At 68.5% G+C, this 52,542-nt stretch carries 53 protein-coding genes and 1 tRNA gene (1 of these 54 running past the window's edge); 23 read left to right on the forward strand and 31 right to left on the reverse strand.

Annotated elements, in window-relative coordinates:
- Window positions 1-1,440 carry the 5' portion of an ATP-binding SpoIIE family protein phosphatase gene (locus tag ACWEPL_RS15255; RefSeq protein WP_363962154.1) on the reverse strand. The gene continues 783 nt to the left of window position 1, outside the view, so 1,440 of the gene's 2,223 nt are visible here — the first part of the coding sequence; it begins with the start codon at window positions 1,438-1,440; its stop codon lies beyond the left edge, outside the window.
- A 123-nt stretch (window positions 1,441-1,563) separates the two neighbouring features.
- Window positions 1,564-2,268, reverse strand: a complete 705-nt coding sequence (locus tag ACWEPL_RS15260; protein ID WP_185070520.1) for a metal-dependent transcriptional regulator — start codon at window positions 2,266-2,268, stop codon at window positions 1,564-1,566.
- Between the two features lie 102 nt (window positions 2,269-2,370).
- Between ACWEPL_RS15260 and ACWEPL_RS15265 the strand changes: the two genes are divergently transcribed.
- Window positions 2,371-2,988 (forward strand): UdgX family uracil-DNA binding protein, encoded by a 618-nt coding sequence (locus ACWEPL_RS15265; protein WP_449953574.1) that lies wholly within the window; start codon window positions 2,371-2,373, stop codon window positions 2,986-2,988.
- A 10-nt stretch (window positions 2,989-2,998) separates the two neighbouring features.
- Here the strand turns inward: ACWEPL_RS15265 and ACWEPL_RS15270 are convergent, their stop codons facing one another.
- Window positions 2,999-4,234: an MFS transporter gene (locus tag ACWEPL_RS15270; RefSeq protein ID WP_363962152.1), complete on the reverse strand. Its 1,236-nt coding sequence runs from the start codon at window positions 4,232-4,234 to the stop codon at window positions 2,999-3,001.
- 10 nt (window positions 4,235-4,244) lie between these two features.
- Entirely contained in the window at window positions 4,245-4,898 is a 654-nt protein-coding gene (gene pdxH, locus ACWEPL_RS15275) for a pyridoxamine 5'-phosphate oxidase (RefSeq protein ID WP_363962151.1), read from the reverse strand.
- A gap of 256 nt (window positions 4,899-5,154) precedes the next feature.
- On the opposite strand from pdxH, the gene ACWEPL_RS15280 reads away from it, so the two are divergent.
- The gene (locus tag ACWEPL_RS15280; protein ID WP_350733356.1) at window positions 5,155-6,261 is read left to right on the forward strand and encodes a citrate synthase 2; all 1,107 of its coding nucleotides are present in this window, start codon (window positions 5,155-5,157) and stop codon (window positions 6,259-6,261) included.
- A gap of 137 nt (window positions 6,262-6,398) precedes the next feature.
- Window positions 6,399-7,508, forward strand: a complete 1,110-nt coding sequence (gene serC, locus ACWEPL_RS15285; RefSeq protein WP_350733354.1) for a phosphoserine transaminase — start codon at window positions 6,399-6,401, stop codon at window positions 7,506-7,508.
- Here serC and ACWEPL_RS15290 read toward each other — a convergent pair.
- A complete protein-coding gene (locus ACWEPL_RS15290; RefSeq protein WP_452436468.1) occupies window positions 7,487-7,855 on the reverse strand; it encodes a BlaI/MecI/CopY family transcriptional regulator in 369 nt (122 codons plus the stop codon). The two genes, serC and ACWEPL_RS15290, sit on opposite strands and share 22 nt — an antisense overlap.
- Window positions 7,856-7,892: 37 nt before the next feature.
- On the opposite strand from ACWEPL_RS15290, the gene ACWEPL_RS15295 reads away from it, so the two are divergent.
- Complete coding sequence (locus ACWEPL_RS15295) at window positions 7,893-8,477, forward strand: TIGR00645 family protein (protein WP_363962149.1); 585 nt, start codon at window positions 7,893-7,895, stop codon at window positions 8,475-8,477.
- A 3-nt stretch (window positions 8,478-8,480) separates the two neighbouring features.
- Here the strand turns inward: ACWEPL_RS15295 and ACWEPL_RS15300 are convergent, their stop codons facing one another.
- The 8 genes from ACWEPL_RS15300 to ACWEPL_RS15335 form a co-directional block, all read right to left on the reverse strand.
- A complete protein-coding gene (locus ACWEPL_RS15300) occupies window positions 8,481-9,104 on the reverse strand; it encodes a rhomboid family intramembrane serine protease (protein ID WP_350733349.1) in 624 nt (207 codons plus the stop codon).
- 216 nt (window positions 9,105-9,320) lie between these two features.
- Window positions 9,321-10,085, reverse strand: a complete 765-nt coding sequence (locus tag ACWEPL_RS15305) for a crotonase/enoyl-CoA hydratase family protein (RefSeq protein WP_452436469.1) — start codon at window positions 10,083-10,085, stop codon at window positions 9,321-9,323.
- A gap of 7 nt (window positions 10,086-10,092) precedes the next feature.
- Window positions 10,093-10,866 carry an SDR family NAD(P)-dependent oxidoreductase gene (locus ACWEPL_RS15310; protein ID WP_357725499.1) on the reverse strand — a complete coding sequence of 258 codons (774 nt, stop codon included), beginning with the start codon at window positions 10,864-10,866 and terminating at the stop codon, window positions 10,093-10,095.
- A 48-nt stretch (window positions 10,867-10,914) separates the two neighbouring features.
- Window positions 10,915-11,253: an STAS domain-containing protein gene (locus ACWEPL_RS15315; RefSeq protein WP_101785558.1), complete on the reverse strand. Its 339-nt coding sequence runs from the start codon at window positions 11,251-11,253 to the stop codon at window positions 10,915-10,917.
- Between the two features lie 95 nt (window positions 11,254-11,348).
- Entirely contained in the window at window positions 11,349-12,086 is a 738-nt protein-coding gene (locus ACWEPL_RS15320; protein ID WP_350733342.1) for an energy-coupling factor ABC transporter ATP-binding protein, read from the reverse strand.
- Window positions 12,080-12,835: a cobalt ECF transporter T component CbiQ gene (cbiQ, locus tag ACWEPL_RS15325; protein WP_363962146.1), complete on the reverse strand. Its 756-nt coding sequence runs from the start codon at window positions 12,833-12,835 to the stop codon at window positions 12,080-12,082. The genes ACWEPL_RS15320 and cbiQ overlap by 7 nt, the downstream gene beginning before the upstream one ends.
- A gap of 3 nt (window positions 12,836-12,838) precedes the next feature.
- Window positions 12,839-13,837 carry an energy-coupling factor ABC transporter permease gene (locus tag ACWEPL_RS15330; protein ID WP_452436470.1) on the reverse strand — a complete coding sequence of 333 codons (999 nt, stop codon included), beginning with the start codon at window positions 13,835-13,837 and terminating at the stop codon, window positions 12,839-12,841.
- Window positions 13,838-13,905: 68 nt separating this feature from the next.
- Entirely contained in the window at window positions 13,906-15,720 is a 1,815-nt protein-coding gene (locus tag ACWEPL_RS15335; protein ID WP_452436471.1) for a glycosyltransferase family 2 protein, read from the reverse strand.
- 325 nt (window positions 15,721-16,045) lie between these two features.
- Here ACWEPL_RS15335 and ACWEPL_RS15340 point away from each other — a divergent pair, with 325 nt between their 5' ends.
- The 3 genes from ACWEPL_RS15340 to ACWEPL_RS15350 all read left to right on the forward strand — a co-directional run bounded on the left by ACWEPL_RS15340 (window position 16,046) and on the right by ACWEPL_RS15350 (window position 17,945).
- A complete protein-coding gene (locus ACWEPL_RS15340; protein ID WP_355204435.1) occupies window positions 16,046-16,387 on the forward strand; it encodes a hypothetical protein in 342 nt (113 codons plus the stop codon).
- A 17-nt stretch (window positions 16,388-16,404) separates the two neighbouring features.
- Window positions 16,405-16,773 (forward strand): ClpX C4-type zinc finger protein, encoded by a 369-nt coding sequence (locus ACWEPL_RS15345; RefSeq protein ID WP_363962143.1) that lies wholly within the window; start codon window positions 16,405-16,407, stop codon window positions 16,771-16,773.
- Window positions 16,774-16,928: 155 nt separating this feature from the next.
- Complete coding sequence (locus tag ACWEPL_RS15350) at window positions 16,929-17,945, forward strand: D-2-hydroxyacid dehydrogenase family protein (RefSeq protein ID WP_452436472.1); 1,017 nt, start codon at window positions 16,929-16,931, stop codon at window positions 17,943-17,945.
- Window positions 17,946-17,951: 6 nt separating this feature from the next.
- Here the strand turns inward: ACWEPL_RS15350 and ACWEPL_RS15355 are convergent, their stop codons facing one another.
- Window positions 17,952-18,521 (reverse strand): CGNR zinc finger domain-containing protein, encoded by a 570-nt coding sequence (locus ACWEPL_RS15355; protein WP_452436473.1) that lies wholly within the window; start codon window positions 18,519-18,521, stop codon window positions 17,952-17,954.
- 72 nt (window positions 18,522-18,593) lie between these two features.
- On the opposite strand from ACWEPL_RS15355, the gene ACWEPL_RS15360 reads away from it, so the two are divergent.
- The 5 genes from ACWEPL_RS15360 to ACWEPL_RS15380 all read left to right on the forward strand — a co-directional run bounded on the left by ACWEPL_RS15360 (window position 18,594) and on the right by ACWEPL_RS15380 (window position 23,085).
- Window positions 18,594-19,352 carry a class I SAM-dependent methyltransferase gene (locus ACWEPL_RS15360; RefSeq protein WP_452436474.1) on the forward strand — a complete coding sequence of 253 codons (759 nt, stop codon included), beginning with the start codon at window positions 18,594-18,596 and terminating at the stop codon, window positions 19,350-19,352.
- Between the two features lie 39 nt (window positions 19,353-19,391).
- Entirely contained in the window at window positions 19,392-20,450 is a 1,059-nt protein-coding gene (locus ACWEPL_RS15365; protein ID WP_452436475.1) for an NAD(P)H-dependent amine dehydrogenase family protein, read from the forward strand.
- Window positions 20,447-20,947, forward strand: coding sequence for a carboxymuconolactone decarboxylase family protein (locus ACWEPL_RS15370; RefSeq protein ID WP_452436476.1), 501 nt, complete (start codon window positions 20,447-20,449; stop codon window positions 20,945-20,947). Before ACWEPL_RS15365 ends, ACWEPL_RS15370 begins: the two co-directional genes overlap by 4 nt.
- Before the next feature lie 23 nt (window positions 20,948-20,970).
- Window positions 20,971-22,587, forward strand: coding sequence for a GMC oxidoreductase (locus ACWEPL_RS15375; protein ID WP_452436477.1), 1,617 nt, complete (start codon window positions 20,971-20,973; stop codon window positions 22,585-22,587).
- Window positions 22,588-22,788: 201 nt separating this feature from the next.
- Complete coding sequence (locus ACWEPL_RS15380; protein WP_192789828.1) at window positions 22,789-23,085, forward strand: antibiotic biosynthesis monooxygenase; 297 nt, start codon at window positions 22,789-22,791, stop codon at window positions 23,083-23,085.
- 164 nt (window positions 23,086-23,249) lie between these two features.
- Here the strand turns inward: ACWEPL_RS15380 and ACWEPL_RS15385 are convergent, their stop codons facing one another.
- Complete coding sequence (locus tag ACWEPL_RS15385) at window positions 23,250-23,801, reverse strand: helix-turn-helix domain-containing protein (RefSeq protein ID WP_452436478.1); 552 nt, start codon at window positions 23,799-23,801, stop codon at window positions 23,250-23,252.
- A 61-nt stretch (window positions 23,802-23,862) separates the two neighbouring features.
- Here ACWEPL_RS15385 and ACWEPL_RS15390 point away from each other — a divergent pair, with 61 nt between their 5' ends.
- Both ACWEPL_RS15390 and ACWEPL_RS15395 read left to right on the forward strand, forming a co-directional pair.
- On the forward strand, window positions 23,863-24,732 hold the full coding sequence (locus tag ACWEPL_RS15390) for an alpha/beta fold hydrolase (RefSeq protein ID WP_452436479.1): 870 nt from the start codon (window positions 23,863-23,865) through the stop codon (window positions 24,730-24,732).
- Window positions 24,733-24,742: 10 nt separating this feature from the next.
- A complete protein-coding gene (locus ACWEPL_RS15395; RefSeq protein ID WP_363962134.1) occupies window positions 24,743-25,465 on the forward strand; it encodes a phytanoyl-CoA dioxygenase family protein in 723 nt (240 codons plus the stop codon).
- Here ACWEPL_RS15395 and ACWEPL_RS15400 read toward each other — a convergent pair.
- Together ACWEPL_RS15400 and ACWEPL_RS15405 are read right to left on the reverse strand one after the other, a co-directional pair.
- A complete protein-coding gene (locus ACWEPL_RS15400) occupies window positions 25,450-26,040 on the reverse strand; it encodes a chloramphenicol phosphotransferase CPT family protein (RefSeq protein WP_452436480.1) in 591 nt (196 codons plus the stop codon). The genes ACWEPL_RS15395 and ACWEPL_RS15400 overlap by 16 nt on opposite strands.
- A 2-nt stretch (window positions 26,041-26,042) precedes the next feature.
- Window positions 26,043-27,020 (reverse strand): cupin domain-containing protein, encoded by a 978-nt coding sequence (locus ACWEPL_RS15405; protein ID WP_452436481.1) that lies wholly within the window; start codon window positions 27,018-27,020, stop codon window positions 26,043-26,045.
- A 61-nt stretch (window positions 27,021-27,081) separates the two neighbouring features.
- Between ACWEPL_RS15405 and ACWEPL_RS15410 the strand changes: the two genes are divergently transcribed.
- The 3 genes from ACWEPL_RS15410 (at window position 27,082) to ACWEPL_RS15420 (ending at window position 29,838) form a co-directional block, all read left to right on the forward strand.
- Window positions 27,082-27,984 (forward strand): SDR family NAD(P)-dependent oxidoreductase, encoded by a 903-nt coding sequence (locus tag ACWEPL_RS15410; protein WP_452436482.1) that lies wholly within the window; start codon window positions 27,082-27,084, stop codon window positions 27,982-27,984.
- 51 nt (window positions 27,985-28,035) lie between these two features.
- On the forward strand, window positions 28,036-28,704 hold the full coding sequence (locus ACWEPL_RS15415) for an alpha/beta hydrolase (protein ID WP_452436483.1): 669 nt from the start codon (window positions 28,036-28,038) through the stop codon (window positions 28,702-28,704).
- A gap of 90 nt (window positions 28,705-28,794) precedes the next feature.
- Window positions 28,795-29,838: a hypothetical protein gene (locus ACWEPL_RS15420; protein ID WP_452436484.1), complete on the forward strand. Its 1,044-nt coding sequence runs from the start codon at window positions 28,795-28,797 to the stop codon at window positions 29,836-29,838.
- 4 nt (window positions 29,839-29,842) lie between these two features.
- Here the strand turns inward: ACWEPL_RS15420 and ACWEPL_RS15425 are convergent, their stop codons facing one another.
- On the reverse strand, window positions 29,843-30,985 hold the full coding sequence (locus ACWEPL_RS15425) for an FAD-dependent monooxygenase (protein ID WP_452436485.1): 1,143 nt from the start codon (window positions 30,983-30,985) through the stop codon (window positions 29,843-29,845).
- A gap of 338 nt (window positions 30,986-31,323) precedes the next feature.
- Here ACWEPL_RS15425 and ACWEPL_RS15430 point away from each other — a divergent pair, with 338 nt between their 5' ends.
- Entirely contained in the window at window positions 31,324-31,785 is a 462-nt protein-coding gene (locus tag ACWEPL_RS15430) for an NUDIX hydrolase (protein WP_452436486.1), read from the forward strand.
- 195 nt (window positions 31,786-31,980) lie between these two features.
- Here ACWEPL_RS15430 and ACWEPL_RS15435 read toward each other — a convergent pair whose 3' ends face one another.
- Window positions 31,981-32,283: a hypothetical protein gene (locus tag ACWEPL_RS15435; protein ID WP_452436487.1), complete on the reverse strand. Its 303-nt coding sequence runs from the start codon at window positions 32,281-32,283 to the stop codon at window positions 31,981-31,983.
- A 68-nt stretch (window positions 32,284-32,351) separates the two neighbouring features.
- Between ACWEPL_RS15435 and ACWEPL_RS15440 the strand changes: the two genes are divergently transcribed.
- The gene (locus tag ACWEPL_RS15440) at window positions 32,352-32,501 is read left to right on the forward strand and encodes an SDR family oxidoreductase (RefSeq protein ID WP_452436488.1); all 150 of its coding nucleotides are present in this window, start codon (window positions 32,352-32,354) and stop codon (window positions 32,499-32,501) included.
- 560 nt (window positions 32,502-33,061) lie between these two features.
- Here ACWEPL_RS15440 and ACWEPL_RS15445 read toward each other — a convergent pair.
- The 4 genes from ACWEPL_RS15445 to ACWEPL_RS15460 all read right to left on the reverse strand — a co-directional run bounded on the left by ACWEPL_RS15445 (window position 33,062) and on the right by ACWEPL_RS15460 (window position 38,439).
- Entirely contained in the window at window positions 33,062-35,062 is a 2,001-nt protein-coding gene (locus ACWEPL_RS15445) for a WD40 repeat domain-containing protein (RefSeq protein WP_452436489.1), read from the reverse strand.
- 508 nt (window positions 35,063-35,570) lie between these two features.
- The gene (locus tag ACWEPL_RS15450) at window positions 35,571-36,932 is read right to left on the reverse strand and encodes an MFS transporter (RefSeq protein WP_452436490.1); all 1,362 of its coding nucleotides are present in this window, start codon (window positions 36,930-36,932) and stop codon (window positions 35,571-35,573) included.
- A gap of 779 nt (window positions 36,933-37,711) precedes the next feature.
- A complete protein-coding gene (locus ACWEPL_RS15455; protein ID WP_350733295.1) occupies window positions 37,712-37,933 on the reverse strand; it encodes a helix-turn-helix domain-containing protein in 222 nt (73 codons plus the stop codon).
- On the reverse strand, window positions 37,933-38,439 hold the full coding sequence (locus tag ACWEPL_RS15460) for a DUF2975 domain-containing protein (protein ID WP_452436491.1): 507 nt from the start codon (window positions 38,437-38,439) through the stop codon (window positions 37,933-37,935). The genes ACWEPL_RS15455 and ACWEPL_RS15460 overlap by 1 nt, the downstream gene beginning before the upstream one ends.
- A 275-nt stretch (window positions 38,440-38,714) precedes the next feature.
- On the opposite strand from ACWEPL_RS15460, the gene ACWEPL_RS15465 reads away from it, so the two are divergent.
- Together ACWEPL_RS15465 and ACWEPL_RS15470 are read left to right on the forward strand one after the other, a co-directional pair.
- Window positions 38,715-42,209 carry a protein kinase domain-containing protein gene (locus ACWEPL_RS15465; RefSeq protein ID WP_452436492.1) on the forward strand — a complete coding sequence of 1,165 codons (3,495 nt, stop codon included), beginning with the start codon at window positions 38,715-38,717 and terminating at the stop codon, window positions 42,207-42,209.
- Between the two features lie 559 nt (window positions 42,210-42,768).
- Window positions 42,769-43,596 carry a hypothetical protein gene (locus tag ACWEPL_RS15470; protein WP_363962119.1) on the forward strand — a complete coding sequence of 276 codons (828 nt, stop codon included), beginning with the start codon at window positions 42,769-42,771 and terminating at the stop codon, window positions 43,594-43,596.
- A gap of 145 nt (window positions 43,597-43,741) precedes the next feature.
- On the opposite strand, the gene ACWEPL_RS15475 is transcribed toward ACWEPL_RS15470, so the two are convergent.
- Window positions 43,742-44,317: a GNAT family N-acetyltransferase gene (locus ACWEPL_RS15475; RefSeq protein ID WP_452436493.1), complete on the reverse strand. Its 576-nt coding sequence runs from the start codon at window positions 44,315-44,317 to the stop codon at window positions 43,742-43,744.
- Between the two features lie 516 nt (window positions 44,318-44,833).
- Here ACWEPL_RS15475 and ACWEPL_RS15480 point away from each other — a divergent pair.
- The gene (locus ACWEPL_RS15480) at window positions 44,834-45,826 is read left to right on the forward strand and encodes a hypothetical protein (RefSeq protein WP_452436494.1); all 993 of its coding nucleotides are present in this window, start codon (window positions 44,834-44,836) and stop codon (window positions 45,824-45,826) included.
- 580 nt (window positions 45,827-46,406) lie between these two features.
- Here ACWEPL_RS15480 and ACWEPL_RS15485 read toward each other — a convergent pair.
- A complete protein-coding gene (locus tag ACWEPL_RS15485; protein WP_452436495.1) occupies window positions 46,407-46,943 on the reverse strand; it encodes a Panacea domain-containing protein in 537 nt (178 codons plus the stop codon).
- 669 nt (window positions 46,944-47,612) lie between these two features.
- A complete protein-coding gene (locus ACWEPL_RS15490; RefSeq protein ID WP_452436496.1) occupies window positions 47,613-48,167 on the reverse strand; it encodes a hypothetical protein in 555 nt (184 codons plus the stop codon).
- Window positions 48,168-48,182: 15 nt separating this feature from the next.
- On the opposite strand from ACWEPL_RS15490, the gene ACWEPL_RS15495 reads away from it, so the two are divergent.
- Window positions 48,183-48,731, forward strand: a complete 549-nt coding sequence (locus ACWEPL_RS15495) for a hypothetical protein (RefSeq protein WP_452436497.1) — start codon at window positions 48,183-48,185, stop codon at window positions 48,729-48,731.
- Between the two features lie 96 nt (window positions 48,732-48,827).
- On the opposite strand, the gene ACWEPL_RS15500 is transcribed toward ACWEPL_RS15495, so the two are convergent.
- The 5 genes from ACWEPL_RS15500 to ACWEPL_RS15520 form a co-directional block, all read right to left on the reverse strand.
- Window positions 48,828-48,900: transfer RNA gene (locus ACWEPL_RS15500), tRNA-Thr, on the reverse strand.
- A 20-nt stretch (window positions 48,901-48,920) separates the two neighbouring features.
- Window positions 48,921-49,883 carry a 23S rRNA (guanosine(2251)-2'-O)-methyltransferase RlmB gene (gene rlmB, locus ACWEPL_RS15505; RefSeq protein WP_363962098.1) on the reverse strand — a complete coding sequence of 321 codons (963 nt, stop codon included), beginning with the start codon at window positions 49,881-49,883 and terminating at the stop codon, window positions 48,921-48,923.
- 31 nt (window positions 49,884-49,914) lie between these two features.
- Complete coding sequence (locus ACWEPL_RS15510; RefSeq protein ID WP_363962097.1) at window positions 49,915-50,595, reverse strand: winged helix-turn-helix transcriptional regulator; 681 nt, start codon at window positions 50,593-50,595, stop codon at window positions 49,915-49,917.
- A 4-nt stretch (window positions 50,596-50,599) separates the two neighbouring features.
- The gene (locus tag ACWEPL_RS15515) at window positions 50,600-51,292 is read right to left on the reverse strand and encodes an alpha/beta fold hydrolase (protein ID WP_452436499.1); all 693 of its coding nucleotides are present in this window, start codon (window positions 51,290-51,292) and stop codon (window positions 50,600-50,602) included.
- Window positions 51,289-52,395, reverse strand: coding sequence for an LLM class flavin-dependent oxidoreductase (locus ACWEPL_RS15520; RefSeq protein WP_452436500.1), 1,107 nt, complete (start codon window positions 52,393-52,395; stop codon window positions 51,289-51,291). The genes ACWEPL_RS15515 and ACWEPL_RS15520 overlap by 4 nt, the downstream gene beginning before the upstream one ends.
- Window positions 52,396-52,542 lie beyond the last annotated feature (147 nt).

Consider the following 52,542-nt stretch of genomic DNA (forward strand, 5'->3'; position numbering starts at 1 on the left):
GACCTCCTCGATGTCGAGCTCCACGCACTGGCCGTCGACCAGCAGCAGCGGCGGCGCGTGGCCCGCGTTGGCGAAGGACAGCTGGCGCGACCAGGCGTCGTAGACCAGATACTGGCAGGTCACGATGGGCGGGATGCTGACCTCGGCGCCGTTGTCGTCGTGCTCGGGCGTGGCGATGATGCGGGTCCACTCGTCGAGCCTGGCCAGGATGTCGGCCGGCGACTTGTCGTCCTGAGCGAAGGCGCGCAGCGCGGCCCTGAGCTGGCCCATGATGGCCGCCGCCTTGGCGCCCCGGCCCTCGACGTCGCCGATCACGATGCCGACCCGGCCCGCCGACAGCGGGATCACGTCGTACCAGTCGCCGCCGACCTGGGTCTGGATGCCCTGGCCGTGGGAGGCGAGCGGGGCCGCCGGGTAGTAGCGCACCGCGATCTGCAGGCCGTCGAGCTGCGGCAGCGCCCGGGGCAGCAGGTATTTCTGGAACGACTCCGCCGTGTGGCGCTCCTCCTCGAACAGCAGCGCGTTGTCGATGGCGAGCGCGACCCGGGTGGCGATGGCGCCGACGAAGTCGCGGTCGAAGGCGTCGTAGTGGGGGCTGCGCCGGTCGGTGAGGTTGGACAGGCCCAGATACATCAGCCCGAGCGTCTCGCCGCGCACCAGCAGGGGGGCGACGATGGCGGAGGTCATGCCGATCTCGCCGCACAGGCGGGCGCTGCCCTCGCTGGTGGCCGGGTAGCTGCTGGTGGCGAAGCTCTCGACCAGGATCGTCTCCTGGCGGCGCAGCGCCGTGTCGGCGTAGTGGCCGGAGGGGTAGCGGATCTCCGCGCCCAGCGGCTTCCAGGTGCCCGACGGCGGCGTCCATCCCTGGACGTGCTGGGAGACCCGGCGGACGAGCCGGTCGCCCTCCATCAGCTCGATGAAGCAGTGGTCGGCGAACTGGGGCACCAGCATCTCGGCGACCCGCTTGAGCGTCTCCTCGACGTAGAGCGAGCCGGCCAGCCGCTCGCCGATGCGCTCCAGCAGGCCGAAGCGGTCCTTCTCCCGCTCGTTGCTGCGCAGCGCCTCGCGGGCCATGATGACGATGCCCGTCACCGAGCCCGAGGTGTGGCGCAGCGGCACGGCCTGGGCGCGTACGTAGACGATGGTCCCGTCGCCGCGCCTGACGTCGAACGTGCCCTCCCACACGCCGCCCTTGAGCACGTGCTTGGCCAGCTCGACCGCCAGCGGGTGGTCCTTCTCCATGATCCCGAGGGACAGGACGGACGCGTCACGTGAAGGCGACTTGCCCTGACGGCCGAAGAGCTTCTCGGCGAAGGGGTTCCAATAGAGGAGATTGCTGAAACGGTCGGTGACGATCACCGCCATCTCAGCGTGATCGAGCACAGATCCGGCACCCAGGTGATCAGCCGTTTCCTGTGACAGATCCCCCCATCGATTCATCCGGAGACCACTCCTTGGGGTGGCATGCACGCAAAGTGGACCACGGGCGCTCCTGCAACAGTCTTGGCCAGGGGAGAGTGGAGGGCCTCCCAGGAGGGATTCAACCAAGCCGCTGCGCGCGCGTCAGCGCTTGGAGACAAAAACGTGCGCGGCGACATCGCGCGGAAGCTCCGCGGGAGTGTCGTTCGCGTCACCGTCACCTGTCACCCGCACACCGTCGTCGCTCGCCGCGAGCGTCACCTCGCGTCCGGGTTGTATCCCAACTTGCTTGAGTTTAAGCATCACAGCAGGATCGCTTTGCACTTGTTCGCTAATTCGACGCACGACGACCGGCGTGTCCCTCGGACCCGCCAGGTCTGACATCGATGTCAGCACCCCGGCGCCGCCCTCGGGGGGCTCCTTGGCGCCCAGCTCCGCGAGCCCGGGGATGGGGTTTCCGTGCGGGCAGACGGTGGGGTTGTCGAGCAGGGTCACCAGGCGGGCCTCGACCGACTCCGACATGACGTGCTCCCAGCGGCACGCCTCGATGTGCACCTCTTCCCAGGGAAGGCCGATCACCTGGGTGAGCAGGCACTCGGCCAGCCGGTGCTTGCGCATGACCCGCGTGGCCAGCGTGCGGCCCAGATCGGTCATGGACAGGTGGCGGTCGCCCTCGACGCGGACGAGGCCGTCACGCTCCATGCGGGCGACGGTCTGGCTCACGGTGGGGCCGCTCTGCTGCAGCCGCTCCGCGATGCGGGCGCGAAGAGGGACGATGCCCTCCTCCTCGAGCTCGTAAATCGTGCGGAGGTACATCTCGGTCGTGTCGATCAGGCCGTGTGCGGTCAAGGCAGTCCTCCCAATCAAATATTACGCCGGTCGTGGCGGGGACTGGGCCCGTCCGCAGCGGGCACAGAAGTCACACGAACCCTATTGGGAGAACGACCGACGATGGTTAAGGACGGAAACAAAGGAGCGGCCGAGTTCCTTCCCGACCAGCTCGATCTCGACTCGCTGCGGCGCGCGGCCGCGTGCTGCCAGGGCTGCGGGCTCTACCTGAACGCCACCCAGACCGTTTTCGGCGAGGGTCCGCAGCGGGCCCGGTTCATGCTCGTGGGCGAGGAGCCAGGAGATCAGGAGGACCGGCAGGGACACCCGTTCGTGGGCCCGGCCGGGCGCATTCTGGACAAGGGACTGGAAGAGGCCGGAATCGAGCGCGAGGACGTTTACGTCACCAACGCCGTCAAGCATTTCTCCTTCACCCTTCGCGGAAAGCGGCGGATCCACCAGAGGCCGACGGCCGGCGAGATCGACGCCTGCCATCCGTGGCTCGACGCGGAGCTGGCTCTCGTGCGACCGGAGGTGATCGTGGTGCTCGGGGCGACGGCGGCCAGGGCGCTGCTCGGGCGGGAGTTCCGCGTGACGCACCACCGGGGCGAGCCGGTGCCGCTCGGCGACGCGCTGGCCGTGGCCACGGTGCACCCGTCCGCCGTGCTGCGCGCGCCCGACAGGGACCAGGCGTACGCGGGCTTCCTGGCCGACCTGAAGGTGGCCGCCCAGGTCGTCTGACCTCTGACCTTTATCGAGCCCGGTAATTGCGGAAGGCGGGCGCGGACAGGCCGACGAGCAGCACCGTGACGGCACAGGCGATGCCGCCGCCCACCCAGGCCCCGCTGACCCCCAGCTCCGTCGCCGTCGCACCGGCCCGCAGGTCGCCCAGACGCGGCCCGCCCGCCACGACCACCATGAACGCCCCCTGCAGCCGCCCCCGCATCTCGTCGGGCGCGTACAACTGCAGGATGGACTGCCGCCAGACCGACGAGATCACGTCCGCCACCCCGCCCACGGCCATGAACGCCACCACCAGCCAGAGCTCGCTCGCCAGCCCCGCGGCGGCCACGGCCAGACCCCAGACGGCGATCACCACGACGAGCGCGACCCCCTGCCGCGAGACCCGCCCCACCCAGCCGGAGAACAGCGCCCCGGCCACCGAGCCGATGGCCATGGCGGAGCTCATCCAGCCGAGCGCGTACATCGAGCCGCCGAACCTGTCGGCGGTCAGCTCAGGGAAGAGCGCGCGCGGCAGGGCGAACACCATCGCGATGATGTCCACGACGAACGACATCAGCAGCACCGGGCTCCTGACGATGAAGCTGAGGCCCTCCAGCACCGCCCCGGCACCCGGACGTCGCACTTCGCCCAATGGGGGCAGTGAGGGCAGCCTGAGGGCCGCGTAGAGGCTCGCGGTGAAGAGCAGGGCGTCCATCGCGTACGCCGCCGCGAACCCGCCGGAGGCCAGCACGACCGCGCCGATCATCGGACCCGCGACCGCGCCGATGCTGAAGACGAGCGAGTTGAGCGCGTTCGCGGCGGGCACCAGCTCCTTCTCCAGGATCCTGGGGATGATCGCGCCCCTGGTCGGGCTGGTGATCGCGAAACCGGTGGCGTTCAGGGCGACCGCGGCGAAGATCAGGTAGACGTTCCTCATGCCGAGCAGCGCCTGCCCGAGGATGAGGAGCGTCGCCGTCCACGCGATGAGCGAGCCGACGATGAGCAGCTTGCGCCGGTCCACGGCGTCGGCGACCGCCCCTCCCCACAGGCCGAAGACGACCAGCGGGATCAGGTTGGCCATCCCCAGCAGCCCCACGTAGAACGAGGAGTGGGTGAGCTCCCAGACCTGCTGGCCGACGGCCACGACGGTCGCCCCGACGCCGACGTGCGAGACGGCCTGGCCGAGCCAGAGCCGCCGGTACTCGGGCGCGCCGAGTGGCCGGGTGTCTACCAGATGACGCTTGACCAGCTCCGCGATCGCCACTCCATGAACACTAAGGTGCCAGTCTTTCCAGGACCCAACCGGGTCGTGTCCGCCGATAACGGAGCCTGTCGTGCATCCGGTCGAGCTGTCCCTGCCAGAACTCCATCTCGATCGGGTAGACCCGGAAACCTCCCCAGAAGTCGGGCACCGGCGGACTCTCCGGCCAGCGTTCGGCCAGCTCCGTGTAGCGCTCGTCCAGCTCCTCCCTGGACCGCACGACGGCCGACTGCCGCGACGCCCAGGCGCCGATGCGCGAGCCGTACGGGCGCGAGTTGTAGTACTCGGCCGACTCCTCGTGGGAGATCCGCGTCACAGTGCCCTCGATGCGTACCTGGCGGCGGATCGGATGCCAGGGGAACAGCAGTGACGCTCGAGGGTTCTCGCCCAGGTCGCGGCCCTTGCGCGACTCGTAGTTGGTGTAGAAGACGAAACCGCGTTCGTCGTAGCCCTTCAGCAGGACCGTCCTGGCGCTCGGGCGGCCGCCGGACGAGGCGGTGGCCAGGACCATGGCGTTGGGTTCAGGCAGGCCGGACTCGAGCGCGTCCTGGAGCCAGAAGGTGAATTGCTCCATGGGGTCGGACGCGAGGTCGGATTCGAGCAGCGGCCGGCCCTCGTACGTTCGGCGAAGCCCCGCCAGCACGGGCGGGCGCGGGGTGGCATCCACGAGACGGTATTCTTGCGCGCTTGCGTGGTAGATCCCATGCAACCCCCCTCACCAGCGGGTTTGGCCTTACGGCGGGTCCCGAGACCGAGCACGACCTGGGAAGGGGTTAAATTGACCCGCCGGTATCTCGACATCAACAGAGCGGAGAAGCTCGGGGGCGAGAACGAGGGCAACGATGCCAACGACCCCCCGAAGCGGCCCCGACTATTGGCACAGCATTGCCCAAACATGGCAAGGGAAAGGGAGGCGGCCGAGTATGTCCGACTTCAAACCCGGGCTCGAAGGCGTCGTAGCTTTCGAGACCGAGATCGCGGAACCGGACAAAGAAGGGGGCGCCCTTCGATACCGGGGCGTCGACATTGAGGAGCTGGTCGGCCGCGTCCCGTTCGGGGCCGTTTGGGGCCTGCTGGTCGACAACAAGTTCCAGCCGGGCCTGCCCCCGGCGGAGCCGTACCCCATCCCTGTCCACTCCGGTGACATCCGCGTAGACGTGCAGAGCGCCCTGGCCATGCTGGCTCCGGCCTACGGCTTCAAGCCCCTGCTCGACATCACCGACGAGGAGGCCCGCGACCAGCTCGCCCGCGCCTCCGTCATGGCCCTCTCCTTCGTCGCGCAGTCCGCGCGCGGCCTCGGCCTGCCGATGGTGCCGCAGAGCCGGGTCGACGAGGCCGAGACCATCGTCGAACGTTTCATGATCCGCTGGCGCGGTGAGCCTGATCCCAAGCATGTCAAGGCCATCGACGCTTACTGGACCTCCGCCGCCGAGCACGGCATGAACGCCTCCACGTTCACCGCCCGCGTCATCGCCTCCACCGGGGCCGACGTGGCGGCAGCGCTCTCCGGCGCCGTCGGCGCCATGTCGGGCCCGCTGCACGGCGGCGCCCCGGCCCGCGTCCTGCACATGATCGAGGGCGTCGAGCAGCTCGGCGACGCCAAGAAGTACGTCCAGAGCGAGCTCGACAAGGGCAACCGGCTCATGGGCTTCGGGCACCGCGTCTACCGCGCCGAGGACCCCCGCGCCCGCGTGCTCCGCCGCACCGCCAAGGAGCTCGACGCCCCCCGCTACGAGGTCGCCGCGGCGCTGGAGCAGGCCGCGCTGGACGAGTTGCACGCCCGCAAGCCCGACCGGGTGCTGGCCACCAATGTCGAGTACTGGGCGGCCGTGGTGCTGGACTTCGCCGAGGTGCCCTCCCACATGTTCACCTCGATGTTCACCTGCGCGCGCACGGCCGGCTGGGCCGCGCACGTCCTGGAGCAGAAGCTCACGGGCCGCCTCGTGCGCCCGAGCGCCAACTACGTCGGCCCCGCCTCGCGTCCCCTGAGCGACGTCCCCGGCGCCGCCGAGGTCACCGGCAAGAACTGACAGGATCGGCCCCGGCACGTCCGCTTCACCACGAGTTCGGCGGCGACCGGGGCCTTTTCGTCAGTTTTGGGTGTGGGCTTCTTCTCAGATTCCGCCCCGGTCCCTTGCCAGCCCCGCGGGATCAGTACCCTGGTCAAGTGGCTGACATCGTGATTCCCGCTGACATCAAGCCCGCCGACGGCCGCTTCGGCTGCGGGCCCTCGAAGGTACGCACCGAGCAACTGGCCGCGCTCGCCGCCTCCGGCGCGAGCCTCATGGGCACCTCCCACCGCCAGAAGCCGGTCAAGAACCTGGTCGGCCGCGTACGCTCCGGGCTCGCCGATTTGTTCTCGCTGCCCGAGGGCTACCAGGTCGTGCTGGGCAACGGCGGCACCACGGCGTTCTGGGACATCGCCGCCTTCGGGCTGATCCGCGACAGGTCGCAGCACCTGTCGTTCGGCGAGTTCTCCTCGAAGTTCGCGACGGTGGCCAAGAAGGCCCCGTGGCTGGGCGAGCCGAGCGTCATCAAGTCCGAGGTCGGCACCTACCCGACGGCCGTGGCCGAGGAGGGCGTGGACGTCTACGCGCTCACCCACAACGAGACCTCGACCGGCGTCGCCATGCCCATCAAGCGCGTGGGCTCCGACGACTCGCTGGTGCTCGTGGACGCCACCTCCGGCGCCGGCGGCCTGCCCGTCGACATCGCCGAGACCGACGTCTACTACTTCGCTCCGCAGAAGAGCTTCGCCTCCGACGGCGGCCTGTGGATCGCGATCATGTCGCCGCGGGCGCTGGCCAGGGTCGAGGAGATCGCCGCGACCGGCCGTTACGTGCCGGAGTTCTTCAGCCTGCCGGTCGCGATCGACAACTCCTCGAAGGACCAGACCTACAACACGCCGGCCGTGGCCACGCTGTTCCTGCTGGCCGACCAGCTCGACTGGATGAACTCCAACGGCGGCCTGGCCTGGACCACCGCCCGCACGGGCGAGTCCAGCCAGCGCCTCTACACCTGGGCGGAGAAGTCGGCGTACGCCACGCCGTTCGCCGCTCCGGAGTTCCGCTCCCAGGTCGTCGGCACGATCGACTTCGCCGACTCCGTCGACGCCGCCGCCGTGGCCAAGGTGCTGCGCGCCAACGGCATCGTCGACACCGAGCCGTACCGCAAGCTGGGCCGCAACCAGCTGCGCGTCGCGATGTTCCCGGCGATCGACCCGGCCGACATCGAGGCGCTGACGGTCTGCGTCGACTACGTGGTCGAGCGCCTCTGACGGCGTGACAGCTCTTCCATGAGGGCGAGCGCGTCCTCCTCCTCGACTCTCTGCGCGAACCTGGCCAGCACCGGCAACCTGTCGCCGCCGGCCGAGAGCGCTTCGAGCATGAGGTCGGTGACGTGCTCGTCCCTCGACCTGACCGCGGCGTAGCGGAACGCGTTGCGGTAGGGCGTACGTTCGAGCAGCCCCTTCTTCACCAGCCGCTCGGCCACGGTCTGCACCGTCGTGTACGCCAGTTCGCGCTCCTCGTTGAGCCTGACCAGCAGCTCCCTGACGCGCATCGGTTTCCGGGCATCCCACAGCACGTCCATGATCGCGCGTTCCAGGGACCCCAGGCTCGCCAACTGACCAACCCTCCGGTTCGATTAGTAGGAAACATTGTTGCCCGAAAAAGTCAGATCCGGCCAGGGGATCTCACGGCCGAAGAGCCTCGGCTATCTGATGTTCGCCAGCCGATGGCTCCAGGTCCCGCTCTATCTGGGCCTCATCGTGGCCCAGGCGGTGTACGTCTGGCAGTTCGCGCTGGAGCTCTGGCACCTGATCGAGACGGTGTTCCTGCACACCGCGCCGGTCACCGCGGCGACGCCGTCGCCCGAGGTCGTGGTCATGCTCACGGTCCTGGCGCTCATCGACGTGGTGATGATCTCCAACCTGCTGATCATGGTGATCATCGGCGGCTACGAGACCTTCGTCTCCCGCATCAACCTCAACGACCATCCCGACGAGCCCGAGTGGCTCTCCCACGTCAACGCGAACGTCCTGAAGGTCAAGCTGGCCACGGCCATCGTCGGCATCTCGTCGGTGCACCTGCTGCAGACGTTCATCAGGGCCCAGTCGACGCCCAACGACAAGATCATGTGGCAGACGATCATGCACCTGGCCTTCGTGGCCTCGGCCATCGGCCTCGCCTACATCGACCGCCTGCTCGCCACCTCCCCGGCGGAGCACACGCGGCCACATCTCTGACCCTCAGTACGCCGGGATCTCGCGGCCCTTGCGCCGCAGCACCCAGCCGGCCACCACGCCGCCGATGAGCCCGAACAGGTGGCCCTGCCAGGAGATGCCCTGCTGGTTGGGCAGCAGGCCGGCCAGGATCCCCCAGTACGCGAAGCCCACGCCGACGGCGATGGCGATGTCGAGCAGCCTGCGGTCGAACAGGCCGCGGGCCAGGATGAACCCGAAGTAGCCGAAGATCAGGCCGCTGGCGCCGACCGTGTAGACGTTGGGGCTGGTCAGCCAGGTGCCGAAGCCGCCGATGAGGATGATCAGCACGCTGGCCCACAGGAACTTGCGCAGGTCACGCAGGCCGGCCAGGAAACCGAGGACCAGCAGCGGGAGCGAGTTGGCCATGAGATGGCCGAAGCCGCCGTGCAGGAACGGGGCGAACAGGATGCCGATCAGGCCGTCGGGCTCCCAGCCGATGATGCCGAACTCGCGGTCGAGCCTGCCGTTCAGCACGAAGTCGAAGCCCTCGACGACCCACATCACGGCCAGCATGGCGACCACCACGGCGAGCGCGCTCAGAGCACCGGACAGGAGCGCCCCGGCGCCGCGCTTGGCCGACTCGAACCTGTGACCCGAATAGTCGCTCATGCGCTCTCCCGGTACGTTGCCTTCTCTTTCTTTACCGTAGCCAGGAACACTTATGCACGCGCTAAAAGCCCGCGCCTGACGCAATCCGGCAACCCCGAGGCCCCGCATCCGCGAGAAGCGGGCTGAGGTCCCTCGGGGGGAGCGGCGGACGGCACTGAGGAGGCGGGAGAGTGGCTGGGGGGCTCTCCCGCCCGTAAGAGGCCGGGCGCGGGACGGTTACTCGCCCGTCCAGCGGGGGGCGCGCTTCTCGGCGAAGGCGGCCGCGCCCTCCATGGCGTCCTTCGAGCCGAACACCGGCCCGACGATCGCCCCCTGCTTGGCGAACATCTCCTCCAGCGACCAGTCCTGCGACTCGATGATCACCTTCTTGGTCGCGGCGAGCGCCAGCGGTGCGTTGGCGGCGATCTTGCGGGCCAGCTCCAGCGCCCCCTCCAACGCCTCCCCCGGCACGGTGATCCGGTTGACCAGCCCGAGCTCGTACAGCCGCGCCGCCGGATAGTGATCGCCGGTCAGGGCGATCTCCATGGCCACGTGGTACGGGATCCGGCGCGGCAGCCGCATGACGCCGCCCGCGCCCGCCACCAGCCCGCGCTTGGGCTCCGGCAGCCCGAACTTGGCCTCCGACGACGCCACGATGACGTCGCACGACAGCGCCAGCTCGAACCCGCCCGCGAGCGCGTACCCCTCCACGGCGGCCACCAGCGGCTTCTTCGGCGGCGACTCGGCGAGCCCGCCGAAGCCGCGCCCCTCGACCACCGGGAAGTCGCCGGACAGGAACCCCTTGAGGTCCATGCCCGCGGAGAAGGTGCCACCGGCACCGGTCAGGACATAAGCGGAAATGTCGGGGCGGGCGTCGAGCGCGTCCAGCGCCTCGGCGATCCCCCGCGCCACCGCCCCGTTCACGGCATTCCGCGCTTTAGGGCGATTTATCGTGATTACGGCGACGTTATCGGATTCCTCGACGAGCACTTCGTCAGACAACAAGACCTCACTTGGGCTGGAAGCGGATGCCGCCGTCGAAGCGGATGACCTCGGCGTTCATGTAGTCGTTCTGGATCAGCGAGTGCACCAGGTGCGCGAACTCGTCGGCCCGCCCCATGCGCTTGGGGAACACCACCGGCGCCACGAGCTTGGCCTTGAACTCCTCGGAGTTCGCCGTGAAGCCGTAGATGGGCGTGTCGATGATGCCGGGGCAGATCGTGTTCACCCGCACGCCGATCGCGGCCAGGTCGCGCGCCGCGGGCACCGTCATGCCCACGATCCCGCCCTTGGAGGCCGAGTACGCAAGCTGCCCCGTCTGCCCCTCCAGCGCCGCCACGGAGGCCGTGTTGACCACCACGCCCCGCTGCCCGTCAGCGTCGGCCGGCTCCGTCTTGGCGATCGCCGCGGCGCCGATGCGCATGAGGTTGAACGTGCCGATCAGGTTGACCTCGATGACCTTGCGGTACGTGGCCGGGTTGTGCGGGCTGCCGTCACGGTTGACCGTGCGCTCGGCCCAGCCGATGCCGGCGCTGTTGACCACCACGCGCAGCGGCTTGCCGGTGGCCACGGCGGCGTCCACGGCCGCCTGCACCTGCTCGTCGTCCGACACGTCGGTCTTGACGAACACGCCGCCGATCTCGTCGGCGACGGTCTTGCCGCGCTCCTCGTTGAGGTCGGCGACGACGACCGTGGCGCCGGCGCGGGCCAGCTCGCGGGCCGTCGCCTCCCCGAGGCCGCTGGCGCCGCCGGAGATGATTGCTGCAGATCCGTTCACGTCCATATCCCGGACCCTAACCCGCCGACCGAATGAAGTTCTACTCGGGGGGCGTCAAATCTCACCCACAGCGCTGTCGACGTCGGAATAGACCTTGATGCGCCGGTCGAGCCCCGTCGTACGGAGAATGCGCGCCACCGGCGCCTGGGGCGCCGCCAGGGACACGCCGCCGCCCTCGCCCGTCGCCAGCCGCCAGGCCTCGATCAGCACCGACAGGCCGCTGGAGTCCATGAACGACAGCTGCTGCAGGTCGAGCACCAGCCTGGCGCTGTCCTGCTTGATCGCGTCACGCACCTCGTCGCGCAGGAACGGTGCGGTGAACAGGTCGAGCTCTCCCTCAACGGCCACCACCACGGCATCACCAAGGGCGTGTCGCGCAAGCCGCAGCTTCATTTGGCCCCTCCTCGATGAGCCACTGTACTTCGACATCCCCGGGTCCCGGGCATGCACAAACTATGAAGAGGCGGGCAGGACGCGGATAAATGCCCTCACACCGCAGGGATCGCGAATCCGTATGGAAGCTCCAGGCGGTGCTCGGCCAGCAGTTCCGCGTCCGAGAGCAGCTCACGCGTGGGGCCGTCGGCGGCGATGACGCCGCCTGAAAGGATCAGTGAACGTTCACACAATTCCAGCGCGTACGGAAGGTCGTGCGTGACCATGAGCACCGTCACGTCGAGCGAGCGCAGGATCTCGGCCAGCTCCCTGCGGGCGGCCGGGTCGAGGTTGGACGAGGGCTCGTCGAGCACCAGGATCTCCGGCGCCATGGCCAGCACGGTCGCCACCGCCACCCGGCGCCGCTGCCCGAACGACAGGTGGTGCGGCGGCCGGTCGATGGCCTCCAGCATGCCGACCCGCTCCAGCGCGTCCTTGACCACGCGGTCGAGGTCCTCGCCGCGCATGCCCGCGTTGGCCGGGCCGAAGGCGACGTCGTCCCTGACCGTGGGCATGAAGAGCTGGTCGTCCGGGTCCTGGAAGACCAGGCCGACGCGCTGCCTGACCTCCTTCAGCGTGTCCTTGCGCACCGGCGTGCCGGCCACGGTGACGCTTCCGTGCCCCGGGGTGAGAATCCCGTTGAGATGCATGACGAGGGTGGTCTTGCCGGCGCCGTTCGGGCCGAGCAAGGCCACGCGCTCGCCGCGGCCGATCGACAGGTCCACGCCGAACAGCGCCTGCGTGCCGTCGGGATAGGCGTAGGCGAGCTGCCGGACGTCGAGAGAGTTCACCACGAAAGTCCCCATACTGCGAGGGCCACGACCGGCAGAGCCAGAGCGATGCCCCATTGACGTACAGATGCCGAAATATCTTGGATCACCGGCATCTGGCCGGTGTATCCCCGGCTGAGCATGGCCAGATGCACGCGCTCGCCCCGCTCGTACGAACGGATGAACAGCGCCCCGGCGGACCGGGCGATCACCGGGACATGCCGCAGATCACGCGCCTCGAACCCGCGCGACTCCCTGGCCACCCGCATCCGCCGCATCTCGTCCATGATCACGTCCATGTACCTCAGCATGAACATGGCGATCTGCACCAGCAGGGCCGGCAGCCGCAGCCGCTGGGCGCCGATCAGGATCACCCTCGGCTCGGTGGTGGCCGCGAGCAGGATGGAGGCGATCACGCCGAGCGTGGCCTTGGCCAGGATGTTCCAGGCCGCCCAGAGGCCGGGCACGCTCAGCGAGAGCCCGAGGACCGTGGTCCGCTCCCCCAGCCCGATGACCGGGATGAGGAAGGCGAACAGCACGAACGGCACCTCGATCACCATCCGCCGCAGCACGTACGCCGGCGGCACCCGCGCTGCCACTGCCACGGCCCCCAGCAGGGCGGCGTAGACCGCGAACGCCCAGAACCGCTCCCTCGGCGTGGCCACCACGACGATCGCGAAGGCGAAGACGGCCAGCAGCTTGCACTGCGGCGGCAGCCGGTGCACGACCGAGTCGCCCGGCAGGTAGAGCTGGTGATGGTGCCCCGCGCCCACGCGTCACACCTTGGCCGCGTCGCGGCCGCGAGCGGCGTACGCCACGGCCCCGGCGATGAGCAGCACGAGCCCGACGCCGATGATCCCGGCCACGCCGACGGGGATGCCGCCGACCTCGCCGTAGTCTGCCAGCCCCCACGTCACCAGGTGGTCGGTCGCCTGGCCGAGGAAGCCCTTGTTCTCGGCGACCGCCTCCAGCCCGTCGGGCGAGGACGAGGCGAAGAACGACACGACCCCGGCCAGGACCAGCGTCAGGCCGACCCCTCCGAGGAGGAACGGCTTGAGCATGCCGGGCGCGGCGGCCGGCTCCTGCCCGCCCACGGTGGTGGTCTCGCCTTCTGCGCCGCGCAGGACCAGGGACTTGGTCAGGCCGCGGGCGCCGTACACGAGGTCGGGCCGCACGGCCAGGACCGCGCCGACGGTCATGGCCGTGATCAGCGCCTCGCCGATCCCGATCAGGACGTGCACGCCTCCCATGGCCGCCGCCACCGCGCCCACCTCGATCGGCGCGGTCCCCCCGATCCAGAACAGCAGCGTGAACGCCAGCGCGGAGGCCGGCACCGAGACCAGCGCCGCCAGGAACGCCGCCACCGCCACGCGTCCCCTGGACAGCCCCGTCACCAGCCGGAAGATCCCCCAGCCGACCACCACGGTGACGATGCCCATGATCGTGATGTTGATGCCGAGCGCGGTCAGCCCGCCGTCGGCGAAGAACACGCCTTGCACGAGGAGGACCACGGCCATACACAGCACACCCGTGTACGGCCCGACGAGTATCGCGGCCAGCGCACCGCCAAGCAGGTGGCCGCTGGTGCCGGCGGCGACGGGGAAGTTGAGCATCTGGACGGCGAAGATGAAGGCCGCGACGAGCCCGGCCATGGGAGCGGTCCGGTCGTCGAGCTCGCGCCGTGCCCCGCGTAGGCAGACGGTGACTCCGGCCGCCGCCACCACCCCGGCCGAGATGGACGTCGCGGCGTTGAAGAAGCCATCTGGTACGTGCACGGCACACCTCCTGCAAGAGCAAACGGTCCTACTTTAGGACATCGTCTTGCACCTGCATATAGGTGGCATTAGCGCATGATTCGCCTGATGATCATCCTCGCCGTGAGCCGCCGCACCACGGTGCTCAGCCGTCCCTTCCCCGAGGTCGCGTACGGCCGCACGCTCCTGAGCACCGCCGCGCCCCACCACCGGCGCGGCGCCGCCACCGTCTCGGCGTCGGTCTCGATCCTGAACCGCGCGGGCGGCCCGCCCAGATCCAGCTCCAGGTACGCGTCCCAGGTGCCGGGCGGCAGCCAGCCCACCCCGAGCCTGGCCACGAAACCGCCTCCGGGCAGCGCCACAACGGGCTCGACCCGCTCACGGCCGCTGCGCCGCTCGCGCCAGACGACCCGCTTGACCGCCGAGGCGGCGGGTGCGGCGCCCGCGACGCAGACCTCGCCGTCGACGATCAGCCGGTGCCCGAGCGCCCACCGCGTCCTGATGAGCCGCACCGAGCCGGGCACCCCGACCACGTGGCCGCCGACGTCGATGCTGAGGTTGCCGTTGTCCCTGGTGAAGTACGGCAGGGCGACGGCGGCGCCGATCAGCCGGGGCGGCGGGCGGTTGACGCCGCTGTCGCGTTCGGCCCCGAGCCTGCCGAGCCGCACCACGCCTTCGACCTCGACCGCCACCCGCAGGTCCCAGATCCCCGAGCCGAGCGCGGACACGTTCACCCGCGCCGTGAACTCGTTCCCCTTGCGCTCGGCCGGGACGACCACCTCGGCGGCCGGGTCGTGCCGCCCGCGCAGCACCACGGCCAGGCCGTCGTCCCCGCCGATGCCGTCGAGCCCGGCCGATCCCGTCACCACGAGGCCGTCGCCGTCCCAGCACAGCCCGGTCAGCCTGCGCCGCACGGCGGCGTTCTCGATGCGGGCCAGGCGTACGAGGCGGTCGATGTCGTCGAGCGCCGCCGCCCGCTGCCTGTCGACGCTGTTGAGCAGCTCGTGCACGCCGGGGGTGTACCACTCGTCGCACAGGGCGGCCACCTCCCGCGCGATGTCCTTGCGCCGCACGTCGTCGCTCTCCAGGAACACCTGCCCGAGCTGCGCGAACACGTCCAGCCTGAAGTGCCGGCGCAGCAGGTGGTCGCGGAGCGGACCGGGCTCGACGTGCCCGGCCATGAGCCGGATCGGCGCCTTGATCATGGCCAGCCAGGCGAGCGGGTCCCTGCTGTCGCGCTGCTGCATGATGCTGGTGCCGTCGGGCCTGGACACGAGGTGGTAGCAGTCGTAGTCGGCCACCACGGAGACGGTGCCGGCGTGGCAGTAGGCGTGCACGGTGAAGAGGATGTCCTCGCCCACGAGCATGCCCTCGCCGAACCTGATGCGGTGGCGTTCGAGCAGCTCCCTCCTGAACAGCTTGAAGCAGCACAGGCTGTTGTAGACGTTGCTGTCGCCGATGGTCACCCGCTCCGCGCTCTGCTGGAACATCGACGCCGGCGCCCGCCTGCCGTGGCCCACGATCTTGCCGAGGACGATGTCGGAGCCGTTCCTGTCGGCCATGGCGACCATGCGCTCCAGCGCCTCGGGGCCGAGGTAGTCGTCGGCGTCGCAGAAGAACACGTACCGGCCCGAGGCGTGCTCGATGCCGACGTTGCGCGGCCGGCCCGCGCTGCCGCTGCCGTCGATGTGGACGACCTTGACGCTGGCCCGGTGATAGGCGGCGTAGAGGTCGAGGAGCTCGGCGCTGCCGTCCGTGGAGCCGTCGTCGACGACGATGAGCTCCTTCTTCACGCGCTGCACGAGCACGGAGGTGAGGCATCTGTCGAGGTAGGCCCGGCAGTTGTGTGCCGGGATGACGACGCTCACGTCGACCGCGTCGTCACCGTTCCCCGTTTCAGACATCCGCCACCACCGCCACCACTTCAGAGAGTCACGTTGCGCTGCCGTCCGGCTTCAGTATGTGACGAGCCCGGGCCTCCGCGAGGGCCGATCGTATGTCTTCACCCCCGCTTTTGCAGCCAACGGAGATATACGGCATTCCACTAATAGGCCCTGGCAGTACCACATTTATCCTGGACCGAATGAGTTTCAGGGATGAGGTTTTCCTACCGAGGAATAGAAACCTCTCCGCCAGGATCATTCAGCCACCCCCGGGCGTTCCCCGGTGATCCTCTCGATGGGCTTGCGCGTCTACAGTTAGGCAACCTTGACCGGGAGGTGGCGGGAAATGGCATCGGATCTCCGCAGGCGGGCGTCGGACGACTCGCCCGTGCACTCTGCTGAGTTCATCGTCTCCGCGGCTCGCTTGGAAGAGCTGCATCAGTGCTCCGCCGTGCTCCGCCGTACGAGGTTGCGCGCCGAGGAGATCGTGGACGAGGCACGGACCTTGCTGGCGGAGGCCGAGCAACGCGGCGACGCCGACCGCGTCCTGGAGCTGCGCGCCCAGTTGGAACAGGCGCGCGCGCTGTACGGCAAGGTGCTGAACGCGTACGTGACGATCTGTCGCAAGATCGCCGAGGAGCGTCAGGCCATCCTGCAGGAGCAGATGGGGTTGTCAGGTGCGGCCTGACGAGCTAATGTCAGGGCATGCCTGACGACTGGAAGGACAAGATCCGCTGCTCTTTCTGCCACAAGAAGAGCACGGAGGTGAAGAAGATGATTGCCGGTCCCGGTGTGCACATTTGTGACGAATGCATCGAACTGTGCAATGAAATCCTCACCCAGGAGCGCCTCGCCACCTCTACCGAGCCCCGCCTCCCGATGTGGGAGTCCCTGACAGAGGAGCAAATACTCGAGCATCTTCCGAAAATCGCCGCCGTGCAGGCACAGGTGGACGACAACCTGCGCGACTGGGTGGCGCATCTTCGCGGCAGGGACGTCAGCTGGGAACGCATCGGCGCCTCCCTCGGCATGACGCGGCAATCCGCGTGGGAACGGTTCAGGAGCGAGACCTGACAGGTGAACCGTTGTGACATGTGGGGCGTCCTATGGTCAGGGAGGCCCGACATGCGCGTCCTACACGGGCTCACGGCGCCCGATCTGGAGGAGCTCCAGCTCGAGCTGATCCTGATCCTGGCGCTGCACGACGAGGCAGAGCGACTCGCTGCCGAATGAACGGGCTCCAGCTCCCCGGGCGTACCGGGGAGCTGGAGCAGGGGACCGGATCCTCCGTAGGATTGCTGGTCATGCTGCGCTGCGCCGTGCTTGACGACTACCAGGGAGTGGCTCTCGGCCTGGCCGACTGGTCGAGGGTGCGGGCGACCAGCTTCCGCGACCACTTCACCGCCAGGGACGACCTCGTGGCCGCCCTCCGCGACTACGAGATCGTGGTCATCATGCGGGAGCGCACGCCGTTCCCGGCCGAAGTGCTCGACCGGCTGCCCAACCTGCGGCTGCTCATCACCTCGGGCATGCGCAACGCGTCCGTAGACGTGGCCGCCGCGCGGGCGCGCGGCGTCACGGTCTGCGGCACGGCCAGCGGCTCGACCGCGCCGGTGGAGCTGACCTGGGCGCTGATCCTCGGCCTCGCCCGCCACCTGCTCCCCGAGGCGACGGCCCTGCGCGCGGACGGGCCCTGGCAGAGCACCGTCGGCACGGACCTCCATGGCCGCACGCTCGGGCTGCTGGGGCTCGGCAAGATCGGGTCCCGGATGGCGGCGATCGGCCGGGCGTTCGGCATGGACGTCGTGGCGTGGAGCCAGCACCTGACCGAGGAGCGCACGGACGCCCTCGGCGTGCGGCTCGCCCCCGGGAAGGACGCGCTGCTGTCCGAGTCCGATGTCGTCTCCGTCCACCTGGTGCTGAGCGACCGCACGCGGGGGCTGATCGGGGAGCGGGAGCTGTCGCTGATGCGGCCGGCCTCCTACCTGGTCAACACCTCGCGGGCGGCGATCGTCGACCAGGAGGCGCTGGTGGCGGCGCTGCGGGCGGGGCGCATCGCGGGGGCCGGGCTGGACGTGTTCGAGCTGGAGCCGCTGCCCGCCGGCCACGCGTTCCGCACGCTGCCCAACGTGCTGGCCACACCGCATCTGGGATACGTGACGGAGCTGAACTACGGCACGTACTTCCGCGAGGCCGTCGAGGACATCGACGCCTTCCTCGCCGGCGCCCCGATCAGAACCCTCTAGCCCCGGTCAGTCGGCCCGGCTCCTGGCGCGGAAGGCGGCTGTCTTGACGCGGTTCTGGCAGGCCGTGGAGCAGAACCTCCGGGTGCCGTTGCGCGAGACGTCCACGTAGACCCGGTCGCAGTGCGGCGCGGTGCAGACCCCCAGGCGGTCGCTGAACTCGCTGCCCAGCACGATCGCCAGCCCGGTGGCGCAGCTCGCCGCCCACTCGCCAGCCAGCGTGCCGCCCGGGCCGTGGAAGTGCAGGTGCCAGGGCTCGCCGTCGTGCCGCTCCAGCATCGGCCTGGCGTGGCTCTCCTCCAGCAGCGCGTTCACCTCGGTGGCGGCGGCGTCGATGTCGTCGGCGGCCACGGCGGCGAAGACCGTCCGCAGGCGGGCGGCCACCTCCGCCAGCTCGGCGCCCTCCGCGTCGGTGACCTCGCGATGATCCGGATAGACCGTGCGCAGGCTCTCGGTGGCGGCGGCACCGGCGCCGCCCGGCGCCGGATAAGCGCGTCCCCGCTGCTCGCCGGGGGTCAGCGCGTTGACGATCGCCACCGTGGTCCTGACCACGCCATCCGTGTGACTGTTGTAATCCAATTGACCGGTTACACCTTCATGTTCTAGCTTGTAACTGTCCAAAGCATAAACGACAGTCACAAGGAGACGTACGTGCTCACTCACGATGCCGCATTGGAGTGGATCGCGCGCTGGGACCGCCAGCAGGAGGGTTACCTCCCCGACCGCGAGGAGCGCTTCACCGTCCTGATCGACGCCGTGGAGGCGCTGGACCGGCCGGACCCGGTGGTGATCGACCTGGGTTGCGGCCCCGGATCCCTGTCGGCCCGGCTGCTCGACCGCCTGCCCAAGGCGAAGGTGATCTCGGTGGACGCCGACCCGCTGCTGCTCGGGCTCGGGCGGGCCGCGTACCCGCGGCTGACGTTCGTCTCGGCGGACCTGCGTACCGGCGGCTGGACGGAACTGCTTGGACTGGACGGGCCCGCCGACGCCGCGATCAGCACGACGGCGCTGCACTGGATCTCCGCCGCCGAGCTCAAGGGCGTGTACGGCGAGGTGGCGAGCGTGCTGCGGCCCGGCGGGCTGCTGCTCAACGGCGACCACATGGACACCGACGACACCTCCCCCGCTCTCTCCCGCCTTGAGCGCGCCGTCCACGACAGGGAGACGGAGCGGGCGTTCGGCGCGAACCCGCCGGAGGACTGGCGGACCTGGTGGGACGCGGTCGAGGCGGACCCGGCCTTCGCCGAGCTCAACGAGGCGCGCCGCACCACGGCCGGGGCCTCCCACCACGGCTCGGAGTCGCACCTGCTGTCGCATCACGTCGAGGCGCTGCGGGAGGCCGGCTTCTCGGAGGCCGGCACGCTCTGGCAGCGGGGGAACAACCGCCTGCTGTGCGCCGTACGCGGCTGACCCCTATACGACTAACCAAGCGCTTGCTACGCTCCGCCCATGATGTCCACGGTTGTCTGGGGCACGGGCAACGTCGGCCGCGCGGCCATCCGCGCGGTCGAGGCCCATCCGGGGCTGAAACTCACAGCCGTACTCGTCCACGATCCGGACAAGGTCGGCAGGGACGCCGGCGACCTCGGGGGGCTCGGCCACGAGCTCGGGGTCGCCGCCACCGACGACGTCGACGCCGTCCTGGGCGCGAGCCCCCGCGCGGTGGTCTACGCGGCCTCCGGCGACCTCCGCCCCCAGGAGGCACTCGACGACGTGACCAGGGCGATCCGAGCCGGAGCCGTCGTCGTCACCCCCTCCCTCTACGCGCTCTACGACCAGCGCAACGCCCCGCCCGAGCTGCGCGAGCCGGTGCTGGCCGCCATCGGCGAGGGCGGCGGCTCGCTGTTCGTCTCGGGGATCGACCCCGGCTGGGGCAACGACGTGCTGCCGTTGCTGATCAGCGGGCTCGGCTCCACCATCGACGCGATCCGCTGCCAGGAGATCTTCGACTACTCCACGTACGACCAGCCCGACTCCGTCCGGTACCTGGTCGGCATGGGCCAGCCGATGGACTACGAGCCGCCGATGATCGCGCCGACCGTCCCGACCATGGTGTGGGGCGGCCAGGTACGGCTGATGGCCAGGGCGCTCGGCGTCGAGCTCGACGAGATCCGCGAGACCCGGGACCGGCGCGCGCTCGACGCCACGGTGGGCGAGTTCGAGGCGGGGACGCAGGGCGCGGTCCGGTTCGAGGTGCAGGGCATCGTCGAGGGCGAGCCCCGCATCGTCGTCGAGCACGTCACCCGCATCCATTCGTCCTGCGCGCCCGACTGGCCGACGGCCCCGAACGGCGTGGGCGCGCACCGCGTGATCATCGAGGGCCGGCCGCGCATCGAGGTCACGGTGGAGGCCACCGACGAGGGCGGCAACCTGTCCGCCGGAGGGAACGCCACCGCGGTCGCCCGCCTGGTGGGCGCCATCGACTGGCTCGTGGACGCCGGACCCGGACTGTACGACGCGCTCGACGTCCCGCTGCGACCCGGCACCCTCGGAGGAGAACGACCGTGAACATCGACATTCCCGCAGGCAAGGACCCGATCTCGTACGTGTGGGGCGAGATGGTCCCCGGCATCGGGATCGCCGCCTCGAAGTTCTCGATGTCGGTGTACACCCACACGACCCTCGGACTGCGCGAGTTCGAGGCCGCGCGGCTGCGGATCGCGCAGATCAACGGGTGCGCCTTCTGCCTCGACTGGCGTACGGAACGGGACGAGCAGAAGGTCGAGGACACGTTCGCCGACGCGGTCACGGAGTGGCGAACGACCGACGCGTTCGACGACCGCACCCGCCTGGCGGCCGAGTACGCCGAGCGGTACGCCATGGACCACCACGGCCTGGACGAGGAGTTCTGGGCCCGGATGACGGCGCACTACAGCCAGCTCGAGATCGTGGAGCTGAGCATGTGCCTCGGCTCGTGGCTGGCGTTCGGCCGCCTCAACCACGTACTGGGCCTCGACACCGCATGCACGCTGACCGGCGGCTCATCGCCCACCCCCCGATTATGAGAACTCACGAAGTGAGGGACCGCATGCGCAGCACCGGCAAGACCTCGACCCCCGACATCTCCCGCCGCGGCTTCCTCATCGGAACCGGGTCCCTCCTGGGCGCGGCGGCCCTCAGCCACCCGGCCGCCGCCGCTGCCGGTCCGATCGCTGACGGGGCCCGCGTGCCCGTCCTGGTCATCGGCACCGGGTACGGCGGCTCGGTGGCCGCCCTGCGCCTGGCCCAGGCGGGTGTCAACGTCCACATGATCGAGATGGGCATGGCCTGGGACACCCCCGGCTCCGACGGCAAGATCTTCTGCAACACGCTCCAGCCGGACAACCGCTCCTACTGGCTCCGCACCCGGACGAAGGCCCCGCTCAACTACTTCCTCGGCTTCCCCATCGACCGGGACATCCCCCGCTACACCGGCGTGCTGGACGCCGAGGAGTTCAGCGGCATCACGGTCTACCAGGGCCGCGGCGTCGGCGGCGGCTCGCTGGTGAACGGCGGCATGGCCGTCACCCCCAAGCGCGAGAACTTCGCCGCCATCCTCCCCTCGGTGAACCCCGCCGAGATGTACGACACCTACTACCCCCGCGCGAACACCGGCCTCGGCGTCGGCACCGTGGACCCCGCCTGGTTCGACTCCACCGACTGCTACCAGTACGCCCGCGTGGGCCGCAAGCACGCCCAGCGCTCCGGCTTCCCGTTCACCTTCGTACCGGACGTGTACGACTGGGACTACATGGAGCAGGAGGCCGCCGGCACGGTCACCAAGTCGGCCCTGGCCGGCGAGATCCTGTACGGCAACAACTACGGCAAGAAGTCCCTGCAGAAGACGTACCTCGCCCGGGCCGCGGCCACCGGCAGGGTCACCGTCTCCCCCCTGCACCGGGTGACCTCGGTCGTTCCCGCGTCCGGCGGCGCCTACACGGTGACCATCGAGCAGCTGAACACCAGCGGCGACACCACGGCCACCAAGACCGTGACCGCGGACCGGGTGTTCTTCGCGGCCGGCAGCGTGGGCACCAGCAAGTTACTGGTCAAGCTGAAGGCCACCGGCGCGCTGCCCAACCTGAACGGCGAGATCGGCAAGGGCTGGGGCGACAACGGCAACGTCATGTGCGGCCGCGCCAACCACCTCTGGGACCCGACCGGATCGCTCCAGTCGTCGATCCCGTGCTCCGGCATCGACAACTGGGCCGCGGGCGGCGCCTTCGCGGAGATCGCCCCGCTGCCCACCGGGATCGAGACCTTCGCGTCGTTCTATCTCTCCATCACCAAGAACCCGAACCGGGCCCAGTTCACCTGGAACGCCGCGACGGGAAAGGTGGACCTGAACTGGCAGACGGCCTGGAAACAACCGGCCATCGACATGGCGAAGACCATTTTCGACAAAATCAATTCGAAAGAGGGGACGATTTACCGGACCGATCTGTTCGGCGTCTACAAGATCTGGGGCGACCATCTGACGTACCACCCGCTCGGCGGCGCGGTCCTGAACAAGGCGACCGACAATTACGGGCGCCTGACCGCCTACCCCGGCCTGTACGTCATCGACGGGGCGCTGATCCCGGGCAACACCAGCGTCAACCCGTTCGTCACCATCACGGCCCTGGCCGAGCGGAACATCGAGAAAATCATCGCCACCGACCTGTGAAAGATTTGAGGCCCGCATCTCTGCGGGCCTCAAATCCAAGCGTCGTGTCATCGCTTGGATCAATGATGACCTCGGTTACACGTGATCGTCAAGCTAATCCCATGGCATGGCATAGAAACAGCAGCCTTTTACGCCGATATTTTCCCTTATATCGCCGCCCCGGCCGCCTATGGTGGAATGAAAGCCGCTGAGGAGGCTGCGATGAGAGAGCACTTCGTCTGGGTGACGACGCGCCGCATCAGGCCGGGGGCGTTGGAGGAGTTCGAGAGGGCCTGGCGCCCGGACCCGTACCCGGAGGGTCTGCGCCACGCGTACGCGTACTGGTCGGAGGACGGGCAGGAGATCACCGGGGTGTCGTTCTGGGACTCGAAGGAGGCCTGCGACTCCTGGCGCAGCTCCGAGGCCGAGAACCGGCGCCGCGAGATCATGAGCCCTTACGTCCTCGAGGAGCGCGAAGGCTTCTACCAGGGCCGCGAACTCGGCGTCCCCGTACGGTGAACCACCGGCCCGCCGCCCGGCGGGCCGTCACTGGACTCGGCCTCCGCCACCTCAAGATCAGCCATGGAGGGGTGACACGGCATCGGAGAAGGCACCCGCGGAGACCCTGATATCGGCCGACGGTCTCCGTCCTGGGAAGTAGGCCGTTCGGCCACCCGCCTCCCTCAGCGACCGGGCACGTCCGGGGGCGGCTGCTCGGCGGGGAACAGGATCGCGCTGAGCAGGTACGGCGCGCGGTCCGGCGCGGGAGCGTTGGCGACCCGGTTCCGCAGCACCGCGAGCAGGTCGGTGAGCATCTCGGCGAGCTCGTCCGGGCTGAGCCACAGCGTCCCCTGCCGATAGGACACCGAGTCGGCGACCGGGTCGGCGCCGTCGCGGTCCAGGTAGGCGTTGAACTCGGCGATCAGGGCGGCCATCGCCGCGGCGAATCCACGGCGGTGGTCGTCGAGCGACATCGCGGCCGCGGCGCCGGCGTCGATCGCGGGCCGGTCCTGGCGCAGCCGGTAGCTCCGCTCGACGGCACCGCGTACCCGCTGCTCGCCCTCCACCTCGAGAAACCCGCCCTCGGCCAGCAGGGCGACCTGCCGGTAGACGGTCACCTTCGACACCTCGGGCATGCGGGCGCACAACTGCGCGGTCGTCAGCACCTGTCCTGCCGACAGGGCGTGCACGATGCGCAGCCGTACCGGATGCAGCAGCAGCTCAACGGCGTCCATGGTCCAACGATTTCATATGAGATACCATTATCCAAAATGAAAACGGTCGGGAGGAGCGGGCATGCGAGATGAATCGGGGCGGGCGGTGCCGGTGAACGGCCGGCGCGTCTATGTCGAGGAGTCCGGCCAGGGGCATGACCGGGCGGTGGTCTTCGAGGCGGGCGGAGGCTGCGGCCGGACCTTCTGGGATCCGGTGCTGCCGCTGCTGGCCGACACGGCGCACCTGGTGGCCTACGACCGTGCCGGGCGCGCGCTCAGCGGCCGCGTCACCCAGCGGCTCAGCATCGATGACATGGCCGCCGACCTGATCGCGATGACCGAGGCCGTCGTCCCGGGCGAGTTCGTGCTCGTCGCGCACAGCATGGGCGGGCTGGTCGCCCGCCGCGCCGTCGAGCGCCTGGGGCCTCGGCTGCGGGGCCTGCTGCTTGCCGACGTCCTGCCGGAGACCTCACCGGTGTACGACACCTGGGACCAGACCGCCAAGAAGATCGACCGCATGCTGGCGGTGACGCAGACGCTCAGCCGGTTCACTCCTCTGGCACGCCTGTTCACCGGTAACGTGCGGCGCCTGTTCTCCACCGACACCTACCGGACCATGCTCGCCGAGGACTTCACCCCCGCCGGGACCTCCCAGACCCGCAAGGAGATCCAGGCGGTGACCGCCGCCATCCCGCAGTTCCGCGCCCGGCCGCCCCAACTCCCGAAATGCCCGACGATCGTGCTGTCGGTGACCCGCGCGGAAAGAGGGCGGGAACGTCAGCACGCCGCCAACCGCGAGCACCAGCGCCGCTACGCCGAGACCCTGCCCGACGGGCGCCACGAGGACGTCGCCTCGGGGCACTTCATCCAGGCCGAGCAGCCCCGACTGATCGCGGACCGGACACGACAGCTCCTGACGGCCTCCCGAAAAATGGATGGACACGGCTGTTAGCGTCCCTGGCATGAGCATTGTTGACATTGACCGCTTTGTCGCCGACGGGTTCGTGAAGCTGGAAGAGGCGGCCCCGCGCGAGGTCGGCGACGCCGCCCGGGCGTTGCTGTGGCGGCAGACCGGTCTGTCACCGCAGGACCCGGCCACCTGGAAGGAACCGGTGGTGTGGGCCGCGGACCTCACGGGTGAGGGCGCGCTCGGGGAGTTCATCCGGAGTCCCCGGCTCGCCGAGGCTCTCGACGAGCTCTGCGGGGCCGGTGGCTGGGTGCCGCGTGGTTCGCTCGGCATGGTGCCGATCCGATTCCCGCGCCTCCCGCCCGCCGACGACAGAGGCTGGCACATCGATGCCAATGCCGCCCAGCCGGACGGCGGCTACCTGTGCAGCGGGCAGCCGGAGACGATGCTGCTGCTGATCCTGCTGTCGGAGGTCGGCCCCGACGACGCGCCGACCCGGATCAGGGTCGGTTCACACCGGGACGCGGCCGCGACGTTGGCGGGGCGCGTGCTGGACCCGTTCGAGGCCGGACCGCTGGTGGACGCGGCCAGTTCACACCGTCCGCTCGCGTACGCGACGGGCCGGCCGGGCGACATCTACCTGGTCCATCCCTTCACCGTCCACGCCGCCGACGAACACCGGGGCGACGAGCCGAGGTTCATGGCCCAGGCGCCCGTCTTCCTGACCGAACCGGTGACTCCGGAGGGGGGCAACGCACTGGCTCAGGCCATTTCGTGAGCTCCCGAGGTCAGCACGCGCCGCGTGCCCCTCGATCGCCAGGCGGTCATCACCGACTGCACAAGTGCGTCCGAAACGCCCTGGCTGGTGTCCAGCTCGTGGTCGTACGGACCGAACGTGTGGATGCCGTCGACCTCGACGTGCTCACGCCCCTCCCCGATGCGGCGGTCCCCGCGCTCGCGTTCTCTCCGATCGATCTCCGCAAGGTCGCAATGCACCCCGACGAGGAACACGTCGAAGTCCGCCAGCAGCTGTGACAACTCCTCGCGCCACGTCGGGAATTCGATGATGTGCTCCACGATCAGGTCGTTGCCCGCGCTCGCCAGGGCGGGCAGGCACCGGTGAAAGCCTTGGAAGAAACGCGGCCGCATCTCGTGCCACCACGAGAAGGGACCCTCGTGGTCACGCCGCTCCGGGAGCATGCCGCTCGCCACGAACTGGTCGGACGAGACATACAGAAACGGCTCATCGAGTGCGCGCTGCAGGGCCTTGGCCAGGGTCGATTTCCCGGAACTGGAGGCCCCGCTGAGAATGATGACGCGGCCCGGGCCTCGATTCGGTGGGGTGGGTTCCATGCTCACACGATGGCAGACCGCTCCCGAGCCATGTCCTGTCGTACGGCTGTGTATGGCCCGATCCGGCGACGATACTCGCGCGGAGACGCGCCGGTGACCCGCTTGAACGCGTTGCTCAGCGCGCTCTCCGAGCCGTAGCCGACCGTACGGGCGATCATCGCCACCGTGTCGTCCCCACGCCGCAGGCGGTCGGTGGCCAGTTCGATCCGCCAGCCGGTCAGGTAGTCCAGCGGGCTCTGCCCGACGGTTCGCTTGAAGCGGGCAGCGAGCGTCGACCGGGACACCGCCGCGGACTCGGCCAGCTCGGCGACCGTCCAGGCATGGGCCGGCCGGGCGTGCATGGCCCGCAGCGCCGGGGCCACGACCGGGTCGGTGAGCCCTGCCATCCAGCCGGACACCGCGCCCGGCCCGGCGACGGCCAGGTGCAGGCGCAGCAGGTGGATCAGCATGACCAGGGCGAGATGCTCGGTGACCAGCGTCGAGGCGAGCGACCGGTCGCGCAGTTCGGCGTCGATCTGCTCGAGCGCCCAGCGCACGGTCGCGGCCTCGGCGGTGCGGCCGGGTACGTGGATCACCGGCGGCAGCGCGTCGAGCAGCAGGTCGCGGGCCCGCTCCCCGAAGTCGAACCGGCCGCCGATGAGGACCACGTCCTCGCCGGTCCCCACCCGGGCCACGCCGTCGGTGGCCGCCGCGAAGACCGGGCCGGCCGGGACCGGCCGCACCTCCGGGCCGCTGGCCAGGGTGAAGGCGCGCGGCTGGGTGAGCAGGAAGCAGTCGCCCTCGGCCAGATCGATCGGCTCCGGTACGCCGTCGACGGTGAGCAGGCAGCGGCCGCGGCGCACCGCCACGAACTTGACCGCCGGCGGCGGGCCGTACGACATCGCCCACTCGCCACCGGCGACCAGCCTGACGGACAGGCGGCTGTTCGTGCCGACGAGAGCGAGGACGTCTTCGAGAGGATCGGCTTGCTGGACGCTCACTCAACTATGTTGGATCCTGAACCATTCCGAGTCCAAATCCTGGTCCCTACCGTTGCGGGTTATGACACGTATGGGCACCCCGTTCGACGCCAGGACCACGGCCGCCGAGATCCTCGCCGGCGTTGACCTCACCGGCCGGCGGATCATCGTCACCGGCGGAGCCTCCGGGATCGGCCTGGAGACCGTACGGGCGCTGCGGGGCGCGGGGGCCGAGGTCACCGTCGCGACCCGCAACCCCACGGGCGACCAGCGGGCCCTGGACCTGAGCGATCTCGGCTCGGTGCGCGCGTTCGTGGCCGGCTGGACCGGGCCGGTGCACGCGATCGTGGCGAACGCCGGGATCATGGCGTTGCCCACCCGCCAGGTCGCCGCCAACGGCTGGGAACTGCAGCTGGCGACGAACTTCCTCGGGCACTTCGCACTGATCACCGGCCTGCGGGAGAACCTGCGGCAGGCCGGGGACGCGCGGGTGGTCATGGTGAGTTCGGGCGCCCAGCTGCTGTCGCCGTTCGACTTCGACGATCCGCACTTCGAGCGCCGCCCGTACGACCCGTGGGTCGCGTACGCGCAGTCGAAGACGGCCGATGCGCTGCTCGCGGTCGGCGCCGCCCGGCGCTGGGCCGCCGACGGCATCACCGCGAACGCCTTCGAACCCGGCTACATCCACACCAACCTGCAGCGGCACCTCGACGACGACACCATGCGGGCGGCGGGCGCGATGGACGACGAGGGGAACCTGGTGACCCCGGACTACTACAAGACCCCGGAGCAGGGCGCCTCCACCTCGGTGCTGCTCGCCGCGTCCCCGCTGCTGGACGGCGTGACCGGCCGGTACTTCTCCTCGGACAACCAGGAGGCCGAGGAGGTGCCGGGCGCGACCGCGGGCGTCGCCGCCTGGTCGGTGGACCCGGCCGCCGCGGACCGCCTCTGGGAGTACGCGCTCACGGCGACAGCGGCCCACTGACCGCGGCCTCATCACCGACCTGTACCGCACGAAAACCATGGAGCACCATTGATGACCACCGTGATGCTTGTCCACGGCGCCTGGCACCAGCCGACCACCTGGGCGAAGCTCGAGACCGAGTTGCACGCGCTCGGCCATGCCACGCACACCCCGGCGCTCCCCAGCGCCGGTGAACATCCCACCGCGGGCATGCACGGCGACGCCGCCATGCTGGCCGCGGAACTGGCCTCGCTCGCCGGACCGGTCGTGCTGCTCGGCCACTCCTACGGGGGCATCCCGATCACCGAGGCCGCCGCCGGAGCCGGCAATGTCGACCGGCTGATCTACCTCGCCGCCTACATGCCGGACAAGGGACAGTCGATGTACACCCTCCACGGCATCCCCGATCCCGAAGACACGGGCGGCCTGTTCCCGCTCGTCGACGAACCGCGTACCTCGCTCTACGGCGACCTGCCCGATGGGGAGGCCGAGCAGGCGGTGAGCAGGTTGGTGAACCAGACCGTCCGATCGTTCGCCGAGAAGGTCGACGCAGCCGCCTGGCGGGACATCCCGTCCACGTACATCATCACAGAACAGGACAAGGCCATCCCTCCCGCGCTGCAGGAGCAGATGGCGGCCCGAGCGGCCGAGATCCGCCGCCTGCCTGGCGGTCACTCTCCGTTCCTGTCCCAGCCACGCCGGCTGGCCGCCCTCATCGACGAAATCGTACGGCCGGCCTGAACGGCATCGATTCTCCACAAGTCACCATCGCGGGCGCCGGGGCGGACCTACCATGATCACGATATGCCCCCGACCGCCAGGAGAGATCACATGCTCGGCCGTTTCACGTTCGGCCTGGTGAGCGCGCTCGTACTCGCCACAGCCCCAGCCTCGGCTGCCGCACCCCTGCCCCAGCCGACGAAAGGCCCGTTACCGGGCGTAACGGAACGGATGGGAGACGGCCAGGTCAGGAAGGGCCAGGCCGCGGTCGCCGCCGACCTGAACGGCCGCCCTGTCCGGTTCACGTCCTACCGCACCACCGACTTCCAGCCGCAGGGGAACCCGTTCACGCTGTGGGCCTGGCAGCCGGACCGGCGGCGGTTCGTCAAGACCGACTACGGGGAGATGGCGGTCTCCCCCGGCGGACGCTGGACGGTCGCGCACCTGGAGACCCCGAGAGAACAGGTCAAGGACCGCCTGCGGATCACCGACCGGAACACCGGCGAGAGCCGGGACATCGACATCGAGCTCACCGAGTACACGCCCGCCAGCACCGAGAACGGCGGCACCCAGTATCCCCAGATGCGCTGGCCCCGATGGTCGCCGGACGGCAAGAAGCTGCTGTTCACCGTCAGTCTGGCCCGGCAGGGCGACCGCTCGGCAGGAGTACTGATCCTCGACCTGCCCGACTTCACGCCCCGCTTCATCAAGATCCACAAGGCGCTGGTCACCGTCGGCGGTTTCGAGTGGAACCAGGACGGCACCCGCTTCCTGGTCAGGCACGGCAGGCTCGGCAGCACGACCGTCCGCCTGTACGACCTCCAGGGCAAGGCCGCCAAGGAATACCAGGTGCGAGGCAGGCCGGGCGGTGACGGGCGCGGCGTCTTCTCCCCGTCCGGCAAGCGGTTCGTCACCGCCTGCCTGCCGCTGGAGAAGGCCGCCTGCGTGTGGGACGCGGCGACCGGCAAGGCCGTGACGAGACTTCCCATCGTCGGGGGCGGGCGTCCCACAACCCTCGGCTGGTACGACGAGAAGCACCTGCTCATCTCCACTGCGGCCGGCATCGGGATCATGGACCTGACGGGACGCGTGACCGAGACCCTGCTCAAGCTCGGCAAGAACTCCGAGATCTACCCGCACTTCAGCGCCACGTAGCCGTTCATCGCTCCCAGGAGTGGTCGATCGCAGCGTCCACAAGCTGTGGATCGACACCCGGAAACGAACCGTCACCGAACAGGATCCGCGCCGCCACGGCACGACCGGCACGACCACGCAGCACGGCCACCGCCGCCTCCGCCGCGGCGGGGGACCGGATACCGGCGAACACCCGGCGCAACAGCAGCCGTCCCCGGAACCGGGCCCGCAACGCGCCCCCGTCGTACAGGCTCAACCTGCGCTGATCGCCAGTACGCAGGTACCCGGCGGCGACCGCCGCGGCCAGTTCCGCCATGCGTAAACACGGATCCAACCCACCGGCCGTCAACGGCGACACCGCGCCCGCCGCGTCTCCGACGAGCAGCCCGGCGGGGCACGCCAACCGTCGCAGCACACCGCCGACCGGGATCGGACCACCACGGCGCTCGACCGGACCGGTCGGCGCCGCCCGGCCGGGCGCGTCCGCGGCGAAAGCGTCCAGCAGGTGACGGACACCGGTCCGCATCGCACCCGGATACCCCGCGACGCCGACATGCGCGTGCCGACCGTCGTCGATGACCCACCCCAGGTACCCCGGAGCGACCCGAGGGTCCAGCACGCAATGGAACGCCGGGGTGGTCGTGCCCGACGCGACCGGATGGACGATCTCGGCACCGACGAGAAAGCGCCGGTTGACATCGAGGCCGAGATCCCGCGCCACCCGGGAGCGGGCGCCGTCCGCGCCGACAATGAACCGAGCCCGCACCGGCTCCGCACCCGCGAACTGCACAAATCCCATCGACGCGCCGACATACCGCACGCCCAGGAAGACCCGCGCCCCGGCCGACTCCGCCGCGCGGCGCGCATGCTCGTAGACGGCCGCCATGTCAGCCACGCGGTACTCGTCCCGCTCACTGGTCAGCCGGATCGGCGCCCGCCGCGACGGCGGATACAGCAGCACGTCCCTTACACCAGGCCCGAGCAGCTGGTCCGGAAGGTCGAAGTCATCAAGGGTACGACGCACGAAGATCCCGGTCGTACGGATGCCCGCCGACAGCGACCTGCGGCGGTCGACCACCATCACATCCAGCTCCCGCAGCGCGAGCAGCCGAGCCGTCCGCAGCCCGGCCAGTCCCGCCCCCACGACCAGTACATCCACTGTCCGCATATCCAGCGACGCTAGGGGCCATACCTCACCCACGGGACCATCTGCACACGACCCGCCCAGTACCTCTACACCGTCACCACACTCACGCCCGTGGACAGCCCCAGACAGGCCTCGACGGAGCTCCCGGGCCTCCTGTGCGGAGTCCAGTAGGAGGCTTCCAGCAGCATTCCGTGCCCTACGGCCTCCACAGCATGCAGGTGGACGAACGCCGGCTGCTACATCAGGCGCGGGACTCGCTGAACCAGCGCCCAGCCGAAGGCAGAAAGAGCAGGACTATGACAGCCCAAGCGAGTATGTGAGAGCCGAACACCGCTGGGCCGAACCGTATGATCCACTTCATGCCGATCCCCCGAGCGGTCGCCGTGGTCGTCGACGGTAACCAAGTCCTGGTCATCAAACGGTTCCTCCGACGCAGGCCAGGCGTCACCTGCGTCATGTGCGATGCCGGAGGCCGGCGGGAGTCGCAGTGTCCCGGTCATCACTACGCGGTTCTTCCCGGGGGCCATGTGGAGGATGGCGAGTCGTCGGAGAGTGCGGCGGTCCGTGAACTCCACGAAGAGACGACTCTCACCGGGAAGATCGACCGGTTGCTCTTCACCAGCTCACACAATGGCCGGCCCGCCTTCTACTTCCTCATGCGCGACGTCAACGGCGTACCGTCGCTCTCCGGCGAGGAGGCTCTGGAGCACGGGCCGGACAACAGCTTCGAGCTCAGATGGGCGACGGCGGCCGAGTTCGAGCAGCTGAACCTGTATCCCGCGGATGTGCGTGGACCGCTCGCGGAGCTGCTGCGCGGTTGACCCTTGCTCGGAGCGCCAGCTTCTCGGCCGAAGCCACTTGCCGCACTTGGCGCTTGGTCATGCGGAACGTCGACGACCACCAGCTCGCGTTGCCACGCGATGCTTCCCGACCGCTACGCCCGTTATGAGGTCCTGGCTTCGACCATCGCGGCCGGCCAGCCGCCCTGGTCCCCGATCTCGCGCGGGGCTTCACTCCTATCCCGCGCTTCTCCGCGTGGCGGGGCCGGCCACCGGCGTCGGCCGAGCGCGCCACATCCCGCAACGTGAGCACATCCTCCATTCGCTGTTCGCGGTCCAGTAGGACTCGCTGTGCACCGGCTCGATGTTCTCCACCCGAATCGGCGTGGTCGGCAGCACGGTGGCCGGATCGGCGCCGAACCCGGCCGCCGCACCGTACGGCACCACCCGGCGCAGCCTGCGCGCGGCCGTGGCGAAACCCTCGACCCCCGTACCCGCGACCCTGAACTTCGGCGTGGCTGAACCCCCGCGATCCTCCATGCCCCCAGGTTCTCGCTCGGTTTCCGCCCGGCGCTTCCCTCATTTGCGGGGGTGGGCCGGGGCGGCGAATGAAGGAGGCTTTTGCCGAGCGAATCCCCCTTGGCCGCACAGGCGATCCCGACGAGATCGCTGCCGCGGCGGTCTTCTTGGCCTGCGACCAGAGCTCGTTCACCACTGGCGCCGAACTTTTCGTCGATGGCGGCCTGGCCCAGGTCTGAACGCCGCAACACGAGGAGGCCCAGCGCGCCACCTTCGCCACCCCGGCTCCCCGGCTGCGGGGACTTCCTCACGACAGAGCTCACCGCCGAAGTCGGCCGGATCGGCCTCGCGCCTCGACGCGGACTTGGAGTCGGCGATCCACAGCGGCAGCCCGCCGGGTGCCGACAGTGCCTGGAGGGTGCCGGCGTACTGGCGGGCCTTGCCGGAGTCCAGGCGTCGATGGGCTCGTCCTTGACACTGATGGTCTGCTCGGCGCAGCGATCGATCGGGATCAGAGTGCCGTCCAGGGTGACGTAGGCCAGTCCGTCGGTTTGGGCGCGGTCGAGGGCTTCGTGCAGATCGGCGGCTTGAGCTGCGAGAGCTTCGATGCCTTCGCGGATGAAACGCTAGGCGGTGGCCCAGGAGATGCAAGGGTCGCGCCCGAGCTCGGGAACGTCGTGCTCGCCGCGGAACCAGCGCAGCACTTTTCCGACTTTCGGTGACTCCTCCAGAAAGGCCCGGAACGCCACGAACGGCGGCCAAGAAACGCCAATGGCCCCAGCTATTCGCTGGGATCACCTCAATGTTCGCGCGGCGCCGGGGTGTTGGTGAACACGGCGATGTCACGGTCAAAACAGACGATGACGTGTCCATCTACGCTGATTGCCACCTCTGTTACGGGTTTGGGGAAGTGCAAGTCGGGTCCGATTTGCCTGCGGGTGGTGAGTTTCCACACGCGTACCGTCTGATAACTGGAGGTCACAGCGATGGGTTGACCGTCCACTGTGGCGGCAGCGACGGCTCCGGTGGCTCTGGTGGGAAGTTCGCCGAGGGCGTTGCCCGTGGCCAGGTCCCATATCTTCACGGGGTCTGAGCTGTTGCGGCTAGCGGTGATCGCGGCCGGCCGATCGCCGATGGTGGTGACGGCGAGGTTTTGCACGGATTCGTCGTGCCGATCGGCGGCGGAGGTCGTGGTCGACCGGTTGGTGGTGAGATCGAGCACCTCGAGGGTGCCGTCTTGGGTGACGGTCAGGGCGACTGGTCGGCCGTTGAGGGTGGTGGCGCCGACTGCGCCCGTCCAGCGCCGCCGGCTGGCGCGGGATGCATCGATCTCTTCGCCTGTGTTCAGGTTCCACATGCGGATCGTTTCGTCGTAGCTGCCGGTCACGGCCACCGGCTGCCCATCGAACTCCACTACGGCAGCCATGCAGACAGCGTCGGTATGACCGGTGAACGGCCCGCCTATCTGCGTCCCGGAGCGGAGATCCCATATGCGGACGGCCTTGTCGGAGCTGCCGGTGACCGCCGCCGGTTGGCCGCCGACAAGCGCGGTGGCAACCGCGGTAACCATGTCGGTGTGACCGGTGAGCGGATCACCGACCTGCTCGCCGGTTGGCAGATCCCACACCCGGACGGTCTTGTCGTAGCTGCCGGTCACGGCAACGGAACGTCCGTCAAGCACCGTGGCGGCGACGGCGGAGACATAGCCGGTGTGGCGGTTGAGGGACTCATCGACTCGCCGCCCTGACGACAGGTCCCACATCCGTACCGTGTAATCGTCGCTGGCGGAGACGGCCACCGGCCGCCCATCCACCACCGTCGTCGCGATCGCCCGAACGTGATCGGTGTGCCCGGTGAGCGACTTGCCGATCTGCTGGCGTGACTCCAAATCCCAGATCCGTACAGTTCCGTCGATGCCGCCGGTAACGGCCACCGCCCGCCCGTCCAGAACCGTGGTCGCAATCGCCTTCACAAAGCCGGTGTCGCCACTGAACGGTTTGCCCATCTGCTGGCCTGAGCTCAGATCCCACAAGCGTAGAGTTCCGTCGTCCGCACCGCTGGAAATTGCCACCGGCTGCCCGTTCACCACCGTGGTCACAATCAGCTCAACGTAGTACGTGTGGCCCCTCAGCGGTTTGCCGATCCGCCGGCCCGACTTCAGATCCCACAAGCGTAAGGTGCGGTCGTGGCCGCCGGAGATGGCCACCGATCGTCCATCCATCACCGTGGTCGCAATCGCTGTGACCCAATTGGTGTGGCCTCTGAACGGCTGGCCGATCTGCTCGCCTGACCTCAGATCCCACATGCGTACAGATTTGTCGTGGCCGCCGGAAACTCCCACCGGCCGCCCGTCCATCACCGTGGTCGCAACCGCTTTGACCCAATCAGTGTGACCTCTGAACGGCTCGCCGACTTGCTGACCGGACATCAGATCACACACCCGTACGATTCCGGTGTTGCCACCGGCGAAGACCGCCACCGGCCGCCCATCCATCACCGTGGTCGCAAGCGACTCCACGTAGTCGTAGTCGCCGCGACCGGTGAACGGTTGAGCGATCTGCTGACCTGACGTCAGGTCCCACAGGCGTAGGGTCCGATCGCGACCCCCGGAGACCGCCACCGGCCGCCCGTCCACGACTGCGGTCGCAAGCGCCCATACCCGATCGGTGTGGGCGGTTCGTGGCACCCCGACCGGCTCGCCGAACGCCAGGTCACTCGCCGGCCGACTGGTCCACGCCAACGTCCACCGGGAATTCTTCGTGAACGGAATGCGGGCCGCGCCCGATCGAGAAGAAGACATGGCGGGCATGCTAGCCGCCACCCCTGACAAAGATCAGCGGAGGAAGCGCACGCCTTTGATTGCCGTCGGTCAGGTGCGCGCCGGGTCACCGGGTCATAGGGACTGCTGCCATTGGCCGAACGGCGCGGCATACCGGCTCTTCGAATTCAGGCGGGGTTGAGGTGCCCACGTCCGCGTCGGGGGGTGGCGCATCGGGTCCGTAGTCGCCGGGTTTCGGGGTTGCGGAAGCTGTGGGCGTCGCGGGCGGTGGTCTTGATGTCGTGCCCGAGCCGGACCGGGTGACCGACTGGTTTCAGCACCTCATCGAGCCGACACGGCCGTTCAGCCCGAAAGCCACACCGGCTTGTCCCGGTGCCGGCCGCGATGAGGTGATCGGGCGGCAGCACGCCGCCGCCCCCTGCTGCCACAGCGGACCCGCTGATCCGACGCTCATAGGGGCGGACGAACCTCCCGTTCCGGTCATGGCCCCGCACACGCGTCGTTGTCTACGCGGTGTTGGTCGGCGACCTCAGACGGGGCGAACGCAGGCGCACTGGCCTGCCGCGAGTGTGCCCTCCGCAGCCTCTGCGGCTTCCCACGTGGCGACTTCGGTCCTGGCGGAAGCAACCACCGCTCCGGCCTCGGCCTTCCTGATGCGTGGCTGGACCGCTGCTGCCGTACGCCCTCCGGCCTCGGCCTTCTCGTCGCGCGGCCAGACCACCAGTGCCGTGACAGCTCCGATTGCCGCCAGGCCCGCCAGCACGGTCCACGTGGTCGTGAAGCCCGCGTTCGTGGCGACCCATCCGGCGATGGGATAGGTGACCAGCCAGGCCAGGTGGGACAGCGAGAACTGGGCGGCGAAGACCTCGGGAATTCCGGTGGGATCGACCGCCCGGCGAAGCACCCGCCCGGTCGGCGTGACGATCAGCGCCATCCCGCCGCCGACTGCCGCCCAGATCACCCCGGTCGGCAGTGATGCGGCGATGCTCACCGCGGACATCGTGACCGCCGCGCCGACCGCGAACAGCAGCACGGCGGCACCGATCAGCATGACGAACCGGTCCGCCACCCGGTCCAGGACGCGCGGGAGGACGAGGGCCACCAGCAGCGTCCCCGTTCCGGACGCGGCGAGCACCCAGGCCACGTCGGATTGGGCTCCGCCGAGAACGTCGCGGACGTAGTTCACGGTGTTGACGACCACGATGGAGCCGACGGCGGCGACCACGAGGTTCAGCGCCATGACGCCGCGCAGACTCGGGGTGGCCGCGAAAGTGCGGATCCCCGCCACGGCCCGGTCCCAGGCCTTCGTGTGCGAACTGGGGCGCGCGTTGGGGATGCGTGTGGACAGGACCAGCAGCGCGGACACGGCGAACCCGATGGAGGTGCCGAGGAACAGCAGGTTGAACGACATGAAGGTGAGCGCCACAGCCGCGAGCACCGGGCTCAACAGGCTCTCCATGGTGTAGGCAACCTGCGATGCGGACAGGGCGCGGGTGTAGTCCGCCTCCTTGGTCACGATGTCGGGGATGACCGCCTGAAACGTCGGGGTGAATGCCGCTGACGCGGTCTGGAGAACCCCGATCAGGACGTAGATGTGCCACACCTCGGTGACGAACGGCAGCGCGATCACCACCAGAGCGCGCACCACATCGAGGATCGTGAGAAACCAACGTCTGGGCAGCCGATCGACGTACGCGGCCGCGAGCGGCGCGACAACCACGTACGCGACCATCTTGATCGTCAGCGCGGTGGCGAGAACCGCACCGGCACGCGGACCTGCGAGCTCGTACGCGAGCAGCCCCAGCGCGACGGTAGCCAAACCGGTACCGAACAACGCGATGACTTGAGCGCTGAACAGCCGCCGGTAGTCGCGAATCGCGAACAATCCCATGTCCGTCTCCTCCCGGGCAACCGCAGTCACCACCAAGCACCGAATCATATACCCCTCGGGGGTATTACCTCGGGAGTGTTCTATACTAGGCGGGGGTATATGTCAACGGAGGGCCAGGGGGCGGGACATCGCGCCACGGACGCGCTCGGCGAGTTCGTTGGCGCTGGCTCCGGTCTTTGCCTGCTCGGCCCGCAGCGCGACGTCGAACAGGGCGCGAAACCCGGCCCGGAGCTCGATGGCCCTGATCGCGTTCGGAAATGCCTGTTCGGGGGGGATGTCTGCCTACACGGATTCCGATCCCGACGCGCAGGCAGGTCATCTCCACCTCCTGCCGCATGCAGGAAATCCTCCCGTTGAGCACATCCCACGGCAGGGGAGACCGTGCCCATACGAGGGTGTCCGGGTCCACATCAGCGCCTGTACTGCGTTGCCGGCGCACCAGGTCGTAGGCCATCAGCCGCATCGCCTTGCCCGAGCATGACACATCCAGCAGATAACGAGATCACCAAGCGCGACTCGCGCTGGAACGGCTACAAGGTGCACCTCACCGAGACCTGCGACACCGACGCCCCGCATCTGATCACCTACGTGATCAGCGCGCCGTCGCCCGGCAGCGACTACCTCGCGATCGTCAACCAGGACGGTGCGGTGCAGGTCAACCGGAATCTACCCAACGAGGTCGGGACGGTGCTGCGGGCGATCGGCGATTCACGTCCATGCGGTCGACGTACCGTGTCAGGCCGGTGGCGCCAGGCGTTTTCACGCCCGTCCTGGGCACGTCACACGCCCGCGGCGTCCTCGGCCTCCCAGCGCAGCAGGTCGCCCGGCTGGCACTGGAGCACCTCGCAGAGCGCGGCGAGCGTCGTGAAGCGCACCGCCTTGGCGCGGCCGTTCTTGAGTACCGCCAGGTTGGCGGGCGTGATCCCCACGCGGTCCGCGAGCTCGCCCACGGACATCTTCCGCCTGGCCAGCATCACGTCGATGTCGACGGTGATCGGCATCAGATCACCTCGTCCAACTCGGCCTGCATCTGCGTCGCTTCGACGTCGCGCGCGACGGCCTGGGCGAGCAGCATCCGCAGCACGAACACGATGAGCGCGACCCCCAGGATGGCCACGCCGATCCCGCCCATGATGACGGTGACACCCGGGTCTTCCCGCTGGCCCGGCGCATTGAGGGCCGTGACCGCGAACCACAGGAGGGCAGCCGCCACGATCGCGCCGATCACGGCGTCCACGTACCGGAAGGCGGCGTGGGAGAACACGGTTCCGCGTCGCACCATAGTCACCAACCGCCACACGCTGACCAAGGCGACCTGGCCCGACACCATGCCCAGGATCGTGATAATGCGCAGCGCGGTCAGCGGAAGCGACCCGTCCTCCGGGTCGCTCCCGCTGACCAACACCCACACCATCGATGCCTGTACGAGCACGGTGCCGGCGAGCACCACCACGAGCACGACGCGCAGTGCACGCACTGCCAGTTTTCCCATGTCCCATCCTTCCATCGAATTACGATGAGAATCTATCGAATTTCGATAGCTTAAGCAAGAGCCGGAGCGGAGGGCGGGCGGCGGTTTCGCACCGTGACGGCCACGCGCCGTCGTCCTGCTTCCGGCCCTTGTCCCCTGTCCGTGATCACCCCTTCCGATCACGGCAGTCGATCACCGTAGAGCTCGGGGGCGAGCTCCGCGATGCTGAGCCGCTCTGGGTTACGCCGGCAAGGCGGGACAAGGCGGTCGGATGTAACAACTTTGGGCAAAGAATCTTCATCTAACGCGCCGTGGACGCACTGAGCGCGGGGGATCCGCAGCACATCGGGGATTACTGGCTGGCTGGACGCCTCGGCTCGGGCGGTCAGGGAGTCGTGTACGAGGCCTACGACCCCGAGGGACGCAGGGTCGCCATCAAGGTGCTGCACGCGTCGGACAACAACGGCAGCCGCGACCGCTTCGCCAAGGAGGCGACCGCGGCCGGCAGGGTGGCCTCGTTCTGCACGGCCCGGGTGCTCGCCGCCGACCTGGAGGCGAGCAAGCCGTACATCGTCTCGGAGTATGTGGCGGGACCGAGCCTGCGCAAGGCCGTGATGGACAGGCGCAGGTTCACCGAGGACGATCTCCACCGGCTGGCGACGGCGATCGCCACCGCGCTGACCGCGATCCACGACGCGGGCGTCATCCACCGCGACCTGAAGCCGGACAACGTGCTGCTCGGCCCGGACGGCCCACGCGTGATCGACTTCGGCATCGCCCGCACCATGGACATGTCGCTGACGAAAACGGGCGAGGTCTCGGGCACGCCCAGCTACATGGCGCCCGAGGTGTTCATCGGGGAGCGCGCGGGGGCACCCGCCGACGTGTTCGCGTGGGGTGCCGTCATGGTGTTCGCCGCCACGGGGCAGGACCCGTTCAAGGCGGACACCCTGGGCGGCATGATGCACCAAGTGCTGTCCTCCGCACCGGATCTGCGGGGGTTGCCGCCGCGGCTGGCCCCGCTGGTGGCGGCCGCGATGGCGAAGGATCCCGCCGCCAGGCCCGCGGCACGCGACCTGCTGCTCGCGCTGGTCAGCGGCAACGCCGCCGACACCAGGGGCCTGCTGGCCGCGGGCAGCCGCTCGGCGCAGGGCGTGCACGGGCTCGACCAGGGTGATCCCGAGCTGGGGACGATCGCGGAGGACGCCTACACGGCGCTCACGCCGGAGGAGCGCGACCTGGCCGCCGCGGTGTTCCTGCGGATGGTGACCGTGGGCGAGGACGGGTACGAGAGCGGGCGGTGGGCCTCGCGCGAGGAGCTGTACGGCGGGCGCCCGGAGCGCGAGGCGGCGGCGGTCGAGCGGATCCTGCGGGCGTTCTCGTACGTGGTGACCACGAAGGACACCTCGGTCGCGCTGTCCAGGCCCGCGCTGCTGAGGGCCTGGCCGCGGTTACGCATGTGGGTCGACGCCGACCGCGACGGCCTGGCCGTACTGGGCCAGATCTCCGCGGCGGCACGGCACTGGTCCGACAACGGCAGGCGGGACGGCGACCTGCTCCAGGGCAGCCGTCTGGAGCAGGTGCTCAGCTGGGCGGCGACCGGCCGCCGTCACGTGACGCTCACCCCCGCCGAGCGGGACTTCCTGCGGGCAGGCACCGAACTGACCAGGAAGCGGACCCGTCGCAGGACGCTGACCACGATCGCGCTGGCCGGGCTGCTGGTCGTGGCCATGGTCGCCGGAGGGCTGGCCGTCTATCAACGGCAGCAGGCCACCGAACAGCGTGACATCCTCACCGCCAAGCAGGTGGCGACGGAGGCCGACCGGATGCGCACGACCGACCCGGTCAAGGCGATGCTGCTGAGCGTGGCCGCCTGGCGGGTCTCACCGCAGTTGGAGACCCGATCCAGTCTCATCGCCTCCCTGCAGCAGCAGGAGGCGGCGGTCTTCCGCGATCCCCTGGTCAAAGGCCTTGCCCATCGCGCCCTCAGCCATGACGGCCGCACACTCGTCAGCGTCAGCGAGGCCGGCGTGAACGTCTACGACGTCCGCACCGGCAAGCGCACTAGTGGCTGGGCCGGGCTGAGGCTGAAGGACGGGACTCCCCAGGAGCCGGCGCTCAACAAGAGCGGCCGCCTGCTCGCCCTGACCATCGGTTCGGAGCTCGGCGTCTGGGACCTCACCTCGGGCAAGCAACTGGTACGGCGCTCCCTGTCGGAACGCGGCGGGTTCAGCGCGATCTGGGGTGAGCACGAGTCGATCCTCACCGTGATGCGCCAAGGCGAAATCGTCTACCTGTTGGACGTGGCGACCGGCAAGCAGTTCGGCAAGACTCCCTACACGGACGGCAGCATGGTCCCGTCGCAGCCTCCGCTCGTCGATCCGACAGGCAAACACCTGCTGATGACGGGTGGGCGCTTCGACGAGCTGACGCTGCCGGGATGGACCCCGGAACGGCGCCTGGCGCCCTGCCGAACTCACTCGGACGTGGCGGCTTTCACCCCGGACGGCAAGACCATCGCCTGCGCGAACGCCACGATCGCGCTCGTCGACGCGGCGACCGGTCGTGAGCACAAACTGGGCGATGAAGACTGGGCCTGCGACATCTGCACGAAGTCCGGGGCCAAGCTGCGCTTCAGCCAGGACGGCGACTACCTGGCCGCCTTCGCCGAACGCGAGCTGCGCGTGTGGAAGGTCGCCGATCGCAAGCAGATCCTCACCTACCGGGCCGAGGACGAGCTGACCGACCTTCGGTTCGACCCCGACGGCAGGACCCTGCGCTACCTCTACGACAACATGGTCATCAGCCTCGACCTGTCGCCGAGAGCCGGCGCCACCCATGTCCGGAAGGGAGTGGGGAAGCTCAGTCCCGGAGGACAGTGGGTGGCGATGGAGGATCCCGATCAGAACCGCCTCGGGCTCTGGGACCTGCGCAGCCGCAAGGAGGTGGCGACGTTCCCGCTCGGCGAATTTGGGGCATGGGGATTCGACCGGACCGGCACACGCATGCTCATCGCCGACATCGCGAGCGTGCGGCTGATCGACCTCGCGACACGCAAGAAGCTCTGGCAGATCTCCACGCCGCACACGAACACGAACAACCCCGAGCGTGTCGACTTCAGCCAGGACGGCAAGACGATCACGCTCACGCTCCAGCCCTCTTCCCAGGAGGGCAGCTTCCGGCTGCTCGTGCTGGACACCGCCGGCGGGCACGTCCTGCGTACGTTCAGCTCGCAGATCGACGGCGGGCCGTACACACCGGACGGACGCCTCGCCTCGACCTTCGGAAGGTTCATCGACCTCACCGCCGGCAGGCCGGTCGACGCGGCCTTCGATGTCGTACGCGGTGCCTCGGCAGTGGCCGTCAGCGGCCAGGGGCGGCTGGCGTTCAGCGCCGGTCCGGCCGGCCGCATCGCGATGTGGAAGGTCCAGGGGCCGGCCCAGATCACGCCGGTCCTACGCGGGACGACGGGTGAGATCGCGGAACTGGCCTTCTCCCAGAAGGGCGATCTGCTCGCCAGTGTGACCACGGACGGCATCCTCCAGGTCTGGGACGTCAACGCCATGCGGCGGCTCGGCGGCGCGTTCAACCTGCACGGCTCCCAGATCACCTCGCTCGCCTTCAGCCCGGACGACTCCACCCTCTACGCCGCCGACTGGGGTTCCGTCTACAAGCTCCCGATCGGTGCCGAGCGGATCGTCCAGGACGTGTGCCGCCGTGCCGGGCACACGCTCTCCCCGGCCGACTGGGCCTCCTTCCTCAAGGACGTGCCCTACCGCGACATCTGCCCGACCAGGCAGCCCTAGTGAGCTGGTGGCACTGGTGCACCTGCCTGGCGATGGAGCACGGTGAGTTCTGCTGCTCCGGCACTTCACGTCAAGCCGCTCATGCAGATCATCGACGATAAGGGAGCCTTCCGTGGCAGGGTCGGCGCGGAAGCCTCCTTCTCGACCGGCTCCCGGGCGGCGGACATGATGGCGGTGTTCCGCATCACCGACTTCCGCTGACCGGCCGGGCCCTGAGCGGCAAGCTGTCCCGAGTTCCGCGCTGCGCCTTGAGAGATCATGCCGCTGACCAGGCGCTGATGTGCACCTACATGTCTCGTTCAGCCATCGTGAAGCCTCACCAGTGCCCTGGATGTCTCGCCGCAGCGCGCAAGACAGGGCTTGCGCGCCTGGGATGGCCCCTCTGCCAGCCCTGACCCGAAAATACAAGAGCGGAGGCAAGGAATACCCCGCTCGCTTTCAGCAAAGACTATTACCACTTGGGATCCGATCTGCACAGGATCGTTATAAGACATCCCTTATCCCGCCAACCCCACTCTCTTACTCTTTTCCCTGCTATATCCCCCAAGCAAGGACCCTGATGAAACTCTTCTTCGCAGGCCTCGTGGCAACGGCCGCGGCCGTGTGCGCGGTGGCCGTACCGGCTCAGGCGACATCCGTCGCATCCGTGCAGGCCGCTCCGGTGAACCCGGTGAAAGCCCTGAAGGCCCAACTGGTCCCGGGCAAAGGCGTAAAGATCAACGAATCAAGCGGCATCACTCTCGATTTCACCGCCGACGACCAGGCTATGCAGGTACAGGTGAACACCAACACGGTCGGCACCCTGGCTTTCGGCAAAGGCAACGTAGCGGCTGCCGACCTCCGTGTCCGCATGTCCTCACGCCAGAAAAAGCCCAACCCTCCCTACCGGGTCATCGCTGAGGGCAGAAACGCCTACGTGACCAACGCCGGCATCGCCAAGGCGCTGCCTTCCGGTCTTTCCTGGATCCAGTCGAAGGCCAGTGGGCGCGACAACGCTCTCCTCAACGTGGGCGTCACTCCCGCAGAACTGCAGTTCATGCTGGACAACGCATCAGAAGTAGCGACCGGCCAATATCAAGGCACCGCCACACTCGCCGAATTCCGGCACGACAAGTCCGCCGGGGAAGGCAACGTCGAGTTCCACCTGTACTTCGATGAACACAACCAGCTCACCCGCACGGTCGTCGACACGACGACCTTCCCGGACGACGACACCACGGCCTATGACCAGATGGCCTTCCACACCGATACCAAGTATTCGGGCTGGGGCGCCAAGGTGAAGATCGCCGCACCGGCGGCCAGCAAGGTCATCAGCGAGAAGAAACTCAACGCTAAGACCCGCAAGGCCGTCATAAAGGCCGGCTATCCGGAGAGCGGCCCCTTCTGACCTGCACGTCGGCGGGCGACGCGTACATCTTTCCCACCTGAGCGGCGTCCCCTTCAGAGGGGCAGGGGACCCCATCAGGAGGCCGTCCGTGGCTGAGCTGGCCAAGAGCACATTCCTGCACCTTGTAGCGTGAGCTCGGGGACGCTCAAGGGGTTAGATCTGCGGCCAGGAGAGCATGAAGATGCTCATCATGAAGCTGGCCATCACCGAACCTCTTCGCTGATCGCATCACACCTTCGAGCACGAACCCCGACTTCTGCGCCACCCGGCACGAGGCGTGATTTTCGACAGCATGGGTGAGGACAATCCGTTCAAGCTGCAGCGCGGTTATCGCCCATGTAGTGACTGCCTGGACAGATGCGGTGGCGGCGCCTCGGCCGCGCACCCACGGCGCAATTCGGTATCCGATCCGGGCCTGAGCGTTCTCCAGGTCAAGCCCATGTAGCGCGATGTTGCCAACGTAGCGCCCGGACTCTGCGTCGAGAATCGAGAACGTGGCGTGTGTTCCGTCTGACCAATCGGCGCCCTTGAGGCAGTCGGCGATGGCGGCGGCCTCGTCCTCGATGCGGCAACGGGGATTCCAAAGAAGCACGTCGGGGTCCCTGGCTAGGCGCAGGACCTCCGGAGCGTCGGTCGTGCTGGGCGGTCGGAGGTCGAACATCGCTGTGCGAAGCTCGACCGACGTTGGCGCAATAGATGGCATATCCCGAAAGGATGCCATGAAGATCGCCGAAAACGGCCGTGCTTGGTCGTCCTTCGGGCGGGCCGGTCTGGCCCGCCCGAAGGACGCCGAGAGTGAGCACCGTCGCTATGCTGGCTGCTGCTAGCAACTGATCACTCTGTTGCGACGACCCCTCGAATCCGCCCTTAATACCTGCTCAGGGGCCTTTCAGTTGCAGAGCCGACGAGGGGAATCGAACCCCTGACCTTCTGTTTACAAGGGACTTCGAGACTATCCACGGGTGTCCACCGCCGTCACGGACGCCTGCTCGGCGACTCCCATAGCTTGATCGACTTCCAAGGACGTCCACCCGCGTACACGGACGTTGTTAGCATCCGCGTTAGCAAGATCAGGTACGGACTAGGACCAGCGGAGACGCGCTTCGGAGCGATCAGAAGCGACCCAGCGGAGGAAGCTTACTGTCAGCAGGAGTTGTGAGAGCAGAGTCCGGCGACCGTACGACGACTCAGCGCCGCCTTGTATGCGATCATCAAGGAATGACAACGAGAAAGGTCCATGGTCGCTGACCACCGGCTCGCGCTCCACGCGACGCTCCCCGATCGCTATGCCCGACATGAGGTTCTGGCCTCGACCATCGACCACCGCGGCCGGCTCGCCGCCCTGGTCGCCGACCCAGCCCAGGGCTTCGTCCCCATCCCTGACCGCTTCTGGCTACGGCCGCCCCCGCGCTACGACGCGGCCGCCGTCATCTGCGACGGCGCGGAGATCCGCGAGATCCCGCTGACAGATCTCGACCGATGGTTCACCTACATCGACACCTTAGGCGACGGCATCGTGCTGGCCACCGCCCGCTGTGCGCGTGTGGGCATCGACGACAAGCGCTACCTGGAGCCGATCCCAGAGGACGAGCTACACCTCACGAAAAACGTCCGGGTGATCGATGAAGGCGGACAGACCCTGTCGGCCTTCTACGCCGGTGACGGCATCGAGCAACTCATGACAGACGCCCAGGGCACCATCTGGATCAGCTACTTCGACGAGTCGAACTACTGGCTCCCCAACCCGGACGGCACCCGCTCCCGCCGCTTCGCGATCGGCCTGACCCGCTGGAGCAGCGACGGCGGCCAACCCTGGATGGCGCCGCCCCACACTCCAGGCATCTTCTGGTGCGACTGCTACGCGTTGAACGTCGGAAGCGACGTGGTCCACGCCTGCCCTTACCCCGACTTCCCACTGATCGAGATCGATGGTCACGGCGTCCGCAGCATCACCCCGAACCCCATCACACGCTGCCACGGCCTGGCCGTCTCACGTGATGAGACTCACTTCCTCGATCAACACCGAGTGGCTGGCGAGTTCCGCTGGGAGATCCGCAGAGGCCGCCGACAGGACGGAGCCATCACCGAATCACACCGACTGAACCTGCTACTGCCACACAACCGACCCCCGACCGGCTGGGCCCGAGGAAAGATCGGCAGAGACGGCACACTGTGGCTACACGAGGACGGAGACCCGCGCCACTGGTACCGCTATGAAATGAACTCCTAAATCCAATCCAGACTAGCGGCAACGTGAAGAAGCCCCTGACCGATAACGCCTGTTCAGGGGCTTCCTACTGCAGAGCCGACGAGGGGAATCGAACCCCCGACCTTCTGTCTACAAGGCATTACCGGCGCTTTAGGTGGCCTGACCAGGCATGTCGCGCCGCAGGTCAGCAGTCCTATGAGGCGCAACGAGTGCGCATCCATGTGCGTCACTTACAGGAATCCATTGCACTCCATCGCATTCGATCAAGTGCGGTGCGATGGGCCGGCCTGCCTGACGGAACAGATCCTAGACCGGCCAACTCAGGGTAGAGATCAGATCGCAACGAACCGTCCGGGTTGTCTCCTCGATCCAGTACGAGCAGCAAACCACCTGTCCGTTGTGGAGCGTTCCCGGAATGACTGCCACCCACAGGTTGTCGAAGCTAGGCTCCCGTCGCGCACCCGAGTAAGGGTCCTCCCAGCGATTCATGATCCACCGCGTGACGGCTAAACACACATCGCCAATCGCGGCGGATGCCGGCTCGGTCTTCTCCCAGAGATCGAGTCTCTCTACGAACCTTTGGAGTTCCCAGTTAGCGTTGTCAGGCACGGGCAGCCAGCCACGCGCGGATGTCCTCCAGACTGTCCGTGCGTCGCGGCTCGTTCATGCGCCGCATGGCGGCTTGCAGCATGTCCTTCACCTCAGCGGGATCAACGCCGAGGTCGCTCTCCTTCCCGGCCTGAGCGGCGAAGAACTCCCTGAGCCATCCCACCTCGATCGCGGCATCCCCGCTTGGCCAGCGGGCTGCGTCAGCCCGCTGCCATGGCGGTTCAGCGTGAATGCGGTCTTCCAACTCCTGTGTGCTGAGCGAGCCGTACCTGCTGAGGACGTAGCCAATGGTGTTCAGTTCGGCCTCACTCAACGCGCCGAGGTTGTCGGTGTCTGCTTCCTCGTCCCAGCACGCATCCACTCCAGGACCGGTATCCCCTGCCGCAATGGTGTCCTCAAAGAGCGGGCGCCCGCTGAAGGCCAGGTGGTGGCCCTGCGCGTAGTACAGGAGCGCCTGAAGTTTCCTGGCACCCAGCTGAGACCGCCGTTGGCGGAATGCTTCGACGACGGCGCGCGCTGAGGCTGGCATGCTTTGACAATAGGCCGCGGGGCGCGGCCAGTCCGAGGGTTCATCTGGTTGAGACATACGGCTCTCTACACGTTGGGCACGTGCCACTCCTGTTGGTCGCGTCATGGTCCAGTCCCCTCGCCGTAGTCGTGGGCCACGATTTCGACGCTACGCCGCTCCATGTAAGGCGTCATGAGACGTCGAGGTAAGACGAGGGCGACCATGAGAATCGCCCCGGCCCTCCGTATTTGTGCGATGCAGTGAGAAATTGGCGCTCCGGATCCCAGTCCAAGTCGGGGATCTTGTCCGTCACCCGCCAAATATTCGGAGCAGACGACCAGCCGCGGCGCGGCGCGTGCACATAGACCGGCCCGTTGCTCGGCTTCGCACACAGTTCGGCCAAGGGCTTCATCAGCTTGTCCAGAGCCGACTCCGCCACCCCTCCCCGACAAGTGAAGGCCCGCACCAGATGCCCGGTCTGGGTGCCGACCATGATGTGAGCTCGACAGGCGCGCCGCAGCCGCTGCTTCGGGTTGATCGTTATTCAGTCCGGGTCGTTACCATCGTTGACCCGTACGACCTCCACGGACACGCTGCTGTCGACCCGGACCAGCGTCTGCGGATCCTCACTCACCAGCCACGCCGCCATGTACCCAGAGTGAGTGACCGAGGCGGGGATGGGCAAGGCACTTATACAGGTTCAGGGTCTCCAGGACCATCGAGGTCTTGCGTCAGAACGCGCTCCATCAACCTCTCGACGGCGTTGAGCGCATAGCCACGTTCCTCCGCGGCGAAGTCGATGAAGTCGGCCAGGAACCAGGCAGCGTATGTCCAGGCCAGGAACTCGCGCTGCGAGATGGGGCCGCGAGTTTCACGCCACTGCCGACAGGACCGATTCAGGAAGGCTGCGGTGAGTCCTCCTGCCACATCCGGCAGCACCTCGTCCGGGACGCCCTCCATGACTCGAATTTTGCGGATGGCGGCAGGGATGAAGTCGAAAGGGTTGTCGTCGAGGAGCACGCACAGCATGTCCACGAGATTCATGCAGGCCACCCCAACATCGCGGATGCGCTGCGTGTCGCTCATGCCAGCCACAAGTTGCGCGAAAGCCTCTTGATCACCTTCGGCGACAGGATCGCCTGTCCGCTTCATTGAGCGGATAAGCTCTATGGCCGTCTCGAGGTCGCCGAATTCGTCCAGATAACCGCGGTCTACTGATGGATCGCCATCGATCGGTTCAGGCACGACCTGAGCGTAACCATGCCAGCTTGGGTTGTCTCCGAGACAACGGAACTGAACGCTGCCACGGCTGAGCATTGCAGAACGACCGATCGGACTTGCCTCGACCTTGCCATCCACGCCCATACCTCGCACGCCGCCGCCCTCAGCGAAGCCCAGCTCAAGCGAAGGGCAAGGCGACATCGTCTAAGCGCGCTCGGCGGATTCGCACTGACGCAGCTTTGGCAGAGCCGCAGGGAGACCATCGCCCGCTCCTACGAGCACCGCCGAGAGGCTCACGTCCAATTCCTGAAGACTTTCAACGGGTACTGGAACGCGACGGCATTCCACACGATGTACAGCGAAGGGCCGGCCTCGTCCGACCTCGATCCAGCCCAGTTCGAAGCCCTGTTCAACGCACTGCTGACCGCCCAGGTCTTCGCTTCGGCACAGAGCTATCGGGCGGCGGTGAGCGCCAGGGATCACCTAATGGCCTACATGAAGACGGATGGAATGGAGCATCTCGATGATCTCCAAGCTGCCTTCGACATCTGCGTCCGGGCAGTGCGTAAGGAGCTCCGCGTGAAGTAGCGCATTGGATCGGTGCGAGACCGTTGCAGTACGGCGCTGCTGTACAGAGATCACCAAGGCCCTCCGGGATCATCCCGAAGGGCCTTTGAACTGCAGAGCCGACGAGGGGAATCGAACCCCTGACCTTCTGTTTACAAGACAGATGCTCTGCCGATTGAGCTACGTCGGCGCGGCCTACCAGTGTAGACGCTAGAGGCGCCTGTGACGAGCGACTTCGTACAGCGCCACTCCGGCCGCCACTCCCGCGTTGAGCGACTCGGCGGCCGCCTGCATCGGGATCCGGGTCACCACGTCGCACTGCTCCCGGACCAGCCGCGAAAGGCCCTTGCCCTCCGAGCCCACGACCACCACCAGGGGCTCGGCGAGCAGGTCGACGTCGCCGATGTCGGTCTCGCCGGCGCCGTCGAGGCCGATGACGAACAGGCCCGCTTCGCGGTACTCCCGCAGCGCCGCCGTCAAGTTGGCCGCGCGGGCCACGCGCATGGTGGCGAGGGTGCCCGCGGAGGTCTTCCAGGCCCCGCCCGTGACCCCGGCCGAGCGGCGGGAGGGGATGAGGAGGCCGTGGGCGCCGAAGGCGGTGGCCGAGCGGGCGATGGCGCCGAGGTTGCGCGGGTCGGTGACCGAGTCGAGGGCCACGATCAACGGGACCTCGGCGGCGTCGTGCGCGAGCTCCACGAGGTCGGACGGGTGCGCGTAGTCGTACGCCGGGATCTGGAGCGCGATGCCCTGGTGGACGACGCCCTCCGACAGGCGGTCGAGCTTGTCGCGGGAGACTTCGAGCAGTGCGATCCCGCGCTCGGCCGCGATCCTGATGGAGTCGCGTACGCGATCGTCGTTGTCGATGCGCTGAGCGACGTAGAGGGCGTTGGACGGGACGCCCGCCTGCAGGGCCTCGAGTACGGGGTTGCGACCGCCGATGTACTCGGGCGCGTCCTCGGAGCGCCGCTGCCGCGCCGGAGCGGGACGTCGGGTGCCGCCGCGATCCTCGCGGGCGATGCGCTCTGTACGGGCCTTGTCCTTGTACCAATGCCGCATTTCGGCAGGCGGGGTCGCGCCCTTGCCCTCGAGCGACCGGCGGCCCTGCCCTCCGGCGCCTTTGGACGGGCCCTTTTTCTTCGCGGGCCTGCCCGAAGCCCTACCGCCTGCTGCCATGCCAATAAGGGTACTCGGGCCGCCGGGCGCCTTATCCCACGCCGGGAACGGCGCGTTCCTCCGGGGCCGGGATGCGGAAGATTCCGTACAAAGCACCCAGCGCCGCCGGGTCGCCGGACGCCTCCGCGCGACGCTCCTTGACCGCCTCCGCGAACGTCGTACGCCCGGCCGCCATGTCCACCAGCACCTCGTCGTCGGTCTCGATGACGGCGTCCGGACGCTGCGCCGGACCGTGCTGGGTGTCGATCGTCCCGTCCTGGACCAGGGCATGGAAGACCTCGTCCCCCACCCGGAACTCGTACATCGCCCGCACGCCCCGCGCCGCCTCCGCGTCGAAGCAGGCCCTCAGCCCCAGAACCGCCCATCCGCCGTGGAACGCCTCGCCCTCCCGGCGTTCGCCCATGGCCCATTTCATGCCCCAGCGCGCCAGGGCCAGCACGGCGGGCGCGAGTTCGGCGCCGGCCTCCGTGAGCGTGTACGCGGGGGTACGGGCGGGCGCCGGGAGTGTGACCTTCCGCACCAGTCCTTCACGTTCGAGATGCTTCAGGCGCGCGGCCAGCAGGCCCGTGCCGAGCCCGCGGAGGCTGTTCTGGAAGTCGGAGAAGCGCTTGGGGCCGGTCAGCAGGTCACGCACGATGAGCAGCGTCCAGCGCTCCCCTACGAGGTCGAGCGTCCGCGCTGTGGCGCAGAACTGGTTGTACGTCCGATCCACTTCATCAGCTTAATCTCGGGCTTCCCCTTTTCGAACCCTCGACTACGTCGACGAGTAGCTGGGTGAGTAGTTCTGGATGTTCGAGCATCACGTCGTGCGGGCTGTCGATCGCGAGCGTCCGGTAGCCGACCGACTTGGCGAACTGCTCGAATGGAAAGGTCTGGGGCTGGCAGAAGATGCCCGTCCCGGGGATCCGGTCGACGGCCCCGCTGAGGCGCATCGTGTCCGTGAATGTACGCAGCGGGTGCGGGCGCAGCCTCTCCCGGAGCCAGGCTGCGTCGGCGGGGTCGGTGATGCCGAAGAGCTCCGGCGCGGGGGCGGGGATCAGCCCGCCGTCAGCGGAGGCGCGGATGGCCTGAACGAAGGTGCCGGGGGCGAGGGTGAACATGCCGGCGCCGTTCGAGCCTGCCCAGCCGTCCACGAGCACGACATGGTGTACGCGTTCCGGCCGGAGGTCGGCCGCCTGGCGTACCACCAGGCCTGCGTAGCTGTGTCCGACAAGCACCGTACGGTCGTCCTCGGGTGCGGCGTCCAGGGCGGTGAGCACCTGTTCGACGTGGTCGTGCAGGCCGGTGTCAGGGGTGTGGGGCAGGTCCGGGGTGATCGTGCGGGCGCCGGATCGTTCCAGGAGAGGTACGACGCGGTCCCAGGCCCACGGCCCGTGCCAGGCGCCCGGTACCAGGACGAACGTGGTCATCTCTCCCCCATCCTGGGCATCACCTGCGCGGCGAACTCCTCCATGGCCGCCCGGTGATCGTCCACGGCCAGCCTGATCACCACATGCCGGGCACCTGCCTCGATGTAACCGTTCAGCCAGTTCGCGGCCTCTTCTGGGGTGCCGGCGAACATGGCCTGGATGCTCTCGACGAACTCGAGCGGCGCATTGTAGTAGCGCTCGATGCTGGTGCGGAGGCGGTGACGGGCGCGTTCGGGGTCCTCGTCCAGGCAGATGGTGGCGTACAGGGCCGGGGTGAAGGGGTGGGCCGCCGAGGCTCTGGGAGATCCGGGCTCGCGCATGCCGTCCGTGGGCGGCACTTCGGGGTTGCTGGCTGTCGACGAGGCCCCGGAGGCTGCCCACGAGACTTCAGGGGTACTGCCTGTTGATGGAGCTGCCGACGAGACTTCGGGGGTACCGGCTGTTGATGCGGCCTGGGGCGTGCCGACCGACGTCAGCGCGTTCAGGTCCTCCATGTAGGCCTTCCGCGTCGGCGGGTACGGCAGCCAGCCATCGGCCAGGCGGGCCGCCCGCCGCAGTGCCCGTTCACCGCTGCCCGGCAGCCATATCGGCGGCCCACCGGCCTGTACGGGCTTGGGGTCGAGCGTCACATCGTGGAACGTGAAATGCCCGCCCTGGTGCGAGATCGTTTCGCCGGTCCAAAGGCGTCGCATGATGTCGATCGACTCCTCCATGCGGCTGATCCGGCGCTTGAAGCCGACTCCGAGCGCCTCGAACTGGGCCTCGGTGTTCGGGTGGGCGAATCCTCCGCCCATGCCGACGATCAGCCGTCCGTCCGCGATGCCGTCGAGTGTCGCCAGTTGGTGGGCGAGGAGGAGCGGGTGGCGGAGGGCGGGGAGCAGTACGGCGGTGCCGAGCGTGATCTGGTTCGTGGTGGCGGCGACTGCGGCAAGCATCATCAGCGCGTCGGCTCTGGGGCGCGTCACCGGGCTGTCGCCCGCCCACACCGAGTCGAACCCTAATTCCTCGGCCAGCCTCGCCTGCTCGATGAGCGCGGACAGGTTGTGGTTGCCGAGCACTGTCCAGTCACGTGTCGGGAGTAAGTAGCCGATTTTCGGTCTCATGGGATCGTCTCCGGGTCGCGGGTGGGGGTCGCGGGTGGGGGTCGCGGGTGGGGGTCGTGGGTGGGGGTCGTGGGTGGGGGTCGTGGGTGGGGGTCGTGGGTGGGGGTCGTGGGTGGGGGTCGTGGGTGGGTGTTAGAGGCCCGGGTG

It is taken from the genome of Nonomuraea sp. NPDC004186, assembly GCF_053603495.1.

What these genes read in the sequence shown, in the direction of transcription:
- ACWEPL_RS15265 (WP_449953574.1), top strand. Translation starts at nt 2,371, where the DNA reads ATGGTTAAGGACGGAAACAAAGGAGCGGCCGAGTTCCTTCCCGACCAG.
- ACWEPL_RS15280 (WP_350733356.1), top strand. Translation starts at nt 5,155, where the DNA reads ATGTCCGACTTCAAACCCGGGCTCGAAGGCGTCGTAGCTTTCGAGACC.
- ACWEPL_RS15300 (WP_350733349.1), bottom strand. Translation starts at nt 9,104, where the DNA reads ATGAGCGACTATTCGGGTCACAGGTTCGAGTCGGCCAAGCGCGGCGCC.
- ACWEPL_RS15310 (WP_357725499.1), bottom strand. Translation starts at nt 10,866, where the DNA reads ATGGACGTGAACGGATCTGCAGCAATCATCTCCGGCGGCGCCAGCGGC.
- ACWEPL_RS15315 (WP_101785558.1), bottom strand. Translation starts at nt 11,253, where the DNA reads ATGAAGCTGCGGCTTGCGCGACACGCCCTTGGTGATGCCGTGGTGGTG.
- ACWEPL_RS15335 (WP_452436471.1), bottom strand. Translation starts at nt 15,720, where the DNA reads ATGTCTGAAACGGGGAACGGTGACGACGCGGTCGACGTGAGCGTCGTC.
- ACWEPL_RS15340 (WP_355204435.1), top strand. Translation starts at nt 16,046, where the DNA reads ATGGCATCGGATCTCCGCAGGCGGGCGTCGGACGACTCGCCCGTGCAC.
- ACWEPL_RS15345 (WP_363962143.1), top strand. Translation starts at nt 16,405, where the DNA reads ATGCCTGACGACTGGAAGGACAAGATCCGCTGCTCTTTCTGCCACAAG.
- ACWEPL_RS15350 (WP_452436472.1), top strand. Translation starts at nt 16,929, where the DNA reads ATGAACGGGCTCCAGCTCCCCGGGCGTACCGGGGAGCTGGAGCAGGGG.
- ACWEPL_RS15365 (WP_452436475.1), top strand. Translation starts at nt 19,392, where the DNA reads ATGATGTCCACGGTTGTCTGGGGCACGGGCAACGTCGGCCGCGCGGCC.
- ACWEPL_RS15375 (WP_452436477.1), top strand. Translation starts at nt 20,971, where the DNA reads ATGCGCAGCACCGGCAAGACCTCGACCCCCGACATCTCCCGCCGCGGC.
- ACWEPL_RS15380 (WP_192789828.1), top strand. Translation starts at nt 22,789, where the DNA reads ATGAGAGAGCACTTCGTCTGGGTGACGACGCGCCGCATCAGGCCGGGG.
- ACWEPL_RS15385 (WP_452436478.1), bottom strand. Translation starts at nt 23,801, where the DNA reads ATGGACGCCGTTGAGCTGCTGCTGCATCCGGTACGGCTGCGCATCGTG.
- ACWEPL_RS15390 (WP_452436479.1), top strand. Translation starts at nt 23,863, where the DNA reads ATGCGAGATGAATCGGGGCGGGCGGTGCCGGTGAACGGCCGGCGCGTC.
- ACWEPL_RS15395 (WP_363962134.1), top strand. Translation starts at nt 24,743, where the DNA reads ATGAGCATTGTTGACATTGACCGCTTTGTCGCCGACGGGTTCGTGAAG.
- ACWEPL_RS15400 (WP_452436480.1), bottom strand. Translation starts at nt 26,040, where the DNA reads ATGGAACCCACCCCACCGAATCGAGGCCCGGGCCGCGTCATCATTCTC.
- ACWEPL_RS15410 (WP_452436482.1), top strand. Translation starts at nt 27,082, where the DNA reads ATGACACGTATGGGCACCCCGTTCGACGCCAGGACCACGGCCGCCGAG.
- ACWEPL_RS15415 (WP_452436483.1), top strand. Translation starts at nt 28,036, where the DNA reads ATGACCACCGTGATGCTTGTCCACGGCGCCTGGCACCAGCCGACCACC.
- ACWEPL_RS15420 (WP_452436484.1), top strand. Translation starts at nt 28,795, where the DNA reads ATGCTCGGCCGTTTCACGTTCGGCCTGGTGAGCGCGCTCGTACTCGCC.
- ACWEPL_RS15425 (WP_452436485.1), bottom strand. Translation starts at nt 30,985, where the DNA reads ATGCGGACAGTGGATGTACTGGTCGTGGGGGCGGGACTGGCCGGGCTG.
- ACWEPL_RS15430 (WP_452436486.1), top strand. Translation starts at nt 31,324, where the DNA reads ATGCCGATCCCCCGAGCGGTCGCCGTGGTCGTCGACGGTAACCAAGTC.
- ACWEPL_RS15435 (WP_452436487.1), bottom strand. Translation starts at nt 32,283, where the DNA reads ATGGAGGATCGCGGGGGTTCAGCCACGCCGAAGTTCAGGGTCGCGGGT.
- ACWEPL_RS15440 (WP_452436488.1), top strand. Translation starts at nt 32,352, where the DNA reads ATGAAGGAGGCTTTTGCCGAGCGAATCCCCCTTGGCCGCACAGGCGAT.
- ACWEPL_RS15445 (WP_452436489.1), bottom strand. Translation starts at nt 35,062, where the DNA reads ATGTCTTCTTCTCGATCGGGCGCGGCCCGCATTCCGTTCACGAAGAAT.
- ACWEPL_RS15450 (WP_452436490.1), bottom strand. Translation starts at nt 36,932, where the DNA reads ATGGGATTGTTCGCGATTCGCGACTACCGGCGGCTGTTCAGCGCTCAA.
- ACWEPL_RS15455 (WP_350733295.1), bottom strand. Translation starts at nt 37,933, where the DNA reads ATGCCGATCACCGTCGACATCGACGTGATGCTGGCCAGGCGGAAGATG.
- ACWEPL_RS15460 (WP_452436491.1), bottom strand. Translation starts at nt 38,439, where the DNA reads ATGGAAGGATGGGACATGGGAAAACTGGCAGTGCGTGCACTGCGCGTC.
- ACWEPL_RS15470 (WP_363962119.1), top strand. Translation starts at nt 42,769, where the DNA reads ATGAAACTCTTCTTCGCAGGCCTCGTGGCAACGGCCGCGGCCGTGTGC.
- ACWEPL_RS15475 (WP_452436493.1), bottom strand. Translation starts at nt 44,317, where the DNA reads ATGGCATCCTTTCGGGATATGCCATCTATTGCGCCAACGTCGGTCGAG.
- ACWEPL_RS15480 (WP_452436494.1), top strand. Translation starts at nt 44,834, where the DNA reads ATGGTCGCTGACCACCGGCTCGCGCTCCACGCGACGCTCCCCGATCGC.
- ACWEPL_RS15485 (WP_452436495.1), bottom strand. Translation starts at nt 46,943, where the DNA reads ATGCCAGCCTCAGCGCGCGCCGTCGTCGAAGCATTCCGCCAACGGCGG.
- ACWEPL_RS15495 (WP_452436497.1), top strand. Translation starts at nt 48,183, where the DNA reads ATGCCAGCTTGGGTTGTCTCCGAGACAACGGAACTGAACGCTGCCACG.
- rlmB (WP_363962098.1), bottom strand. Translation starts at nt 49,883, where the DNA reads ATGGCAGCAGGCGGTAGGGCTTCGGGCAGGCCCGCGAAGAAAAAGGGC.
- ACWEPL_RS15515 (WP_452436499.1), bottom strand. Translation starts at nt 51,292, where the DNA reads ATGACCACGTTCGTCCTGGTACCGGGCGCCTGGCACGGGCCGTGGGCC.
- ACWEPL_RS15520 (WP_452436500.1), bottom strand. Translation starts at nt 52,395, where the DNA reads ATGAGACCGAAAATCGGCTACTTACTCCCGACACGTGACTGGACAGTG.